This is a genomic window from Burkholderia sp. 3C (assembly GCF_054589155.1).
Genome location: NZ_BAAILN010000151.1, coordinates 53,982 through 96,561, shown reverse-complemented (window position 1 = coordinate 96,561; position 42,580 = coordinate 53,982). Strand labels below are relative to the sequence as shown.

Genomic DNA, 42,580 nt, shown 5'->3' with positions numbered 1-42,580 from the left:
GCGGCGGCCGGCCTGGTGTTCATCGGGCCGCCCGTCGACGCGATCGCCGCGATGGGTTCGAAGGCCGCGGCCAAGGCGCTGATGCAGCGCGCCGGCGTGCCGCTGGTGCCGGGCTATCACGGCGACGACCAGGACCCGGCGCTGCTGCACCGCGAGGCCGACGCGATCGGCTACCCGGTGCTGCTGAAGGCCAGCGCGGGCGGCGGCGGCAAGGGCATGCGGGTGGTCGAGCGCTCGGCCGATTTCCCGGCCGCGCTCGCCTCGTGCCAGCGCGAGGCGGCCAGCAGCTTCGGCAACGATCGCGTGCTGATCGAGAAATATCTGCAACGCCCGCGCCATGTGGAGGTGCAGGTGTTCGGCGACACGCATGGCCACACCGTCTACCTGTTCGATCGGGATTGCTCGGTGCAGCGCCGTCACCAGAAGGTGCTGGAGGAAGCGCCCGCGCCGGGCCTGCCCGACGCACAGCGCCGCGCAATGGGCGAGGCGGCCGTGGCGGCGGCGCGCGCCGTCGGTTACGTGGGCGCGGGCACCGTCGAATTCATCGTCACGGGCGAGCAGTTCTACTTCATGGAGATGAACACGCGCCTGCAGGTCGAGCATCCCGTCACCGAGATGGTCAGCGGGCTCGATCTGGTCGAATGGCAGTTGCGGGCCGCCTCGGGCGAGCCGCTGCCGCTCGGGCAGGCCGATTTGCAGGCCAGCGGCCATGCGATCGAGGCGCGCCTGTATGCCGAGAACCCGGCGCGCGGCTTCCTGCCGTCCACCGGCACGCTGCGCCACCTGCGCCTGCCGAGCGGCGTGGAATTCGCGACCGGCGCGGCCGTGCGGGTGGACAGCGGGGTGCGCGAGGGCGACGCGATCACGCCGTTCTACGATCCGATGATCGCCAAGCTGATCGTGCACGGCGCGGACCGCGAGGAAGCGCTGAAGCGGATGGCGCGCGCGCTGCGCGAGTGCGAGGCGGTGGGGCTGTCGACCAATGCGGCGTTCCTGCAGCGGATCGTGGCCAGCGAGCCGTTCGCCACCGGCGATCTCGATACGGGCCTGATCGAGCGTCATCACGACGCGCTGTTCGCGCCGCAACCGCTGTCGCAGGTGGCCGTCGCGCTGGCCTGCGCGGCCTTGCTGGCGCGCGACGGCGCGCAGGCGCAAGCGCAAGGAACCGGCGGCGTCGCCACCGGCTCGCCGTGGGCCGCGCTCGGCAACTGGCGGCTCAACGGCGCATATCGCCGCACGCTCGACTGGCAGTTGCGCGAACGCGAAAGCGGCCTGCGCGTCGAGTACACGCAGGGCGCGGCGGGTGCGCAACTGACGGTGGGTGACGCCGGCCCGCTGCCGTTCGCGTGGTCGCGCGGCGCGACGCCGCGCGATTTCGTCGTGACGATCGGCACTCAGCGCGGCACCGGCCGGGTGGTGGTCGAAGGCGAGGCGTTCCACGTGTTCGCGCAAGGCAGCGCCGAGACGTTCGACTGGGCCGATCCGCTGGCCCACGCCGGCGACGCCGAACAGGGCGGCGGCCGCCTGACCGCGCCGATGCCGGGCAAGGTGATCGCCGTGCTGGTCGAGCCGGGGCAGGCCGTGGAAGCCGGCGCGCCGCTGCTCGTGATGGAGGCGATGAAGATGGAGCACACCATCGGCGCGCCGAGCGCGGGCGTGGTGGCCGAGGTGCTGTATGCCGTGGGCGATCAGGTGGCCGACGGCGCGCAGTTGATCCGGCTCGACGCTGCAAGCTGAACGCCTTGCCGCGCCGGCGTCAGGGCTGCTCGCCGAGCAGCCGGCGGCGCAGGCGCTCGGCCCGGGTATGCGGATCGAGCCAGATGCCGAAGAACGCCGCCGCGAACGCCGGGTCGTCGATATCGGCCTTCAGCGAGTCGTTCGCATAGAAGCGCGCGCCGTGGCCGGGCAGGTAGACGCCGCATAAGCGGTCGCCCGGGCCGACGTCCTGGAACGCGCGGCGCATGTCGGCCCGCCACGCCGCGAGCGTCGCTTCGGGCAGCGGAGCGGGCGCAAGGCGGCGAATCTCGTCCATGCCAACTTCCACCAGCCGTTCGGCGTGGATCTTGCGCCGGTAGGTCAGCGCCAGCGCGAACGGCACGTCCGGGCTGGTCGGCGCGCGGCTGGCCCACAGCGCCGCGTCGTAGAGACAAAACCCCAGCACGCAAAACTCGCCCGAGCCGATCTGGCGGGCCGCCGGCACGTCGTTGCGGCAATCGGCCGGCGTGTCGGCGCTGGCGAACGCGCAGGCCGTGGCCGCCGCCATCGCCATGCCGAGCAGGCCGTGCGCCGTCCTCCCCCAAGCCCGCGCGCGCATCTCAGCCGTCCCGTTCGATCAGGAAATGCATGACGCCGGTGCGCGCCTCGGCGAACCCGGCCTCGCAATACGCGAGGTAGAGCCGCCAGGTGCGCACGAAGGTTTCGTCATAGCCGAGCGCGCGCACCGCGTCGAGCCGCGCCTCGAACGCCTGCCGCCACAGTTGCAGCGTGTGCGCGTAGTCCTGGCCGAAGCTGAGGGTGGCCCGGGCGCTCAGGCCGCCGCGCTGCGCGGCGCGCACGAACCGCTCCGGGCTCGGCAGCATGCCGCCCGGAAACACGAACTCGCGGATGAAGTCGCTCGACGCGCGGTAGGCCGCGAAACACGCGTCATCGATCGTGATGGTCTGCACCAGCGCCCGGCCGCCCGGCACGAGGCGCTCGCGCAGCGTCGCGAAATAGCCGGGCCAGAACGCCTCGCCCACCGCCTCGAACATCTCGATCGACACGATCGCGTCGTAGTGCCCGTCGAGATCGCGGTAATCGCACAACTCGGCGCTGGCCAGGCCGTCGAGGCCCGCCGCGTGAATCCGCTCGGCCGCCAGCGCCTGCTGGCTCGGCGAGATCGTCACGCCGCGCACGGCGATGCCGAGCCGCGCCGCATGCACCGCGAAGCCGCCCCAGCCGCAGCCGATCTCCAGCACGCGCATGCCGGGCTTCAACCCGAGCGTGTCGACGATGCGCTGGTACTTGGCGTGCTGCGCCTCGGCCAGCGGGCGGGCCGGATCGCCGTCGAAACAGGCCGCCGAATACGTCCAGGTGTCGTCGAGCCACAGCGCGTAGAACGGGTTGCCGATGTCGTAATGCGCGTGGATGTTGCGCCGGCTGCCCGCGCGCGTGTTCGGCCGCAGCCGGTGCCGCAGGTTGTACCAGAGCCGCGCCAGCCGGCCGCCGTGCACGGTGCGCGAGACGGCCGCCTCGTTGCGCATCGCCAGCCGCAGCAGCGCCGTGAAATCGGGCGAATCGAGCCAGCCGGCGCGATAGGCTTCCGCGAAACCGATGTCGCCCGAGCGCAGGATCGCGCGGCAGGCACGCCAGTCGAGCAGACGCAGCACGGCGCTCGGCCCCTGGTGCGGATCGCCGAACACGAACTGCGCGCCCTCGGGCGTCGACAGCGTCAGGTGACCGACGCGCGCGCGCCGCAGCAAGCCGAAAAAGAGCCGCACGGACAGCCCCGCCGCGGCAGGAGTCGAAAACGAACGCAGCAGGGTCATGACGAGGTCTCCCGGTCGTGAAGCGAGGATGGTGCGGATGGGGTGGATTCGGCAGCAGGCGGCGAGGGCGGATGCGCGCCGTGAAACGGCACGCGCTTGAGCCACAGCCGCAGCGCCTGCCAATGGATGCGAAACAGCACGCCGACGATATCGAACGGCTGGCGCGCCAGCGCCCGCCACGCCTGCCGCCCCGTGAACGGCTGCGCGCGCAGCGCCAGCGCGGTGCGCAGCAGCAGGCCGTGGTCGTCGTGGTAATCGATTGCGATGGCCAGCCGCTCGCCGTGCTCGCGCACGCGGAACACGTAGCGGCCCGCCACTTCGCAGAACGGCGAGACGTGGAACACCTTGCGACAGACGAGTTCGGTGGCCGCTTCGATCGGCGCGTGGCCGGGCGCGCTCAACAGATAGCCGTGATGGCCGCCGAAGGTATTGCGCACGTCGGCATACAGCGCCCGCAGCGCGCCCGAGCGGTCGTGGCACAGCCAGAACCCGACCGGATTGAACGCATGGCCGAACACGCGCGGCATGCTGACGAGCCGGATTTCGCCGTCGGCCGGAATGCCGGCCTCGGCGAGTTGGGCGCGCATCCACGGCCCCAGCGGCTGGCCGTCGCGCGGGCCGAAATCACGCATGGCAAGGCCCAGCGGCGCGCGGCGGTCGACGCCGAACCAGCGCCGCTCGATTTGCGCCAGGCGGCCCACGTCGCAGCCGAGATACAGCACCGGATAGTCGAAGCGATGCCGCGCCGGGCGCAGGCGCTCGTGCATGACGCGGCCGGTCAGGAACTGCGCGGCGGCTCGGGCAGTCATGGCGTGGCCCATTGCGGCAGCACGTCGAACGCGGCGGCTACCCGCAACGCCGATTTCAGGCCGTCCTCGTGAAAGCCGTAGCCGGCCCAGGCGCCCGCATACCACGTATGGCGACGGCCTTGCAGCTTGGGCAGGCGCTGCTGCGCGTCGATCGCGGCCTGATCGAGCAGCGGATGCTCGTACTGATACTGGCCGAGCACGCTGCGCTCGGCCGGCGGCTCGAACGGATTGAGCGTGACGATCACCGGCTGCTTGAACGGCAGCGGCTGCAATTGATTGATCAGATAGCTGACGCAGGTTTCCTGCGTGCCGTCCGCGCCTTGCCGCCCGAGGTAATTCCACGCCGACCACACGCTGCGCCGGCGCGGCAGCAGGCGCGCGTCGGTATGCAGTGTGGCGAGATTGCGGCGATAGCGCACCGCGCCGAGCACGTTGCGCTCGGCCTCGTCGGCATCCACCAGCAGGCGCAGGCTGGTGGGCGCGTGGCTGGCCAGCACCACGGCGTCGAAACGCTCGTTGCCGCCTGCGTCGGTGGCCACCGTCACGCCGTCCGGCTCGCGGCGCACGGCCAGCACGGGCGTGTTCAGGCGCACGTCGTCGAGCGTCGCCAGGATGCGCCGCACGTAGTCGCGGCCGCCGCCCACCACCGTCTTCCAGGCCGGGCGGTTGTTGACCTGCAGCAGCGCGTGATTCAGGCAGAAGCGCAGGAACGTGGCGGCCGGGAAGCGCAGCACGTCGTCCGCCTCGCTGGACCAGATCGCCGCCGCCATCGGCAGCAGGTAATGGCGCTGGAACGGCGTGCCGTAACGGCCCTCGGCCAGCAGTTCGCCGACCGAGCAGCGCGTGCGCAACGCCATGTCGAGCTGCGCCAGTGCCGATGCGTTGAAGCGCAGGATGTCGCGCAACATGCCGAGGAACGCCGGCGACAGCAGGTTCTGGCGCTGCGCGAACACCGTGTTCAGGTTGGTGCCCGCCCATTCGAGGCGGCCGCTGTCGAGCGACACCGAGAACGACATGTCGGTCTGGTGCGACTGCACGCCCAACTCGTCGAACAGCGCGATCAGGTTCGGATACGTGCGGTCGTTGAACACCAGGAAGCCGGTATCGACCGGATGGCGCTGGCCATCCAGTTCGACATCCACCGTATTGGTATGGCCGCCCGCGTAGCCGGCTGCCTCGAACAGGGTCACGTGGTGACGGCGGCCCAGCATATAGGCGCTGGCCAGCCCGGCGATGCCGGCGCCGACCACGGCGATGCGTTGTCCGGGCCGCCGTGCGGCGGCTTGATGATCCATGGCGTTCCTGCTCCTGATTCCTGATGACGAACTCGGGGGGCTACAGGGACAGATACGGACGACTCGCCCCCACGGATGCAGCCGCGTGCGATCAATCCTTGCCGTCGGGCCGCGCGAAGCCCGGCTGGCCGAGTTGCGCGGGCGTTTGCGCGACCTGGCGGAAGCGTGCCGTGTCGTAGCCCATCGCGTCGAGCCGCGCCAGCAGCGCCTGATAAGTCGCCGCGTCGATCTGCGGCTCGCGCGCGAGAATCCAGCCGAGCGATTTGCCGGGGTAGCCGAGGATCGTGTAGCGGTAGTCCGGATCGACGTAGAGCGTCAACTGGCTCACGTACACCGGCCAGAACAGCCGCACGCGCCAGGCGCCGCCGCCGCTGCCCGGCTGCACCGTATCCACGAAGCTGTGCGTGGTTTCCGGCGCGTCGAAGCTGCCCTTGCGGCCCGCGAAGCCGTCGTCGATCCGGCCGTCCTCGCGCAACGCCCAGTGCACGCGACTGCCCACGAAGCCGCGTTCCGCGAAGTAGGGGATGTTCGCGATCACGTACCAGCGGCCCATGTAGCGCGGCAGATCGACCGGCACCGTTTGCAGCGGCACCGCCGCGCGCGGGTTCGGGTTCGGCGGGTCGTTCGAGCAGGCGGACAGCGCCGGCAGCAGCGCGGCGGCGGCCACCACGAGCACACTCGCGCGGGCCAGGCGGATCAGGCGTGCGCGGCTCATCGCGACACCTGGCGCTTTTCGAGCAGGCAGTGCGCCACGCCCCATTCGCGGCCGTGCGCATAGCCGAACAGTTCCGCCACCGCCATGTAGAACATGCGCCAGCGCTGGAACCACAGCGCCGCGTCCGCGCCGTACACGCCCTCGAATACCGGCATCACCGCCTCGCGCTCCATGTCCAGCGAGGCCAGCCATTGCTCGGCGGTGCGCGCGTAGTGGCGGCCGTCGAGCCACCATTGGCGCGAGACGCGCAGATCGTCCTGGAAGTGCAGCAGCAGCGTGGCCGACGGCATGGTGCCGCCCGTGAAGAAATGGCGCGACATCCAGTCCGTGCCGTCCTGAGAATCGAAGTGATAGGCCGCCGTGCGGTGCGCGAAGTGATGGACGAACAGCCGGCCGTCGTCGTGCAGCCAGCTCGCGATCTTGGCCAGCAACGCGCCGTAGTTCTTCATGTGCTCGAACATCTCGATCGACACCACGCGGTCGAAGCCGCGTTCTTCCGGCGCGAAATCGAAATCGGCGATGTTGCCCGTGACGATGCGCAGGTTCGTCAGGCCGCGCTCCGCCGCGCGGCGCTCGATGAAGCGGCGCTGGCCGTGCGAATTCGACAGCCCGACGATGCGGGCCGCCGGATAGCGCTCCGCCAGCCACAGCGACAGCGAACCCCAGCCGCAACCCAGATCGAGGATGCGCTGGCCGTCCGCCAGGCCCGCGCGCTCGGCATAGCAGTCGAGCATCGCATCCTCGCCTTGCGCGAGCGTTTCCGTGCCGCGCGGGTAGTAGCCGCAGGAGTATTTGAGGCGCGGGCCGAGGTGCTGCTCGAAGAAGGTGTCCGGCACTTCGTAGTGCTGGCGGTTGGCGGCTTGCGTGTCGATTGCGATCGGGCTCGCGCGCAGTTCGGCCAGCAGGTGCTGGAGGGCGTCCGCGCTGCGTTCGCCGTCGTGCGCGAACGCTTCGCGCAGGCGGGTGCGCATCAATTGGCGCATGGCGGCGCGGATCAGCATGTCGGGCAGCCAGCCGCGCTCGCAGCACTGGATCAGCCAGGGTTCCGGGGCGTGCGGCGCGGGCGTGGGGTTGGTAGCGGTCGTGCTCATCGTGAGGCTCCTTGCGGTTGAGGGCTCAGCGCGGGCCGGCAGGCGGCGAGCGGCGCGGCGGCCAGGGGATCAGGGCGCTGGTGGTGCGGATGTAGTCGTCGTAGCCAGGGCGGGTGTGGATCAGGCGGGCTTCGAGTAGGGGGATGCCGGATAGCTTCATCAGTAGCCAGGCCATGACGAAGGGGGGGATCAGGGTCAGCCAGCCCCAGGGCAGGCGAATCGCCAGGGCGGTGTAGGCGAACCAGTGCAGGCATTCGAAGAAGTAGTTCGGGTGGCGGGAGTAGCGCCAGAGGCCGGTGCGGCAGACTTCGCCTTTGTTTTGGGGGTTGGCGGTGAAGTGGGCTAGTTGGCGGTCTGCTAGGCCTTCGCCGGCTACTGACACGAGCCAGATTGCGATGGCGACTATGGCGTCGGGAGCGGCGACGGGCTCGGGGCGGAAGGCTGGGACGAAGAAGGCGATGGCCAGGATTAGGGCGACTACCGCCTGGAGTTGGAAGAACCAGAAGAAGCGGGAAGGGGCTGCGGTGCCCCATTGGTCACGGAATTGACGGTAGCGGGCGTCTTCGGGGTGGCCGAAGTTGCGTTTCCAAAGGTGGTGGGCAAGGCGTAGGCCCCAGAGGGTGCCACCGATGGCTACGAGCCAGCGGTTTGATGGGGCGCCGGTGCCGGTTAGGGCGGTCAGGATTGCGACTAGCGCCAAACCTAAGGCCCAGATTGGGTCGATCATGCCGGCGTTCTGGCTGCGGAGTTGCCAGAGCCAGACGGCTGAAAACAACGCGATCAGGGTTGCGGCGGATATGGCGATGACCAGGGGGAGGGGCATGAGGGGTCCGGGATCGGGGGGCTCATGGGGAGGTACGGATGGGGGCGGGGGATGGATGCAGGGGGAGGTGGAAATTGGAGCCCCCTGCACTGAGGGACCTGGCGACGGGGCACTTAACGGATTTTGGGAAAAGGCAGTGTTTGACCCGGAGAGAGATAGGGCACCGAAGATCAAAGACTCTTCCCGACCCACAGCGGACTTACGGCGCGCGAAGCAGTCAATTTCTGCGTTCCCGGGGACAATAGTCAACACATCAAAAGATTCAAGTCAGCCAAATATCGGTAGATCCCGTAGCGATGGAGCTCCCAGCACGGAACAAACTGAAGCATCCCGGTTGGAAATCGCGCCGTTAACTCCAGCGCTGTTACGCGGTAACGGATGCTCAGATGTCTCTCAGTTCGCACCCAAAAATTGCCGAAGTTCTGGGTGTGGAGTAGCATATTCACGCTTCAACATATCGCATCATATGCAACCACCTTGAGCCCCGGGGGGCAAGTGAATAAAATGGCAAAGGCTTCTCAGAAAAAAATGAAATGGCAGGATCTCGAAAAGATGGTCCGGGTAATTGCCGAAATCAAATTTTCCGCCCCTGCCCGCGCAGAAGATATAGCGGGAGTCAAATGCGATTGCGTTATACATCTGGATGATGGCAGTGCTGTTATTGTCGAGGTTAGCAAGGAGAATGAAATTGACAAGTTGCGCAAGGATATAAATAAATTTAATACAATCCGGCCACATTTTTTTGGTCGGAATATTTTCCCAAAATGCCATTTCGTCACAATCGAAAATCCGACCCCATCGTTAATAGAGGCGGGCAAGGCTGCCAACGTATCAGTATTTTCGGTTGAGCAATATTTCAATTTTTTGCTTGGCCATGAAAATTACAAAAACGTCCGAATAACACATGCATTCGGATCGGCGGTTGATTTGTATTCTGGTGAGCCTGATCTTAAATCCTATGTTTCCGTTAATTATTTTTCTGAGGCCGGTGATCCATATAGCGTCGCAAAGATCGCGGAAGAGCTCGTTCAGGGGAAAACGGTTGTCCTGATCGGTGACTATGGGTCTGGAAAAAGCCGATGTGTAAAAGAAATTTTTGAGTATCTGAGCGGCGATCCATCGAAATCTCGTTATCATTTTCCAATTGCTATTAATTTAAAGGAAAACTGGGGGCTGAAACGGGCAACAGAGTTCATTACTCGCCACTTTACCGATCTTGGATTAGGCGATCTGGTGCAAGATTCCTTGAAAACCGCTTTCTCGCCAGCGTCAATTTTTCTACTTGATGGGTTCGACGAAATCGGAGCGCAAACTTGGAGTGACGACCCCACAAAGTTGGTCGAAATTCGCAGACAGTCCCTTGTCGGTGTGAAGGATATTATTCAGCGCGCAAAGGGAGGGGTTCTAATAACAGGCCGTGAACATTACTTTAATAATGATGCTGAATTACTCGAGTGCTTGGGTCTGGGGCACAAAGATGTTCTATTTTTAAGATGCAATCAGGAACTCACTAGTCCGCAGTTCTCGGAAATGGTTGGCAGAACTATCACGGACCTCCCGGCGTGGGTTCCAAAAAAACCACTTATTGGGACAATTATTAGGGATATGGAGCCATCGATCATCGATTCGCTCTTTTCAACCAGTACCGGGCAAATTGATTTTTGGGACATTCTTCTAACTACGTTCTGCGAACGAGAAGCGAAAATCAACCCGATTCTTGATCCGATAATAATTAGAAGTTTGTACTCTCACATCGGCAGACTTTCCCGGGCGACCAAAAATGCGTTGGGGCCGATTGCAATTAGAGATATCAATGAAGCGTTTGAAAGAACTACGGGTAGGCCGCCAACCGATGAGTCCGCGATCATTCTTCAACGCCTTCCTGGCTTGAGTCGAATTGGCGCGGAAAGCCTAGATCGCCAATTTGTTGATACGTATATATTGGATGGATTAAAGGCAGAAGATCTACTGACACTTTATGGAGGTAGTGATGGCGGGGCTTTGAAGGTTGAATGGAAGCACCCGATTGAATCGTTCGGTGCATTTTATGTGGCAACTCGAATCGAAAGCGTCAAGCAAATTCCTACGATGGTTGCCTTCATTAAACGCTACCACAGTTCGGAAAATAAAGTCTTACTGTCGGATTTGCTGTCCTCTTTGTTACTTTGCGATGGTCATTCGATTGATCTTGGCGGTTTGGCTATTGATAAAGGGCGTTTTCACAACATCTCTCTTTCATCGTCAAAGTTGATTAATTTTAGCCTCAACGATTGCTATGTTGGAAGCCTTGACGTAACTGAAGCTGATCCTCAAGGTGTCAGGCTGGCGAACTGCGTCATCGACATTTTGGATGGTGTGGCAGATGAGGATAATTTACCAGCGTGGATTTTTAATCCACTGGTTGGGCAATACCAGTCCGTTAGCACTCTTGCGGCTATTCGTCAGGCGGGGCTCTCTGTTGCTCAAACTTTTTTACTCACTAGTTTGCGAAAGTTATTCCTTCAGCCGGGAGCCGGGAGAAAAGAAAGCAGTATGTATAAGGGTTTTGGTGATTCGACAAGCAAGAAGATTTGTGAAAAGGTTCTTTCCGCTCTTATTTACCATAAATTTTGTACCCGATTTAAGGGTTCAAGTGAAGGAACATTCTTGCCAAACCGCAGTTTGACTCCTCGGGCTCGGGCGATAATGAACCAAATGACCTTGTCAAAAGACGAACTGTGGGCTGCTGTTAGTCGTATAGAACATTAGTTGATTGCTACGTTCCAGGGTGATGAAGGGCACCAATATTTTGTGGAATGTATAACAAATTTTCCAACGGGGGAGGCTTGCTTCCCCCTATTTTTTTCCAAAATCAAATAAACGCCTCGCAATCCGTTGGTTGTCCGATTGTCGCCTTTCTTACTCGGATTAGTGTCGTTCAGACATTGGCCCTGCCGCGAGAAGTAGTACGTCGACCACGCTCATTATCGCCTTCATCAAAGGCGCGAGCATATAGGACGATCGAACGTTCGTTGGCAAGGCGGAGCCGACATCTGAGCGCCCTAACGAAGCAACCGGCGGACGCTTTCTTGGCCGACTGCAGCCAACCGACAATTGCCCCCTAAACGCGCGCAGGAAAGCAAAAAAATCCGTGTCAAAATGGCGTAGGCGCTTGATCACCCCCTCAAGAAACCCGCAGCGCCCCACTAGCAATCACCGGCCCAGTAGGCTGCCCCGTAACCGACCCACCTTCCGGCTCAACCGAAACCGCCAACGTCGCACTAGCAACCAACTGCGCCACGATCTTCGCCGGCAGCGCCATCGAAGCTGGCGCATCCGCCGGGAACACGCCCAGCGCAATCGGTTTCTCCCCATTAGGAATCAACCAAAGCTCCGTCGACCGCCCACTTGCCACTTGCGGATGCACTGCCGGCACCACGACCATATTCCCGCGCTGCAAATCGACCGTCGCCGTCCAGTGCGCAACGCCGTCGGTACGGGCGAGGGTAGCGACCAGATACCCGCTCGGCTGCGAAGAAGAACCAGAAGACCCAGAAGGAGCCGAAACCCCGCCAGACGGAGCCTCCCGCAACACCCCCAAATTCACCGCCAACAAAACCACCACCGCGACACTCGCCCCAACCCCCACCCAGCGCCACAAATCGAGCGAATTCCACCACCCACCACCCCGCGCAGGTTGGGCCACGGAAATCGGCGCAGCCGGCAAAAATCCCAAATCACGCCGAATCCGCGTCCAAACCCGCTCAGGCGGCTCCACCGCAGCAAGCTCATCAGCCAGCGGCGCCAACCGCACCAACCAGGCATCGAGCGTCGCCCGCAACACCGCATCGCGTCGAACATCACGCTCAAGCTGCCGGCGCGAGTCGGAATCAAGCACGCCGAGCGCATATTCAGCGCAGCGCAGGTCGTCGTCGGAGAAGGCAGGGGTATTCATCGCTCGAGGCACAGCTTCAGTTGCAGGAGACTGCGGCGAATCCAGCTTTTCATGGTGCCGAGCGGCACGCGCAGGCGTTCAGCCAGTTCGGCATAAGTCGCACCCGTAAAGAACGCTTCGCGAATCGCACCACGCTGCTGCGCTTCGAGCGCCTGCAGGCACTGCTCGAGCCGGCGGCGTGCCTCGCTCGATTCGGCCAGTTCGGCGGGAGTGGGGGAGTCGTCTTCGATGGCGTCGGCCTGCTCGTCGTCGAGCGGGCTTTCGCGATGCTGGCGCAGGCGGTCGATGCAGCGGTTGCGGGCCAGTGTGAGCAGCCAGGTCATGGCGCTGCCGCGCTCCGCATCGAAGCTGTCGGCACGACGCCAGGCGCTGGTGTACACCTCCTGCAGCAGATCCTCGGCCTCGCTGCGGTCATGCACCATCCGCACGATCACGGCAAAAACGCGCGACGAACTGAGACGGTACAGCGCCTCGAACGCCGGCTGGTCGCCCTGGGCGACACGTTGCAAAGCCTGGTTGAGCTGGGCGCGCCGCGCCTCGTCGGCATCGGGACTCTCGGTCATGTCGGGCGTGATCTTGACGCGCGGATTCGATGCCGCGCTGCGTCGTGGCTGAAGTGTCACGAAATATAGCATCGGCGGTGCGCCGCCGTATATCGTGCCGCTCCAGCCTGCCTGTCTGATCGTCATGGTGGCGCGTCCGTCGTTACCGATACCTGTACATACGGACGAACCGGCACGCAGGATGCAGCGGATTGCGCAACCGGCGCGTCGCACACCGTTGCCTGGCCGCATCGGCCGGCCTGCGGCGGGCCGCCGCTGCGCTATGATCACGCCTTTTACGCGCCCCGCCCGGCGCGGGCCGCGGGTTTGCCCCGGTTTGAGCGGTTTCCCTGTTACTCCCCTGATTTCCAGATGACTCGACGAATGCCCGCGGCTGCGCTGCGGAAACTCCCGCGACCGCGCACGTTGCAGCGGCAACTCGGCCTCGGCTTGACCGTGATGGCGGCGCATGCCGTCGCCGCCCCGGCCGATGCGCCGGCCGCCGCGCCGGTGCCGGCCTCCGAAACGCGTACCGGCAAGGACGACGCCACCGCCACCCGCGTGCTGCCGGCGGTCGCCGTGTCGGGCCGCGCGGATGCATCGTGGCGCGCACGCACGGCGTCGGTCACGGGCCGCGACGACGCGTCGATCCTCAACACGCCGGCCTCGGTCACGGTGGTGACGGCCGCGCAGATCGCCGACCAGCAAGCGAAGACAGTAGCCGACGTGCTGCGCAACGACGCCTCGGTCAACGCGGACTACACGCCGGTGGGCTATTACGGCAACTTCACGATCCGCGGCTTCCCGCTCGATCCGGCGAGCGCGCTGCGGCTGGATGGCCTCGCGCTGTCGGGCGAGCAGAACGTGCCGCTGGAAAACAAGTCGCGCGTGGAGATCCTGAAAGGGTTGGCGGCGATCGACAGCGGCGTGCTGTCGCCGGGCGGCGTGGTCAACTTCGTCAGCAAGCGGCCGGAGAACGTGTCGAGCGTGACGGCAGGCGTGGACAGCCGCGGTTCGACCTCGGCCTCGGTGGACCTGGGCCGCCGCTTCGGCCCGGACAATCAGTTCGGGTTCCGGATCAACGCGGCGAAGGAAAACATCCACTCGTACGTGGACGACGCGAACGGCCGCCGCACGTTCGGCTCGATCGCGGCGGACTGGAACATCACGCCGCGCGCCAGCCTGCAGGTCAACGCGGAATTCCAGCAGTGGATCCAGCGCTCGGTGTCGGGCTATCAACTGCTGGGCGGCACGGTGGTGCCGCCGGCAGCCTCCACCTCGAAGCTGCTCGGCGTGCAGCCGTGGGCCAAGCCGGTCACGACCGACGCGCTGAACCTCAACGCCCGCTTCGACTACGCGTTCAACGACGACTGGCGCGCCTACGTCACGGGCGGGCGCAGTCGCACGATGATCGACGACAACGTGGCGTTCGCCTACGGCTGCGGCTATTCGCCGAGCTGCGGCGCGGGCGGCACCTCGCCGTTCTTCTTCGCGTCGAACGGCGATTTCGACGTATACGACTACCGCAGCCCCGGCGAATACCGCCGCAACGACGAAGTGCGCGCGGCCGTGTCGGGCAAGTTCACGACCGGCCCGCTGCGCCACGACGTGCTGTTCGGCGTGGGCGCATTGCATCGCGTGGTGCGGCTGTCTGATGCCGTCTACGACTACGTGGGCACCGACAATATCTACGGCCCCGATCAGGCGTTCGCGCCGTCGCCGAACGAGGCGAGCGTGTCGTATCCGCAGCTCGACGCGTGGCAGGTGTCGCTATTCGCGTCCGACAAGATCAGCCTGGGCGATCACTGGCAGGTGCTGCTGGGCGGCCGCCAGGTGCTGCTGCGCCAGCGCGCCTGGACCAGCCAGGACGGCGACACCACTCGCACCGATCGCACCAAGTTCCTGCCGCAACTGGCGCTGGTCTACAAGCCGGTCGCGCCGCTGACGTTCTACGGCTCGTACAGCAAGGATCTGTCGCTCGGCGATCAGGCGCCGGTGCGCGCCAGCAATGCCTACGCGTTCCTGCCGCCGATCGAATCGAACGCCTATGAAGTGGGCGCGAAATACGACTGGGCCAACCGCCTGACGCTGACGGCCGCCGCGTTCACGATCAGCCGGCCGTTCCAGTTCGCGCAGCCCGACTCGTCGGACGCCGGTTACACGTTCGTGCAGCAGGGCCGCGAACGTCACGACGGCATCGAACTCGGCGCGTCGGGCCAGGTGACCGAACGTCTCGCGCTGAACGCGTCGCTGACGGCGATCCGCGCGCGGGCCTACGATTCCGGTTCGCCCGCCTACGAAGGCCATCAGGTGATCAACACGCCGCCGCTGCGCGCCACGCTGAATGCCGACTACGCGGTGCCGGGCCTGCCGGGCTTCCATCTGCTCGGCGGCCTCGAATACAGCGCCGGCCGCACGGCCAACGAGGAAGGCACGGCGCGCGTGCCGGGCTGGATCGTGGTGAACGCGGGCGCGCGCTACAGCACCAAGCTCGGCGGGCACCGCATCACGGCGCGGTTGTGGGTCGACAACCTGTTCAACCGCTATTACTGGCGCGATGCCGGCGAGCAGCAGGGCGACGCCTACCTGTTCCTCGGCGCGCCGCGCACGGCGCGGATGTCGGTCACGTACGACTTCTGAGCGCCGCGCGCCCCGGAGACCGCCCCATGTCACCTCTCGAAATTGCCGGTGTGATCGTCAGCGCGCTGGCGATCTGGCTGACGGCGCGGCGCAACATGCTGTGCTGGCCGATCGGGCTGGCGTCGGTCGCGCTGTACGCGTGGATCTTCCTCGACGCCAAGCTGTATTCGGACATGCTGCTGCAAGGCGCGTTCGCCGCGCTGCAACTGTTTGGCTGGTATCGCTGGCTGGTGCAGCGGCGCGCATCGGCCGGCCAGCCCGGCGAGGGCGAGCAGCCGGTGCTGCCCGAGCGCGACGTCGGCTTGCGCCGCCTCGCGCCGGGGCTGCTCGCGGCCGTGGTGCTCAGTGTGCTGCTGGGCAGCGCGATGGCCCACTGGACCGACGCCTCGCTGCCGTATGTCGATGCCACGCTGACGGCGTTCAGCCTCGTCGCCCAATACTGGACGGCGCGCCGCTATATCGCGTCGTGGCAGCTGTGGCTGGTGGTGGACGTGATCTACGTGGGCATGTTCGTCTACAAGGCGCTGTATCTGACGGCCGGGCTGTATGCGCTGTTCGTGGTGCTGGCCGCGATCGGCTGGCGCGATTGGGCGAGGGCGCTGGCGCGCGCGGATGCCGAAGCCGAAGCCGTGCGGCTGGAGACGAGCCGATGAGGCGCGTCGGATCGGCCGCTTGGGTTCGCCGGCTCGACGAGGCCACGCATGAGCACCGATTTGCCCTGGGACTCGGTCAATTCCATCGGCCAACTTGGCCTGCCGACGCAGCGAGGCCACGCATGAGCGCTGATTGCCCCCGAGGCTTGGTCAATACCATCGGCCAACTTCGCCTGCCAGCGCAACAAGGCCGCGCATGAACCCCGATTCCCCCCGCGACCCCGCCGAGGACGCCGCACCCGCGCCGCTCCAGTTCACTGTCGATGGCGAAACGGCCGAACGCGACTGGCCGCTGATCACGCGCGCCGAAGTGGCGGGGCTGCTGGCCGATTTCCCGCAAGCGGCCGAACTCGCGCGGCTGTCCTGGCACAGCCCGCGGCCGTTCTCGGCCGCCGTGCTGGCCAGCGCAGGCGACGGCGCGGAACTGTTCGTCAAGCGTCACCACGCGGCGATCCGCGACGTGGCCGGCTTGGAAGAAGAGCACCGCTTCATGGCGCACCTGCGCGCGCAGGGCGTGCCGGTGGCCGAGGTGCTGACCGACGCGGCGGGCCGTACCGCCGTGTCGCGCGGCGACTGGACCTACGAGGTGCATCGCGTGTCGCCGGGCGTGGATACCTATCGCGGCGTGATGTCGTGGAAGCCGTTCTTTCACACGACCCACGCGGCGGCGGCCGGGCGCATGCTGGCCACGCTGCATCGCGCGGCAGCCGTTTACGACGCGCCCGCGCGCGAGCTTCGGCCCCTGTTGACGAGCTTTCGCGTGTTGTCCTCGCCCGACCTGGGCGCGGCGCTCGACGCGTGGGTCCACGCGCAGCCGGGCCTGGCGCGCGCGCTCGACGGCCGCGACTGGCACGCCGACGTGATGCGCGAGATCGCGCCGTTCCATCGTGAACTCGTGCCGCTGCTCGACACGCTCGCGCCGTGCTGGACCCACGGCGACTGGCACGCCTCGAACCTGCTCTGGAGCGGCGACGACGCCGCCGCCGAGGTGGTCAGCGTGCTCGATTTCGGCCTGAGCGACCGCACCTGCGCCGTGCTCGATCTCGCCACGGCGATCGAGCGCAACCTCGTCGATTGGCTCGCGCCAGCGCAATCGCGCCGCGTCGAGTTCGCACAACTCGACGCGCTGCTCGACGGTTACGAATCGGTGCAGCCGCTCGCGCGCGACGCCTACCGCGCGCTGATCGCGCTGCTGCCGATCGCGCATGCCGAGTTCGCGCTGTCGGAGGTGGAGTATTTCAACGGGATCTTGTCGTCGCCGGTGGGCACCGAGGCGGCCTACGACGGCTACCTGATCGGCCATGCGCGCTGGTTCGCCGGGCCGGACGGTCAGCGGCTGCTGGACGCGCTGCGCGCGCGGATGCCGGCCGCCTGAGCGCAGCCCGCCCGCGCGTCGAGCGTTATTGCGCGGGCGGCTTCGGTTGCGGCTGAGGCTGCGTCGCCTGTGCCGGGTTCCACACCACGGCGTTGTCCACCGCGTAAAAGCGGTACGTCACATGCGCCTGCCGCCATTGCTGCTGGAACTGCGCCAGTTCGGCCGAGGTGGAAATCGAACCGAACTTGCCGTCGCTCGTGAACACGAACGCGCGCGGCGGCGCGAGCAGCAGGAATTGTCGGTAGGCCAGCACCACGGGCGCCTTCTGGGCGGCCGGCACGGGCAGGGCGTTCAGGTCCGAGATCGCCGCGAAGCCGCTGCCGAGCGCGTGCCCGTCGGGCGAGAACTGGATGCCCACGCCCTTCATCGTGGCCTGCCAGGCGGCCACTTCCTTCCCATAACGGTCGGGCAGTTGCGCGACCCATTCGGCCGGATACGAAAACGCGAAATTCTCGGTGGCGGTGGCCACCGAGCGCACCACGCCGATCAACCGGCCCTGTTCGTCGAACAGGCCGCCGCCGCTCGACCCGCTGGCCACCGGCGTGGACGACTGGATGATCGGCACCTGGCTCTCCGGCTCCTGGCGCAGCGAGGAGATCAGCCCGTCGGTCAGCGACAGTTCCAGCCCGCGCGGGCTCGAAATCACATACACGCGCTGCCCGACGCGCAGCGTGCTGATCGGCGCGATCGGCACCGGCTGGCGATCGATGCCGCCGGCCACGCGCAGCAGGCACATGTCGCGGCGGTTGTCGGGGTCGCGCAGCACTTCGTCCACGTTGACGGTGTCGGGGCCATTGGCCAGCTTGATGTCGATGGCCTTCTCGACCACATGGCAGGCCGTGATGAAACGGCCCGGCGCGATCAAGACCGCGCTGCCGATCATGAACTGGTTGTTTTCGGGTTGGGCCGCCTTGACCGTCCAGATCTTCGGCGAGACGGTGGCGAACACCTGTTCGGCGTGCGTCGCGCCCGGCTGCGGGGCGGCTTGGGAAGCTTGGGAAGCTTGCGGCGGGGCGGGCTGCTGGGCGAGCGCGCCGGTGCCGATCCCGGCGAGCAGCCAGAGCGCATGACGCCAGGCCGCGGCGCTGTGTTTCCTGTCGATGCGCATGTGAGGTTCCTCGTGGGGCAACGATGCGGTGGCGATCCGTCAGGCAAGGCGCGGCGGGAAACACGGGCAGATCGGGCCACCGATTATAGTCGGTGGCGCCGTGGGGATGCGGAAGCGGGAAGGCTAGGAAACGGCCGCGCGCGTCAACCGATCTCGGTAAAGCGCGCGCTGTCGAGCGGCAGCTTCAGGCGCGCCGCCATGCGCTCGAACGCGCGATCCCAACCGGCCGATTGCGGCACATGGCGGTCGTAGATCTCGCCGAGCTTGCGGAACAGCGCCTCGCTCGGCATGCCGCCGTGCTGCTGGTAAGCCGCGTGCCATTCCTGGATGCAGGCCAGCGGCATGGCCACCGCCGCGTCGCGCACGAACGCGGCGCGATCGATGCCGCTCGTCATCGCCTGCTCGGTGAAACGCAGCGTCTGGAACACCGCTTCGCCCTCGTCGGTCAGGCGCTCGTGGCAGTACGACGCCGGGTCGGCCGCGTGTTCGCGCGGGCCGCGCTGGGCGTGCGTGACCTCGTGGATGATGGTCAGCGCGGCCAGCGTCGTGTTCTCCATCATCTGCGTGTTGAGCAGGATCGTGCCCACGCCGCGCTGCGGCTCGCGCTCGTATTTGACGGTGCCGCTGCGCGCGTCGTAGTACGGCGCGGCGTTGCGGATGGTGCAGGACGTCTCCCGCGTCGGATGGAGGCTGAAGCCGGCCTGCCGCGCCCACTGCAGGCACTGCGCCACCATCGGCCAGCGCGCGGCGGCGCGCGAGCCGTCGTATTTCATCTCGTCGAAGTGCGGGCGGCGCGACGGCGCGGACGCAGCCGGTGCCGTCGCGAGCCCGTGCGAGCGGGCCGCCACCATCGTGCGCAGGTGCGGGCTGGGTGGTGGAGACGCGGCGCGGCGGGTCGAAGCAGGCTCCCCGGCGTCGCTTGCAGACGTGGACAGCACCGGGCGGGCCGTGATCCTGCGTGGCGCGCCGTTCCGGTCGGCACCGGTGGCCGACAGATCCGCCAGCGGGCCGCCTGCCCGTGCGGTGGGTGTGCCCGGCGCGGCGGGCGCGGGGTCGGCATGCGGCGTGGTGTCCGCATGGGGATCGTGGTTCGCGTTGAGGTTCGATGTCCGCGAAATAGTCGCCATCGTTGAGTGCAATCCAGTGTTCAACTGGCGCCAGTTTGCGAGTGGCGTGCGATGGCGTTTGCCGGAAATGCGAACCGGCATGGCCGTGTGCGAAGCGCGGCGACATGAAATTGGCGAGATGCGACACCATCGCGTCGTATTTGCCGACGATGCGGCGAGACCCAAGCGAACCGGCAATTCCGCCCGGCTCGCCGCCCTCAAGCCACCCTCGAGCCGCCTTCAAGCCGCCTTCAAGCGCTCAGGTCAGCATGACGAGGCTGGCCGCCTGCGCCGTGGGCAGCCACAGCGCGAGCCGCGCATGCAGCTCGCTCTCGCTCAGGCCGGTACGGCGCGCCGCGGCGCGCGCGCAATCGGCCAGCGTGCCGGGCCGCCGCGCCACGCGCCGCAGCGCGAAGAACTGCCAGTCGGCCAGCGGCTCCATCGACACGCGGAACCGGTGGCGGCGGATCGCGACATGGTTCGCCTGCCGCGCGGGCGGCTCGTCCGGGCGCTGGCCGCGCAGCCAGGGGCGGATGCCGTCGGCCGCGTGGCGCAGCGTCAGCAGCCGCGTCGTGGCGGGCAGGGCGACCGTGCACGACGCGCCGGTCAGCAACGGCAGCACGTCCATCGTCGCCGCGCCCGCGCCGCGCACGGGGTTGTCGATTCCGGCCGCGCGGCCCGATTCGGCAATCGCGCGTTCGAGCCGCGCCAGATCGAGCGGAAACGACTGCGACGCGCGCCGCGCCGCGCCCCCGCCCGTGCGCCGCTGCGAGCCGAGCAGGAACGCCGGAAACGCCGCGCCGAGCGCATGCAGTGTGGGCGAACGCGACGGATGCCGATGCAGATACGCCCGCGCGAAGAAGCGGAACAGCGTCGGGCCGAGCAGGCGCAACAGCGCCGGATATTCCGCTTCGAGACAGCCGATCAGGCGCAGCCAGTAACCGTCCGCGTACACCGCGAGCCGCGCCTGCGGATCGACGCCGCCCGGCACCGCGATCACGGCCGCGATGCCCGCGCCCTCGTGCTGCGCGGCCTGCGCCAGCCCGGCATCGAGGCCGCCCGGGTGGGTGGTGGCCATCTGCATCCAGCGCTGGATCGCCGCCATCGACATCGCGTCATCCATCGATCAGCTCCGGCGCGGGGAAATGCAACGGCGTGGAGAGCGCCGCATCGGGCAGCGCCGCGTGCCCGGCGGGCAGGTCGGCCTCGCTCAGGCGCTCGCCGGCCGCCACGCGGCGCGCCTTGTCGAGTTCCGCCAGCAGCGTGTCGTAGTCGGGCAGGTTGGCGTCCCATTCGAGCAGCGTGGAGACGCCGCCCGTCAGCCGCTGCGCCAGCGCGTACAACTCCCACACCGGCGCGGGCACCGGCTGATCGTGCGTATCGATCAGCGTGTCGCCGTGCCGGATATGGCCGGCCAGATGGATCTGCACGATCTGGTCGTGCGGCAGCGCGTACAGGTAGGCCACCGGGTCGAAGCGATGATTGACCGCGCTGACATACACGTTGTTGACGTCGAGCAGCAGCCCGCAGCCGGTGCGCCGCGCCAGCCGCGCGAGGAAATCGCATTCGGGCATCGTGGACGCGCGGAACTGCACGTAGCTCGACGGGTTCTCCAGCACGAGCGGGCGGCCCAGCCATTGCTGCACGGCATCCACGCGCGCGCTCACGTGATCGAGCGACGCGTCGGTCAGCGGCATCGGCAGCAGGTCGTGCGAGTTGTGCGAACCGAGGCCGGTCCAGCACAGGTGATCGGACACCCACACCGCGCGCACGTCGTCCATCAGGCGGCGCAGTCGGGTCAGGTAGCCGAGGTCGAGCGGCGTATCCGAACCGATCGACAGCGACACCCCATGCATGACGATCGGCACCTCGGCGGCGATCCGGTCGAGCATCGCGCGCTGATGGCCGGCATCCTCGAAATAGTTCTCCGAAATGATCTCGAACCAGCCCACGCGCGCGCCATCGGCGAGGATCGCCGGCAGGTGCTGCGGCCGCAGGCCGACCCCGAAGCCCAGGTCGGGCAGGCCCAGGCGCGGGGCGCGTTTCGATCCCGGCCCCGGCGCGAAGGCCGGGGCCACGCCAGCGCCCGGGGGCCATGCCCCCGGGCCGGCGCCGTCAGCATCGACGGTCAAGGTCATGCGTGGTGCTCCGATCAGGTCGACGGCGGCAGCGCGATGCGCAGCGTGGTGGCCGTCGGCTTGGCCGGGGCCGGCTTCTGGCGATGCGCCCAGACCTTCTCCAGCGCGCCCCAGGCAATGTCGTACACCGAATCGCCCTTCTCGAACGAGAGCGTTTCGAACGACGTGCCGTCCGGCGTCGTCAGCGGCACCATCTTGCCTTCGGCGTCGCAGTCGTACAGCTTCATCGTGCCGCTGGTCGGATAGAGCTGCGAGGCCGAGATCGGCACCGCGCAACCGCCGAAGCTCTTGCAGAGATTGTCGGCCGGCGCGCTGTACAGCGTCGGCGCGCCGCAACCGCCACCGATCTTCGCGGCGGATTGCGTGCTCGACGATTGCGAGCAGTTGCCGCCGCCCGTGACCAGCTGCACGAAACCGCAACCGCCTTGCGTCGCGCACAGGTTCGAGCCCTTGCAGCTGTGATACACGGCATGCGCGGCGCAATCGCCGCCGGTGGCGTCGAGCGACAGCGACTGGCAGGCGTGCATCGTGTCCGAGTGGCCGGCCGGTTGCGGCGCGTTCGGCGCGCGCAGCGTCGGCGCTTCGCCGTACACGGCCCAGTACAGCGCCATGCGGTCGCCCGAGCCCACCATCGACGGGAACGGGAACGCCACCGCCGCGTCCTCCCACGAATCGCTCAACACGGTGGTGATGCCGGCCAGCGCCCCCTTCACCACGTTGTCGAGTTCGGCGCGCGGCGTGCCGAGCTTGAGATCGTTCAGCGCGGCGGCCACATCCGCCGGCTTCGGGATGCTCGGGTTCGCCCCGGCCTCGCTCCAGCTCGGCGTGGTCAGCAACGCGGCCGTCCACTCGTGGCCGCTGGCATGCCAGTGCGTCCAGGTTTCGAGGTGCTGCACGTAGGCGGCGATCTGCTCGAAACGCTCGTGGTGGTCGAAGCCGCCGTTGTCGGCGCGGGCCGTGGCGTCGTCGCTTTGCGGGGCTTGCGCGCCGGTATCCGTATAGCTCGGGTAATCCTGTTCGAGCGCTTCCTTGCTCGGCTGGAAGCGCGGCAGCACGCTCTTGAGCGTCAGCAGGTTCGACGCGTTGTTCAGGCGCGCCGTGTCCTGCACCATCGCCACGAACGTGTTGACCGTCGGCCAGTCGATGCCGCCTTCGCCCTGGTCGCAGATCGCCCACATCATGCCGATCGCCTGCAGGTGCGCCTGGGCCGGCTGGGTGGTGGTCAGCATCGGCGTGACGCCCGGGTATTCGGCCATCGGGTGCGAGGTCGACGCGGTGTTGTTGAACAGGTCGCGCTGGCCGATCGGCTGATCCGAGCCTTCGGTGCGCACCAGCATCTTCTCGAACAGCGTGACGTTGTCGGTGTAGCGGATCGTCGTGTACTGGAGCAGGCAGTAGTACATCCAGCCGATCGTGCCGAACAGCGGCAGGTCGGTTTCGGTCTTCTGCGCCGTCCAGTTCGCGAACGGCACGGTCGGGAAGTACTTGCCATGCGCGTCGGGGTTGATCTTCTCGAGCGCCGTGTCGTGGTTCTGCTCGATGATCTCGAACAGCGTGACCTGGTCGGCCGTCAGCGCGGCCAGGTCCACGTTCAGCTTGCGGCCCGGCACGCCTTCGTTGATGTCGGTCAGATCGAGGATGTGCGGGATGACCGTCTTGTCCGGGCCGTAGCAGGTCCAGTTGTATTCGGCGTCCTGCAGCGCGGCGCTGTTGAAGTTCGGCTTGACGCCGAGCGCGGCAGAGAGGTTCGCGGCCATCTGCAGGTGCAGCATCTCGTCGATGAAGACCGAGAACACCAGGTTGTAGGCCTTCTGGTTGGCGACGGCGGTATCGGTGTCGGGGCCGGCCGGAATCTGGCCGATCGAGCGGCCCGGCCAGACGCGGCCCTGGTAGTAATCGATGCCCTTCGAGTTGATCGCGTGCGTGCCCTGGATCGACTTCATCGCGCACATGTAGAGCGGGATGGTGAACAGTTCGACGTTCACCGCGGCCTGCAGCAGCGCGGTCAGCGCGGCCTTGTCGGCGTCGAGCTGGTCGAGCGGCTGGCCGACGATCTGGGAGGGGTGATCGGGAATCAGGCCCGAAGCGGAGTGTGCCGTGGTCATTGCCTACCTCTGTGGGAATTTTCCGCGTTAACCCTTGAATGGCAACGTCGGATTGCTTTTATAAAGGCCGGTTTGCTGCGTGGATGAAGGCATCCGTGTTACCTCGCGCAGCGGGGATTTTCAATTCGTATGGCCCCGTGAATTGAAACACCCGAACATGACTGCCGTGTTACTCCATTCGCATACCGCGCGATGGCGCAAGCCTACACCGCCAAAAAGGCGTGTCACAAGCAATTTTCATGACAACGTCATTTTGTGATGGCGAAAGATAATCGCATGGCGCCTATTTATTTTAATGAATGGCTGCCAATGGATCTTCCATTGCTGCCATTATTTTTATTGTGCGCAGCGGGAATTGATCGCGCGAAAACGTTTGGCATTGAAGGGCGCCGACACAAGTTCGCCGGGCAATCGAATTTTATTTGGGGCGGCGTGGTTGTGGTTCGCAAGGGGGGAACATGGCGATCGGCTTGTTTCGAGTGCGGCAAGCTCGGGTTTCGGCTTGCCGCACCGGGAAAGCCGGCCGCTCAAGCCTTGCGGATCACCGCTTCGGCCTTCGCCTGCATCGGCACGATCGTGCTGTAATACGGCCAGATATACGGGCCGCCCGCCCCCTGATTCAGATCCTGATGAATCGACGTATAACCCTCGATCGCCGGCGGCGACGCGCTATCGATCACGAGCAGCGTGATCGCGGTAATCGGCTTTTTGTTCGGCTCGTTGGTCTTCCACGTCATGTAGATGAATTTCCCGCCCGCGCCGGCCTTCAGATCCTGCGGGTTCCATTCCCAGCCCGACGGCGGATTGGACTGCGCCTGGTCGTAGGCCACGAAATTCAGCGACGTGACCGGATTGCTGTCGCCGGTTTGATAGCCGATGTAGATATATTCGCCGCCCACGCCGGTATTCGTATCGGTGGTAATGAAATCCCACGGCCGTTGGTAGTGCGGGCCCGGGTTGTTGCCGGCTTGCGTCGTCAGAGCGTTAATCGGTGTGGTCATTTTTCACCCCTCTCAAGGTTTGAGTTGAGAGTTTAGTATATTAAGTGAAATGGAATTATCAACCGAGAGTCTTTTCGTTTTAATTGACTGTCCTGGTATCGCAGGACGCGACGTAATTCAAAATCGAAAACGAATTATGAATGATGCCGAAACCGTCGATTTTGTCATTCACGTTATCGATTCGCCGGCAAGGTTTCCGGCATTGATTAATGGCACAGCGCCGTCGAACTGAGCCGCAGCGCTTCCGCGATATCGCCGGGCCGCGCCGGCAGCGGGCCATACGCATCGGAGAACGCCTCGCCGCCGAAGCCGGGCGAGGGCGCGGAATCGGCATGCAGCGTCAGCGTGCCGGCCAGCAGCGCGAGCGCCACGCCAGCCATCGGCAACCAGCGCGCGGCGCGATGCGTGCGATGTGCGTTGCCGTGTTCGTCGTCATGTCGATGCTGCATTGTCCCGGGTTCGCAAGATGAAGTGGAAATGCCTCGCGCGAGCGTCGCGAATCGACGCGATGACGTCGTATGGAGCGCCTGAACGGCACGCGAAACACCCTGCACGGAGCCGTCCGATTCTAGTCACCCAGGCCCCGCTACCCCAACCAACGAGCGGCACTAAGCTTAGCGTTGCCCCCGGATGTAAATAGCTGAAATGGTGCTTTGACAGCCGATTCGCGGCGCTTCTAGCATTCGGCTTTTCCGAACCATTCGGAATCCTCCCTATCATCGTTCCCCGGGGACTCGCCATGCACCGCCCATCCTCCGCTCTCCGCGCCACCACCTTCCTCAAACGCGTGCTGTCGCGCCGCACGCCGCTCGCGCTGGCCGCTACGGCCACGCTCGGCGCGGCGGCGGCCGTGACCGCGTTCGCGGCATCCGGCCCGGCCGAGCCGAAAGCGGCGCTGACCTCGATCACGCTGCAACTCGACCCGATCACCGCGATCGCGCAGGACAAGGGCTTCCTGAAGGCCGAATACGCGAAGATCGGCGTCAAGCAGGTCACGCTGGTGGCGCCCGGCACCGCGCAGATGATCGGCGCGGAAGCGGCGCAATTGAATGGCGGCGGCATCGCCGTGGCGCAGCGGATGATCTATCCGGCCGTGGTGCACCGCGCCAACGGGCTGGACGCGGTGATCGTGTGGGAATCGCAGCCGTCGGACAAGTTCCGCACGCCGATCCTCGCGCGCGCGGACAACGACAAGATCAACGGCATCAAGGATCTCGACGGCAAGAAGTTCGCCAGCAGCCGCGTGAGCTGCTATTGGACGGCGCCATTCGAGGCCCTGACCAAGGCCGGCCTGCCGCTCGACAGCCGCACCTCGCACGGCCGCATCCGCTACCAGTCGATCGACTCGACCACGGTGGTCACGGCGGCGCTGCTGAGTGGGGCGATCGACGCCACGGCCATGCACCTCGGCACCTCGAACGCCGCCGCGCTGTATCTGGCGCATCAGGTCAAGGTGGTGGGCCGCTCGCCCGATCACGGCGAATACGTGGACGGCGCGGGCCGCGTGTCGTACTTCGCGATGCGCTCGTTCGCCGATCAATACCCGCAGGCGATTCGCGCGTTCCTGAGCGCGATGCAGCAGGCCCGCAGCTGGGCGCTCGCGCATCCCGACGACGCCGCGCAGATCGTCGCGCGCGAAACGCGCGTGCCGGTGGATATCGCGCGCTTCCAGATCACCGATCCGTCCGAGTTCTTCTTCATGGCCGGCGAGCCGGATGCGAAGAACGTGCGCTCGACCATCAAGCGCTTCCAGGCCTGGTACGTGGAGCACGGCGACGACATCCTGACCGAACGCCATCTGAGCGACCCGCAGATCGACGCGCTGGTCGACGACCGCTTCTTCGCGGGCGGCCAATACTCGATCTACCAGTGAGCGAGCCGGCTCGCCACACGGAGAACACGATGGCAAATGCAGCGACGCGGCAGCAGGCGCGCGCGGGGCTGGGCGGGCCGGTGCGGCGCGATGCGCCTCGGGCGACCAGTGACCATCACGGCAAGCACGATCAGCACAATCAGCACGACGCGCCGGACGACGCCAGCACGCCCGCCGCCCGGCAATCCGAACCCCGCACCCAACCCGGCCGCGACCGCTTCACGCTGGCGCGCCTCGGCTGGCTGGCCTGGCCGTGGATCCTGCCGGTGCTGATCGTCGGCTTGTGGAGCATCGCGAGCACCCGCCACTGGATTCCGGCCGTGTTCCTGCCCACGCCGTGGCGCACCGCCACCTCGTTCTGGGACATGCTGGTGCGCGATTCGTATCTGCACGATTTCGGCGTCAGCGTCTCGCTGGTGCTGCAATCGTTCGTGTATGGCGCGGCGGCCGCGATCGCGCTCGGCTTCACGGCCGGGCTGGTCCGGCCCGTCGAACGCTTCTTCGGGCCGACGCTCGACACGATCCGGCATATCCCCGGCATCGCGTGGTTTCCGCTGATCGTGCTGTGGCTCGGCGTGGGCGCGCCGGCCAAGACCCTGGTGATCGCCAAGACGGTGTTCTTCCCGGTGTTCCTCAACACGCTGCAGGGCATCCGCAACGCCGACGCGCGCCATATCGAACTGGGCCGCGTGCTGACGCTGACGCGCCTGCAGATGCTGCGCTACATCCTGATTCCGTCGGCGCTGCCGACCATCATGGTCAGCCTGCGCTACAGCGCGGGCCTCGCGTGGGCGATGGTGGTGGTGGCCGAGGGGCTGGCCGGGCAGCAGGGCATCGGCTTTCTGATCTTCCGCGCGCAATCGCTGCTGATGACCGACCAGTTGCTGGTGTGCATGGTGACGATCGGCGTGGTGGGCTTCCTGATCGATCGCGGCATGTACGCGGTGCAGCGTCATGCGCTGCGCTGGAAGGCGTCCGCGTCGCCCGGCGCGCAATAAATCAACCCGAACGGAGCACCCAGCCATGCCGGTTGCCACCCTCGGCCGCGACGCGCGGCCACCCGAGGCGGGCGAGCCCGCCCATCATCCGCTGCATGTTCGCGGCCTGACCAAGCGCTTCACGTCGCAGGGCCGCACCCGCACCGTGCTCGACGGCATCGAACTCGACGTCGCGCCCGGCGAATTCGTCAGCGTGGTCGGCCCGAGCGGTTGCGGGAAATCGACGCTGCTGCGCGTGCTGGCCGGCCTCGACGACGATTACGACGGCAGCTTGCGGCTCGGCGCGGCCGAGGTGCGCGGGCCAAGCCTGTCGCGCGGCATCGTGTTCCAGGATCACCGGTTGCTGCCGTGGCTCACGCTGGAGCAGAACGTGGCGCTGGCGCTGAAGAATGTCGACATCGACGACGCCACCAAGCGTGAGCGCGTGCGCGCCCATCTCGAACTGGTGGGCCTGGACGGCAGCCGCGACGCGTGGCCGGGCGAGCTGTCGGGCGGCATGGCGCAGCGCGGTGCGATCGCCCGCGCGCTGGTGACCGCGCCCGATGTGCTGCTGCTTGACGAGCCGCTCAGCGCGCTCGATGCGCTGACGCGCGCGCGGCTCCAGGACGCGCTGCTGGAGATCTGGCAGCGGCAGCGCGTGACGATGGTGCTGGTCACGCACGATATCGAGGAGGCGCTGTACCTGAGCCAGCGGATCGTCGTGCTGTCGGCCAACCCGGGGCGCGTCGAGCGGATCGTGGAGGTGCCGATCGATTACCCGCGCGACCGCGCGAGCTATGCGTTCGCCGACATGCGGCGCGAGGTGGGGGCAGCGATCGCGGCGTAAATCGCTGCACACGCGGCGCAAGCACGCCTTGTCGGCAGAAAAATGACAAAACGGTAATGAACACGTCAGCGTGACGGGGTCATGACACGGTGAGAATGCCTTATCGGCCGCGTGGGCCATCGACACGACAGCGCATGATGCGCTCGGCCGGCTCGCCCTTCGTGGGCGGACAAGGAGCTTCCGATGCGATTCCCGATCCGGGCGGCCAAGGCCGCCGTCATGCTGCTGGCCGCCTGCGCCGGCCTGTATTCCCAAGCGAGCCATGCGCAATTGACGCGCGCCCAGGTGCGCGCCGACCTCGTGCGCGTCGAACAGGCGGGCTTCGATCCACTCGGCGAGACGCTCGATTTCCCGGCCGACATCCAGGCCGCCGAGGCGAAGCTGGCGGCGTCCGATGCGGCGTCACTTGGCGCGGCCACGCCGCTGGCGGTCGCGAGCCGGGCCGATGCCAACGTCATCGGTGCGAGCGCGGGCGCGGCAGCGCCGCAATCGCATTGACCCGGCGGCACGGCATGGCGCATTCACCGCTTTCCCGGCGTTCCCGCTTCCCGTTCAAGGCTGTCGGCCTGACGCTGGCCGCCGTTGCGGCCACCGCCGCGGCCGGCGCGCTCGGGGTGATCTATTCCGGTTGGTACGACGTCTCCGCGATCCCGCCGCACGATCCGATCGTGGCCTGGGCGCTGCACACCACCTACGAGAACTCGCTGCATCGGCACGCGCGGGGCATCGTCGCGCCGCCCGACCTGATGAGCGACGCCAACATCGCGGCCGGCGCGCGGCGCTACGCGGCCACCTGCGTGGCCTGCCACGGCGCGCCGGGCGAACCGCCCGGGCCGATCGCGCGCGGCATCCTGCCCGGCGCGCCGTTGTTGCTCGACGCGAAGCGCCGCAACACGCCACCGCTGATGTTCTGGACCATCCGCAACGGCGTGCGCATGACGGCCATGCCGGCGTTCGGCAAGACGTTCAGCGATCAGGACATCTGGCAACTCGCGGCGTTCCTCAAGCATGCGCGCGGCATGTCGGCCGCCGATTACGCCCGGTTGAGCGCCGCGCCGGGCCGGTAGCGCATCGCTTTCAATTCAGTTCGTTGTCCGTTCGATTTCGCTTTCTTTCTGATACATTGCGTGTCGCGCCGCCCGGCTCGTTCATGACGAACCGCGTGGCGCGCATAACGACATCACACTGAGAGAACAACCATGTTGCGAAATCGAATCGGGCGAGCCTCGGCGGGGGCCGTGCTGGCCGCGTCGTGCATGCTGGCGGCCAGCGCCGCCCAGGCCGCCGGGCTGGACATCCACGATGCGCGCCTGCAGGACCTGTATGCGCGCTACGCACAGGCCGACTACGAGGTCGACGACCTGCCGGAATTCGGCGACGGCAAGCACGTGCGCTTCGACGGCGTGGTCGTCGAACACGCGGAAGGCCTCGACGGCGGCAATATCTTCGTGGCCGGCGATCCGGCCAAGCCCACGGAAGCCGTCGCGCGCCTCGGCGCATTCGACGACGCCACCGACGCGCAAATGAAGGCGCTGCCGGTCGGCAAGCGCTTCAAGGCGATCTGCGTGCTGCAAGCCACCTCCGGCACGCACTACCTCGCGCTGACCGACTGCGTGGTGAAATCATGAGCGGCGCGTTCCGATTCCGCCTCGCGGGCGCCGCGACTGCGCTGTCGATGCTGCTGGCGATGCCGGCCAGCCATGCCGCCTCAGCCGTTCCCTCGGCCTCGCTCGATTCCCGCGCGCTGCTCGACAAGATCGTGCAATGCCGCGCCTCCTACGACGAACTGGCCGAATTCAACGACCGCGTCGATCAGCACCGCGTGAAGCTGCGCGAAGCCAAGGCGCAGGATCTTGCGCCGGGGCCGGCGTGGACCGTCACGCCGCCGCTCACGACGCTCGGCGTCAAGAGCAGCACGGTGGTGCTGAACAGCCGCAGCACGGTGCTGCTGATCGTGCCGTCGGCGCATCCGTATAACGACGTGCTCGCGCTCGTACCGGGCAACGGGATGGAAATCGAGCTGAAGATGGGCACGGATGCGATCGTCCGCAAGGACATCGACGACCGCGCCCTGCGCGCGTTCACGGTGGACAAGACGCATTACGCGGCCGGTTGCGTGTATGACGAACGCCGGATGCTGCTGGCGCGCGCCGCGCGCTACAACGCGTCGCCGGAACGGCAGGCCGAGAAGAAGGCGCTCGAACGGGCGCTCGATCAGTAAGCGGTTGGGCGGCTCGGAATCGGCGCCGCGCCCGCATGGGGGCGGCGCCGGTTTCCGTTTCAGGGCCGCGCGATCTCGCGGGCCAGCCGCACCACCGTTACGCCGGGCGCGTCTTTCGGCGCAAGCGGCCCCGCGTCAGAACTTGTGCCGAATGCCCGTCACGGCCAGGAACTGCGACGCGCCGCTCGATGCGCCGCTGGTGCCTTCGATCTGCGCCACCGCGTTGCTGGCGTGCTGGTAGAGCAGGTCGATGTAGATGTCGGTGCGTTTCGACAGGAAATACTGGAGCGCCGTGTTGGTCTGCCAGTAGTGCCACGAACCCACCGCGCCGTTGGTCGACACGTTCGTATACGTCTCGCCCACGGCCGCATGCAGCGCCGGTGTAATCGCATAGCGCAGGCTGGCCTCGGCGTTCTGGTAGGTCTGGTGCTGGCTGGCCGGCGTCAGTTCGAAGCGGGTATTGGTGTACATCAGCCCGAGCGTCGCGCGCCCCATCTCGTACAGCCCGCCCACGCCCCAGATGCGCTGGTTCGTGATGCCCTTCAGGAACGTGAAGTAGTTGTCGGACGGAATCGCGCCGGTGGTGTCGGTGGCCGGATGGTCGAGCACCACGTAGGCCGCGCCGAGCCGCCACGGGCCGCCCGTCCAGGTCGCGCCCACGCTGTACGAGCGGTTGGTCGCGAACGAGGCCGCGTTGCCCGACAGCGCGTACATGGTGTTGACCTGCAGCCCGTAAATCGTCGGCGTGACGTACTTGATCGAATTGTCGGTGCGGAACGAGTTGTTGATGTCGTCGGTGTCGAACGGGTGGGTGGCGTACTGCACCATATCGGTGGCCATCTGCAGCGGTTCGAGCGAATCCTGCGACGCGTTGTACTGGCGGCCCAGCGTGATCGTGCCGTAGCGCGCCGTGGCGATCCCCACCCAGGCCTGCCGCCCGAACATGCGGCCGTTCGCGCTGGCCACGCCGGTCTGCAGGTTGAAACCGTTCTCCAGCCGGAAGATCGCGCGGTTGCCGCCGCCCAGATCCTCGCTGCCGAGAAAGCCCCAGCGCGAGCCTTGCTCGCTGCCGGCCGTGGCCTGGTAGTTGGCGTGGCCGCCCTGGTTGCTCGTGTACGTGAAGCCGCCGTCCACGATGCCGTACAGCGTGACGCTCGATTGCGCCTGCGCCGCGCCGGCCGCCAGGCCGAGCCCGAGGCCGCCGGCCGCGATGCGGATGGCCCGCAACGATGCTGTTTTCATGATGTTTTCCCCTGTTTCAAGCACTACGGTTGACGTTGTTAACTACTCTGTACTGCGAACTAAAGACGAGCCGATCCGCCCCATGGCGCCGCGTCGTGCGCGGCGTGGGGTGGCGAATCAGGCGGGAAGGCCCGGCAGCCCGGGCCGGTTCAGGCGGTGTGCGGCGGCAGCGCGAGCGCGTCGAGTTGCGCGGTGTCCACGATCGGCAGCACGAGTTGCGACGGGGTGCCCGCACCGAGCCACACGCGGTTGACGGCCACGCGCGGCGCGCGGGCCAGCGCGGGCGCTTCGCCGCTGTTCGGGTTCACGTCGAAGTGCGGGAAGTTGCTGCTGGAGATGTCGATGCGGATGCGATGGCCGCGCGCGAAACGGTTCGCGGTGGCGAACGGCTCGATCGCGATCTCGTACACACGGCCCGCTTCGAGCAGTTCGGGCGCTTCCCACGACGCATGGAAGCGGCAGCGGAAGATGCCGTCGGTCAGGTTCATCGCATAGCCGTCCGGGTAATCGGCGTTGGGCGGGCACACGTCGATCAGCTTGGCCGTGAAATCGGTGTCGGGCGCGTCGCTCGATACCCACAGCCGCACGCGGATCGGGCCGGCCACCGCCACGTCGTGTTCGAGCGGGGGCGTCTGGAACACCAGCACGTCGGGCCGTGCGGCGAGCGGCCGGCCCGGCGCCTGCACGCCGAAGAAGCCGGGCAGCTCGCGCTGGTCGAATGCGCCGCCCTCGAACACCGGCGCGCCCGAGGTCAGCGCGCCGCCGATGGTGGGCACCGGGCGCGCGGGGTCGAACGCGTAGGCGATCGAGGTTTGCGCGTCGTCGGCCGCGGCCGGATCGCGGGTGAGCGAGCCGTCGGCGCGCAGGTGAAACGGCACCGCTTGCGTGCCGGGCAGCGGCCATGACGGCGCACCGATCCAGCGCCCGCCGTGCGACATGCGGCCGTCGGCGTTGCGGCGGCCGCTGCCGCCGCCCATCACGAAGATGCGGGCCACCGGCTCGATGGCGCGCGGCGCGTCCGCCGGCTTGAGCCAGCGGTCGAACCAGCGTGCGCGCATCGCGAGCCAATCCTCGGCCAGCTCGCCTTCGATCGCCGCATGCTCGCCGAAATCGACGTCGCCGCTGTAGCGCACGTTGCGGTCGCCGTGCAGCCACGGCCCCATGATCAGATACGCGGGCGCCTCGGGCACGTCCGACAGCGCCGCGAAATTCGCCAGCGTGCTCTGCACGTAGGCGTCGTACCAGCTCGACATCCAGATTGCCGGCACGCGCCGCATCGCGCCGTAGAAATGCTCGGCGCAGATGCCGGGCTGGCGCCAGTAGTCGTCGTAGGCGTCGCGCGTCCATTGCTCGAACAGGTAATGCTCGTAGTCGGGCACGCTGGCCAGCGGCGAATGGCCGGGCCGCCAGGGCATGCGCGCGAACCAGTCGCGCAGGTCGTGCCCGGCAAGCGCCGCAGCCACCAGCGGATCGGCCTCGGCGGCCGGGCTGTTGCGCGCGCGGTTGAACGCCCAGGTGGCCTGCTTCAGCTCGAACGCACCGCCCTGGCGGATGCCGCAGTGGTAGCCGTTCGCGAAGCCGCCCGAATCGAGCACCATGCAGGCCAGCGCGGGCGGGTTCAGGCAGGCGGCGGCCAGTTGCGTGTGCGCCGCGTACGACAGGCCCATCGTGCCGACCCGCCCGTCGGACCACGGCTGCGCGGCGATCCAGGCCATCGTGTCGAAGCCGTCGGGGCCTTCCGCGATGTATTTCTCGAACGCGCCTTCGGAGCCGTAGCGGCCCCGGCAATCCTGCATCACCACCGCATAGCCGCGCGCCGCGAAATAGCGCGCCACGTCGGCGCGGTTCATCGGCGGCGCGCCGTGGTGGATCTCCGAGCGCGACAGGTCGGTCTTGCCGTACGGCGTGCGTTCGAGGATGGCCGGCAACGGCGCGTCGATGCCCACCCGGTAGCCGGGCGGCAGGTACACGTCGGTGGCGAGGCGCACGCCGTCGCGCATCGGCACCATCAGGTCGGCCAGCCCGGCCGCCGGCGAGGCGGCGGCATCGGGGAAAGCGGCGGTCGGCGAAGCGAAAAACGTCATGGTCGGGTCTCTACGTAGAGCAGGGAAGTGCGTTCGGCCTGGTTCGGATGAAAGATCACGCCGCCGCGCGCCGCCCAGTAATCGACGGGGAAATAGAGCGGCACGATCGCGTAATCGCGGAAGGCGACATCGGCCGCGTCGGCCAGCAATTGGCGGCGCGCGGTGGTGTCGAAGGTTTGCGAGGCCTGTTGCAGCAGCGCGTCCACGCGCGGGTTCGAATAACGCGTGCGGTTGAACGCGCCGGTGCCGGCCGCCGTTGAATGGGTGGCGATCACGTTGGTCAGCGCGATCGCCGAATCGCTGGTGCTGTTGCCGAAGCTGAACACGAACGCGCTGTAGGCCCGCTTCGCGGCCGCCCCGGCGTACACGTTGTACGGCTGCGTGACCACGTCGTCGATGCGGATGCCGCCGCGCGCCAGCATCTGGCCGAGCACCTGGCCCAGGTCGCCGTCGCTGGCGAAACGGTCGTTCGATGCGTGCAGCGTGAGCCGGAAGCCCTGCGGATAGCCGGCCTCGGCCAGCAGGCGGCGCGCGCCGGCCGGGTCAAAGGCATCGGGCGTCAGGCGCGGGTCGTGGCCGCCGAGGCCGGGCGGCGCGATCTGCGCGGCCGGCAGCGCCGCGCCGTTGAGCAGGTAGCGCGCGATCGCCTCGCGATCGATCATCTTCGAGATCGCCTCGCGCACCCGCACGTCGCGCAGCGGGTTCGCGCCCGCCTGCGCGCCGCCGGCCGGGTTCGCCGCCACATGCACGAACGGCGACACCGGGCGCGAGCCGTCGAGCGCCAGATAGATCAGCCGCGCCGACGGCCCCGAGAACAGCGTCACGTCGCGCGTGTGGCGCAGGCGATCGAGCGTGACCGGCGGCACGTTGTCGATCAGATCGACCGAGCCGGACATCAGCGCCGAGAGCCGCGCCGCGTCGTTGGCCACGAAGCGCAGCGTCGCGTGGTCGAACGCGGGGCGCTTGCCCCAGTAATACGGGTTGCGTTCGAGCACCAACCGGTCGCCCGGGATCCAGCGCACCAACCGGTACGGGCCGGTGCCCACCGCCACGGCCGGGTTGCGGTAATCGCTGCTGGCGTGGCCGGCCGCGGCGTGTCGCGACGCGATATACACCAGCCCGACCTGCTCGACGAAAGCCGGTGACGGTGTTTTCGTCACGATCCGCAAGGTCAGCGCATCGATCACGTCGATGCGCGCGATCTCGGCCACCGCGCCCGAGAACGGCGCGGGGCTGTTCGGCACGTGGCGCGCGCGTTGCAACGACCAGGCCACGTCGTCGGCCGTCAGCGGCGAGCCGTCCGAGAAGCGCACGCCGGGGCGCAGATGGAATTCCCAGGTGGTCGGATCGAGGTTGCGCCACGATTGCGCGAGGCCGGGCCGCACCTGCAGGTTTTCGTCCTGCGAGATCAGGCGCTCGAACAGGTTCTCGGCCGTCTGCATGTTGTTCTGCGTGCGCGAGAACAGCGGATCGAGCGAGGCCGGCTCGGAGGCCAGCGCCATCGTGATGTCGCGGTGAGCGGCATTTGCGGCACCCGCCGCATCGGCGGCCTGCGCGGGAGCCGCGCCCGCCAGCGCGGCGGCCAGCCAGGCGGCGAGCGTCAGCCGCGCCGGCAACCCGCGCCGCACATTCGCCGGGAAACGGAGCCGCATCATGCCGCCTCCACGAGATGACAGGCGCTCCAGTGCCCGCTGGCGGTTTCGCGCAGCAGCGGCCGCTCGCTGCGGCAGCGCGCGTTCGCGTGCGGGCAGCGCGGATGGAAGTGGCAGCCGGACGGCGGCGCGAGCGGCGAGGGCAGCTCGCCGCGAATCGATTCGAAGCGATGCCGGCGGTTCGCGAGCCGCGGCACCTGGCCGAGCAGCGCGATCGTGTACGGATGCTGCGGCCGCGCGAACAACGCCTCGGTGGGGGCGGTTTCCACCACGCGCCCGAGGTACATGATCGCCACGCGGTCGCTCAGGTGCTCGACCACGCCCAGGTCGTGGCTGATGAACAGGTAGGTAAGGCCGAGGTCGCGCCGCAGCCGCATGAACAGGTTGATGATCTGCGCCTGGATCGACACGTCGAGCGCGGCGATCGATTCGTCGCAGATCAGGAAATCGGGGTTCACGGCCAGCGCGCGGCCGATGCCGATGCGTTGCCGCTGGCCGCCCGAGAACTGATGCGGGAAGCGATCGCGGAAATCGGGGTTCAGCCCGACGCGCTGCATCACGTCCACCACGAACGCGTCGTAGCCGGCGCGATCGACCAGGCCATGCACCCGCGGCGCCTCGCCGATGATGTCGCGCACCCGCTTGCGCGGATTCAGCGACGACAGCGGGTCCTGAAAGATCAACTGGGTGGCGAGCCGTTGCGCGCCGGATTGGGTTGCGGCTGCGGTTGCCGCGCCCGCCGCCGCATCGAACACGCGAATCGTGCCGTCGGACGGCGGCACCACACCGGCCAGCATCCGGCCGAGCGTGGATTTTCCGCAGCCCGATTCGCCGACCAGGCCGAGCACCTCGCCGCGCCGGATCGTCAGATCCACGCCGTCGACGGCATGCACCACCGGCGCGGCCGGCTTCGCGCCGAGCCAGCCGGCGATCCGCTCGGCATAATGGGGCCGCCGCGCGAAGCGCCGCGACAGTTGCCGCGCCTCCAGCAGCGGGGCGGTTTCGGGAAGGGGGCTCATTGAGTGTCTCCGTTGCGCGGGTGGAAGCAGCGCCAGGTGTGATCGTGGTCGGCCGCCACGGGCGGCTCGGTGCTGCGGCACTGCGCGCTGGCGCGCGTGCAGCGCGGCGCGAACGCGCAGCCGGCCGGCAGCGCCAGCAGGTTCGGCGCGATGCCGGGAATCGGTTTCAGCGGCGCGCCGCGCGGCGCATGCTCGGGCAGCGATTCGATCAGGCCGATCGTGTAGGGATGGCGCGGGCGGTCGAGGATCGCGTCCACGCTGCCCGATTCGACGATGCGGCCCGCGTACATCACGCAGACGCGCTGCGCGAGCCCCGCGACCACCGCCAGATCGTGGCTGACCCACACCATCGCCGTGCGCGTGCGCTCGCACAGCGCCTGCATCTGCGCGAGGATCTGCGCCTGGATCGTCACGTCGAGCGCGGTGGTGGGTTCGTCGGCGATGATCAGATCCGGCTCGTGCAGCAGCGCGATGGCGATCGCCACGCGCTGGCGCATGCCGCCCGACAACTGATGCGGATAGGCGGCGAGCCGTTCGTCGGGCGCGGCGATGCCGACCTTGGCGAGCGCATCGCGCGCCCGCTCGCGCGCGGCCGACTTCGACACGCTGGCATGGGCGCGCACCGATTCGATCATCTGCGTATCGATGCGCAGCACCGGGTTCAAGGTCATCATCGGATCCTGGAATATCATCGCGATCCGGTTGCCGCGCAGGCGGCGCAGCGCATCGGGCGCGAGCGTGGTCAGGTCGCGGCCGTTGAACAGCACCTGGCCGCCGACGATGCGGCCCGGCGCGTCCACCAGGCCGAGCACCGAGAAGCCGGTGATCGACTTGCCGGAGCCGGATTCGCCGACCAGGCCGACCACCTCGCCCGGCGCGACGTCGAAGCTGACGTCGTCGACCGCGCGCGCGATGCCGTCGCCGGTGAAGAAATGCGTGCGCAAGTGCTGCACGGAAAGCGTGGGCGTCGTCATGTCGATCCTATTTCTGCAAACGCGGGTTGAGCGCTTCGCGCACGCTGTCGCCGACCACGTTCATGCTGAACACCAGCGTGAGCAGCAGCAGGCCGGGCAGCACGCTGATCCAGTAGTTGCCGGCCAGCAGTTGCTGGAAGCCGTTCGCGATCAGCAGGCCGAGCGACGGCCGCGTGACCGGCAGGCCGATGCCGAGAAAGCTCAGGGTGGCCTCGGCCGAGATCGCCGAGGCCACCTGCACCAGCCCGATCACGATCACGGGCGGCAGGCAGTTCGGCAGCAGATGCCCGAACAGCACGCGGCGATGGCCGAGGCCCAGGCAGCGCGCGGCCTCCATGTATTCCTTGCGGCGCTCGACGGCGGCCACCGCGCGCACCGTGCGGGCGAAATAGGCCCATTGCACCGTGACCAGCGCCAGCACCACCTTGTCCACGCCCTGACCGAGCACGGCCAGCACCATCAGCGCGACCAGGATGGTCGGAAAGCCCAGCAGCAGATCGACGGTGCGCATCACGAGCGCGTCGACGGTGCGGCCGAAGTAGGCGGCGCACAGGCCCAGCGTGGTGCCGAGCGTCATCGCCACCGCGCCGGCCAGCAGGCCGACGCCGAGGCTGATGCGCAGCCCGTACAGCATCGCGGCCAGCATGTCGCGGCCAAGCGCGTCGCTGCCGAGCAGGTAAAGGTGGCCGCTGGCGCCGCGCGCGAACGGCGGCAGCCGCGCGTCGCTGACGCTCAACTGGGCGAGGTCGTAGGGGTTTTGCGGCGCGATCCACGGCGCGAGCAGCGCCACGGCGATCAGCACGATCAGCACCGCGCTGGCGGCGGCAATGCCGGGCGAGGCCGCCAGGCTGCGCACCACGCGGCCGGCCGTGGTGTGCGGATCGAGCCGCGGCAGCCTGGGCAGCGCGGTGCGCAACGCGAGGCGCGTGCGCAGGGAACGGGCGAGCAGGCCGATCATGCCGCCTCCAGCCGCACGCGCGGGTCCAGCAGCGACTGGACGATGTCCACCAGCAGGTTCAGCAGCGTGAACATCGTCACGACGATCAGCAGATAGGCCACGATCACCGGGCGATCGAGCCGCGTGATGCTGTCGATGATCAGCTTGCCCACGCCCGGCCACGCGAAGATCGTCTCGGTTACCGTCGCGAACGCGATCAGCGAGCCGAACTCCATGCCCACCACCGTGACGATCGGAATCAGGATGTTCTTCAGCACGTGCACGCCGATCACGCGGCGCTCGGGCAAGCCCTTGGCGCGCGCGAACTTCACGTAATCGAGCGGCAGCGTTTCGCGCACGCCGGCCCGCGTGAGCCGCGTGACCAGCGACATCTTGAACAGCGAGAGATTCAGCGCCGGCAGCAGCAGGTGCAGCAGCCCGTCGCGCGTGGCGAGGCTCGTATGGATGCCGAGCCAGTCGCCGAGCGCGCCGCGCCCGGCCGACGGCAGCCAGCCGAGCGTGACCGAAAAGATCAGCACCAGCATGATCCCCTGCCAGAAGTTCGGCAGGCTGAAGCCGAGGATCGAACCGGACATCACCATCCGGTCGAACCGCGAGCCGGCGCGCAGCCCGGCCAGCAGGCCGAGCGGCAGGCCGATGCCGAGCGCCAGCACCAGCGCGACGAAGCCCAGCTCCAGCGTGGCCGGCAGCCGTTCGAAGATCAGACGAATCGACGGCTCGTCGAACACGAACGAGCGCCCCAGGTCGCCATGCAGCGCATGCACCACGAAATGCAGGTATTGCTGCCAGAGCGGCTGATCCAGCCCCAGCGCGCGCACCGCCTGGGCGATCTCGGCGGGGCTGGCGTCGGCCGGGATCAGGATCGCGACCGGGTCGCCGATTGCGTAGACGCCGCAGAACACCAGCAGCGACGTCAACCACAGGACGCCGGCGCTCTGGACGATGCGGCGGATGATGAAGGCCATCATTGCGTGTCGAACCTCGAATGTTGAGAATGCGATGGCCGGCGCCTGTCCGGTGCCGGTCGTTGGATGCGATGATTCGACGTCAATATGGCGGTCGCAAGCCTATGCGCGATCGGCATACGTCTATGCATAAACTGCGATGAACCTGAAACAGCTCGAAGCGTTCGCGGCGGTGGCCGCGCTGCACACCACGACGGCCGCCGCGCAGCGGCTGGGCCTGTCGCAGTCGGCGGTCAGCCGCTTGCTGGCCCAACTGGAAGAAGACCTCGGCCTGACCCTGTTCCAGCGCGAACAGGGGCGGCTCGCGCCCACGCGCGAGGCCGACGCGCTGGTGGGCGACGCCGAGGCGATTCTCGAAGCCGCGCGCTGCCTGGAGCGGCATGCGCAGCAACTGCGGCTGGCCGGCACGCGCCGCAAGCTGGTGCGCGTGATGGTGCCGAACACGCTTGCGCAATCGCTGCTGCCCTCGGTGCTCGGGCGCTTCTACGAAACCTATGACGACGCCGTGCTCGAAGTGTTTTCGGGCACTTATCAGGCGTCCGAGCAGGCGTTGCGCAGCCGCGAGGTGGACCTGGCGATCGTGCGCCTGCCCGATCCGCAGCCGGGCCTGACGATGGTGCGCGAGTTCGTGAGCGAGGCGGTGTGCGTGATGCCGGCCGGTCATCCGCTGGCGGCGCTGGCGGAAATCGGCCCGCGCGATCTGGACGGCGTGCCGATGGTGCTGTTGTGGCGGCAGAGTTCGATGCGCCACGAAGTGGATGCGTCGTTTCGCAATGCCCGCATCAGCCAGGCGATCGCGGCCGAGGTGCATTCGGTCAGCGTGGCCTGCGCGATGGCCGAGCGCGGCATCGGCGTGACCATCGTGAGCCGCCTGATCGCCAGCACCTGCGCCGGCAACGGGCTCGTGATGCGGCCGTTCCGGCCGGAGCTGGCGTTTTGCGTGGCGATCGCGGCGCTCGACAGCGAGCCGCTCGGGCCGGTGGCGCGAGCGTTCGCGGAGCAGTTGGGGGAGGCGCTGGCGGCGCTCGATGCGCCAGGGGCGGGGGTTGAGCAGCACCCCGCGCGCGACGGCGCCGGCCCGGATTCAGCGGCTGGCGGGCTGGCCGACGGTTGATGCGGCGCGGCGCTTGCCGGCCAGCAGCGGCAGCACCAGCGGCGTGCCCGTGACCGGATCGGCGATCACCTGCGTATCCAGCCCGAACGCCGCGCGGATCACCGCCGGCGTCACGATCTCGCACGGATCGCCACGCGCGACGAGGTGGCCGCCGCGCATCACGATCATGTCGTCCGCGTAACGGCACGCCTCGTTGAGGTCGTGCAGCACCGCGACGATCGTCGTGCCGTGCCGCGCATTCAACTGGTGACACAGTTCGAGCACCTCGATGCGGTGCGCGAGATCGAGAAACGTGGTGGGCTCGTCGAGCAGCAGGATGTCGGTCTGCTGCGCCAGCGACATCGCGATCCACACACGCTGCCGCTGCCCGCCCGACAGTTCGGACACCCGACGATTGGCCAGCTCGGCCACGTCCGTGGCGGCCATCGCTTCGGCAATCGCGGCGCGATCCTCGGCCGATTGCCAGCCGAACGCCGATTGATGCGGGTAGCGCCCGCGCCCGACCAGTTCGGCCACCGTCACGCCGTCCGGCGCCTGCGACGATTGCGGCAGGAAACCCACCCGCCGCGCGAACGGCTTCGACGCGTAATCGCGCACGTCGCGCCCGTCGAGCGATACGCTGCCCTGCGCCGGGCGCAGCAGGCGGCTCAAGGCCTTCAGCAAGGTGGATTTGCCGCAACCGTTCGGCCCGACGATCGCCGTGAAGCGGTGCGGTGCGATCGTCACGTCGAGGTTCTCGGCGATCGAGGTGCCGCCCGGATAGCGCAGGCTCAGGCCGCGCGCCTGGAGGCCGTCGTCGTTGGCGGCCGTCACGGGCGGGGCGAGTGCGTCGGTTTCGGCCGCGTTCACGGCGTGGCTCCGTCACCCGCACCCGCGAGCGCGCGATCGATGCGCGGCACGAGGTGGCCGAGCGAATAGTCGATGCTGGCCGGCGAGCCGGTGGCGAAGGCCGCGCGCAGTTCGGCGTCGCGCCGGTTGTCGAGCAGCACCACGCGGTGCTGGCGGAACGCGTCGAGCGCCCGCACGGCCGGCTCGCCGACGATCGACGCGGCCGGGCGCGCGAACGCCACCAGCAGCACGAGGTCCGCGTCGATCGCGCCGGTGCGCTCGATCGGCAGGTCTGCGAAATAGTTGCGGGCCGGCAGGCGCTTGACGGCCGGCGACAGCGTCAGGCCGATATCCTCCAGCAACTGCGGCCGCACATCGCCTTCGACATAGGAGTGCCAACCGTTCTGCACGCCCCAGTTGATCGTGAACGTCTTGCCCGCGAACGCCGGATGCGCGGCCTTCACGGCCTGGATTTTCGCGGTGGTGGCGGCGATCAGCACCTTGCCCGCTTCGACCTTGCCGAGCGCCAGCGCGTCGATCGTCACCTGGCGCTGCCACGGCAGGTTGTTGTTCGTCAGGCCGGGCGGCGAGGCCACCGTCGGCGCGATCCGCGACAGCAACTGGTAGTTCGCCTGCGAGCTGTTGTCGCGGCCGTTGACGTCGAGGATCAGGTCCGGGTGCAGTGCGGCGATCCGCCGGAAATCGAGGTCGCCGCGCGGCAGGATCACCGGCGCGGGGCCATGCACCAGTGATTGCGACCACGGGTTGACCTGGCCCGGCTTGAGGCCGAGCTGCTGCCAATCCTGGATCGCGACCGGCGTGACGCCGAGCGCGAGCACCACGTCCGCCTCGTTCCAGCCGAGCGCGACCACGCGCAAGGGCTGGCGCGCGACGGTCGTCGTGCCCCATTGATGCGTGATCGTTACCGGAAACGCGGGCGCGGCGGCATCGGGGCCGGCCGCCG

The 42,580-nt window shown here is 67.5% G+C and carries 39 protein-coding genes; 14 read left to right on the top strand and 25 right to left on the bottom strand.

Annotated elements, in window-relative coordinates; all coding sequences use genetic code 11:
• The coding region (locus ACYP33_RS31380; RefSeq protein ID WP_459625103.1) for an acetyl/propionyl/methylcrotonyl-CoA carboxylase subunit alpha at positions 1-1,737 on the top strand (1,737 nt) is incomplete at its 5' end.
• A gap of 19 nt (positions 1,738-1,756) precedes the next feature.
• Here ACYP33_RS31380 and ACYP33_RS31375 read toward each other — a convergent pair.
• The 7 genes from ACYP33_RS31375 to ACYP33_RS31345 form a co-directional block, all read right to left on the bottom strand.
• A complete protein-coding gene (locus tag ACYP33_RS31375; protein ID WP_459625102.1) occupies positions 1,757-2,314 on the bottom strand; it encodes a chalcone isomerase family protein in 558 nt (185 codons plus the stop codon).
• 1 nt (position 2,315) lies between these two features.
• Positions 2,316-3,527: a class I SAM-dependent methyltransferase gene (locus ACYP33_RS31370; protein WP_459625101.1), complete on the bottom strand. Its 1,212-nt coding sequence runs from the start codon at positions 3,525-3,527 to the stop codon at positions 2,316-2,318.
• The gene (locus ACYP33_RS31365; protein ID WP_459625100.1) at positions 3,524-4,336 is read right to left on the bottom strand and encodes a DUF1365 domain-containing protein; all 813 of its coding nucleotides are present in this window, start codon (positions 4,334-4,336) and stop codon (positions 3,524-3,526) included. The genes ACYP33_RS31370 and ACYP33_RS31365 overlap by 4 nt, the downstream gene beginning before the upstream one ends.
• Positions 4,333-5,631 (bottom strand): NAD(P)/FAD-dependent oxidoreductase, encoded by a 1,299-nt coding sequence (locus ACYP33_RS31360; RefSeq protein ID WP_459625099.1) that lies wholly within the window; start codon positions 5,629-5,631, stop codon positions 4,333-4,335. Before ACYP33_RS31360 ends, ACYP33_RS31365 begins: the two co-directional genes overlap by 4 nt.
• A 91-nt stretch (positions 5,632-5,722) precedes the next feature.
• On the bottom strand, positions 5,723-6,346 hold the full coding sequence (locus ACYP33_RS31355; protein WP_459625098.1) for a lipocalin family protein: 624 nt from the start codon (positions 6,344-6,346) through the stop codon (positions 5,723-5,725).
• A complete protein-coding gene (locus tag ACYP33_RS31350) occupies positions 6,343-7,437 on the bottom strand; it encodes a class I SAM-dependent methyltransferase (protein ID WP_459625097.1) in 1,095 nt (364 codons plus the stop codon). The genes ACYP33_RS31355 and ACYP33_RS31350 overlap by 4 nt, the downstream gene beginning before the upstream one ends.
• A gap of 25 nt (positions 7,438-7,462) precedes the next feature.
• Positions 7,463-8,260, bottom strand: coding sequence for a DUF1295 domain-containing protein (locus tag ACYP33_RS31345; RefSeq protein WP_459625096.1), 798 nt, complete (start codon positions 8,258-8,260; stop codon positions 7,463-7,465).
• 504 nt (positions 8,261-8,764) lie between these two features.
• Between ACYP33_RS31345 and ACYP33_RS31340 the strand changes: the two genes are divergently transcribed.
• Positions 8,765-11,008, top strand: a complete 2,244-nt coding sequence (locus ACYP33_RS31340) for a hypothetical protein (RefSeq protein WP_459625095.1) — start codon at positions 8,765-8,767, stop codon at positions 11,006-11,008.
• A gap of 415 nt (positions 11,009-11,423) precedes the next feature.
• Here the strand turns inward: ACYP33_RS31340 and ACYP33_RS31335 are convergent, their stop codons facing one another.
• Both ACYP33_RS31335 and ACYP33_RS31330 read right to left on the bottom strand, forming a co-directional pair.
• A complete protein-coding gene (locus ACYP33_RS31335) occupies positions 11,424-12,194 on the bottom strand; it encodes an anti-sigma factor (protein WP_459625094.1) in 771 nt (256 codons plus the stop codon).
• On the bottom strand, positions 12,191-12,757 hold the full coding sequence (locus tag ACYP33_RS31330; protein WP_459625207.1) for a sigma-70 family RNA polymerase sigma factor: 567 nt from the start codon (positions 12,755-12,757) through the stop codon (positions 12,191-12,193). Before ACYP33_RS31330 ends, ACYP33_RS31335 begins: the two co-directional genes overlap by 4 nt.
• A gap of 363 nt (positions 12,758-13,120) precedes the next feature.
• Between ACYP33_RS31330 and ACYP33_RS31325 the strand changes: the two genes are divergently transcribed.
• The 3 genes from ACYP33_RS31325 (at position 13,121) to ACYP33_RS31315 (ending at position 17,404) form a co-directional block, all read left to right on the top strand.
• Entirely contained in the window at positions 13,121-15,376 is a 2,256-nt protein-coding gene (locus tag ACYP33_RS31325; RefSeq protein WP_459625093.1) for a TonB-dependent siderophore receptor, read from the top strand.
• 26 nt (positions 15,377-15,402) lie between these two features.
• Positions 15,403-16,029, top strand: coding sequence for a nicotinamide riboside transporter PnuC (gene pnuC / locus ACYP33_RS31320; RefSeq protein ID WP_459625092.1), 627 nt, complete (start codon positions 15,403-15,405; stop codon positions 16,027-16,029).
• Between the two features lie 196 nt (positions 16,030-16,225).
• Positions 16,226-17,404, top strand: a complete 1,179-nt coding sequence (locus ACYP33_RS31315) for a phosphotransferase enzyme family protein (RefSeq protein WP_459625091.1) — start codon at positions 16,226-16,228, stop codon at positions 17,402-17,404.
• 25 nt (positions 17,405-17,429) lie between these two features.
• Here the strand turns inward: ACYP33_RS31315 and ACYP33_RS31310 are convergent, their stop codons facing one another.
• From ACYP33_RS31310 to ACYP33_RS31290, 5 genes are all read right to left on the bottom strand, one after another.
• Positions 17,430-18,512, bottom strand: a complete 1,083-nt coding sequence (locus ACYP33_RS31310; protein WP_459625090.1) for a S1 family peptidase — start codon at positions 18,510-18,512, stop codon at positions 17,430-17,432.
• A 143-nt stretch (positions 18,513-18,655) separates the two neighbouring features.
• Entirely contained in the window at positions 18,656-19,639 is a 984-nt protein-coding gene (locus ACYP33_RS31305) for a hypothetical protein (RefSeq protein ID WP_459625089.1), read from the bottom strand.
• Positions 19,640-19,877: 238 nt separating this feature from the next.
• Complete coding sequence (locus ACYP33_RS31300; protein WP_459625088.1) at positions 19,878-20,741, bottom strand: HvfC/BufC family peptide modification chaperone; 864 nt, start codon at positions 20,739-20,741, stop codon at positions 19,878-19,880.
• A complete protein-coding gene (bufB, locus tag ACYP33_RS31295; RefSeq protein ID WP_459625087.1) occupies positions 20,734-21,756 on the bottom strand; it encodes an MNIO family bufferin maturase in 1,023 nt (340 codons plus the stop codon). The genes ACYP33_RS31300 and bufB overlap by 8 nt, the downstream gene beginning before the upstream one ends.
• Before the next feature lie 14 nt (positions 21,757-21,770).
• A complete protein-coding gene (locus ACYP33_RS31290; protein WP_459625086.1) occupies positions 21,771-23,861 on the bottom strand; it encodes a ferritin-like domain-containing protein in 2,091 nt (696 codons plus the stop codon).
• Positions 23,862-24,119: 258 nt separating this feature from the next.
• On the opposite strand from ACYP33_RS31290, the gene ACYP33_RS31285 reads away from it, so the two are divergent.
• Positions 24,120-24,446 carry a hypothetical protein gene (locus ACYP33_RS31285; RefSeq protein ID WP_459625085.1) on the top strand — a complete coding sequence of 109 codons (327 nt, stop codon included), beginning with the start codon at positions 24,120-24,122 and terminating at the stop codon, positions 24,444-24,446.
• Here the strand turns inward: ACYP33_RS31285 and ACYP33_RS31280 are convergent.
• Together ACYP33_RS31280 and ACYP33_RS31275 are read right to left on the bottom strand one after the other, a co-directional pair.
• Entirely contained in the window at positions 24,389-24,862 is a 474-nt protein-coding gene (locus tag ACYP33_RS31280) for a hypothetical protein (protein ID WP_414447605.1), read from the bottom strand. The genes ACYP33_RS31285 and ACYP33_RS31280 overlap by 58 nt on opposite strands.
• Positions 24,863-25,068: 206 nt before the next feature.
• Complete coding sequence (locus tag ACYP33_RS31275) at positions 25,069-25,311, bottom strand: hypothetical protein (RefSeq protein ID WP_414447606.1); 243 nt, start codon at positions 25,309-25,311, stop codon at positions 25,069-25,071.
• A 290-nt stretch (positions 25,312-25,601) separates the two neighbouring features.
• Here ACYP33_RS31275 and ACYP33_RS31270 point away from each other — a divergent pair, with 290 nt between their 5' ends.
• From ACYP33_RS31270 to ACYP33_RS31240, 7 genes are all read left to right on the top strand, one after another.
• Entirely contained in the window at positions 25,602-26,735 is a 1,134-nt protein-coding gene (locus tag ACYP33_RS31270; protein WP_414447607.1) for an ABC transporter substrate-binding protein, read from the top strand.
• A 29-nt stretch (positions 26,736-26,764) separates the two neighbouring features.
• Entirely contained in the window at positions 26,765-27,733 is a 969-nt protein-coding gene (locus tag ACYP33_RS31265) for an ABC transporter permease (RefSeq protein WP_459625084.1), read from the top strand.
• Between the two features lie 25 nt (positions 27,734-27,758).
• Positions 27,759-28,559 carry an ABC transporter ATP-binding protein gene (locus ACYP33_RS31260; protein ID WP_459625083.1) on the top strand — a complete coding sequence of 267 codons (801 nt, stop codon included), beginning with the start codon at positions 27,759-27,761 and terminating at the stop codon, positions 28,557-28,559.
• A gap of 183 nt (positions 28,560-28,742) precedes the next feature.
• A complete protein-coding gene (locus ACYP33_RS31255) occupies positions 28,743-29,057 on the top strand; it encodes a DUF4148 domain-containing protein (protein ID WP_459625082.1) in 315 nt (104 codons plus the stop codon).
• 14 nt (positions 29,058-29,071) lie between these two features.
• Positions 29,072-29,626 (top strand): c-type cytochrome, encoded by a 555-nt coding sequence (locus ACYP33_RS31250; protein ID WP_459625081.1) that lies wholly within the window; start codon positions 29,072-29,074, stop codon positions 29,624-29,626.
• Between the two features lie 132 nt (positions 29,627-29,758).
• Complete coding sequence (locus ACYP33_RS31245) at positions 29,759-30,187, top strand: hypothetical protein (protein ID WP_414439173.1); 429 nt, start codon at positions 29,759-29,761, stop codon at positions 30,185-30,187.
• Positions 30,184-30,780 (top strand): hypothetical protein, encoded by a 597-nt coding sequence (locus tag ACYP33_RS31240; protein WP_459625079.1) that lies wholly within the window; start codon positions 30,184-30,186, stop codon positions 30,778-30,780. Before ACYP33_RS31245 ends, ACYP33_RS31240 begins: the two co-directional genes overlap by 4 nt.
• 135 nt (positions 30,781-30,915) lie before the next feature.
• On the opposite strand, the gene ACYP33_RS31235 is transcribed toward ACYP33_RS31240, so the two are convergent.
• From ACYP33_RS31235 to ACYP33_RS31205, 7 genes are all read right to left on the bottom strand, one after another.
• Positions 30,916-32,022, bottom strand: a complete 1,107-nt coding sequence (locus tag ACYP33_RS31235) for a porin (protein ID WP_414447613.1) — start codon at positions 32,020-32,022, stop codon at positions 30,916-30,918.
• Positions 32,023-32,171: 149 nt separating this feature from the next.
• Positions 32,172-34,106 (bottom strand): CocE/NonD family hydrolase, encoded by a 1,935-nt coding sequence (locus ACYP33_RS31230; protein WP_459625078.1) that lies wholly within the window; start codon positions 34,104-34,106, stop codon positions 32,172-32,174.
• Complete coding sequence (locus ACYP33_RS31225; RefSeq protein WP_459625077.1) at positions 34,103-35,761, bottom strand: ABC transporter substrate-binding protein; 1,659 nt, start codon at positions 35,759-35,761, stop codon at positions 34,103-34,105. Before ACYP33_RS31225 ends, ACYP33_RS31230 begins: the two co-directional genes overlap by 4 nt.
• The gene (locus ACYP33_RS31220) at positions 35,758-36,777 is read right to left on the bottom strand and encodes an ABC transporter ATP-binding protein (protein WP_459625076.1); all 1,020 of its coding nucleotides are present in this window, start codon (positions 36,775-36,777) and stop codon (positions 35,758-35,760) included. Before ACYP33_RS31220 ends, ACYP33_RS31225 begins: the two co-directional genes overlap by 4 nt.
• The gene (locus ACYP33_RS31215) at positions 36,774-37,751 is read right to left on the bottom strand and encodes an ABC transporter ATP-binding protein (RefSeq protein WP_459625075.1); all 978 of its coding nucleotides are present in this window, start codon (positions 37,749-37,751) and stop codon (positions 36,774-36,776) included. The genes ACYP33_RS31220 and ACYP33_RS31215 overlap by 4 nt, the downstream gene beginning before the upstream one ends.
• Positions 37,752-37,758: 7 nt before the next feature.
• On the bottom strand, positions 37,759-38,709 hold the full coding sequence (locus tag ACYP33_RS31210) for an ABC transporter permease (RefSeq protein ID WP_459625074.1): 951 nt from the start codon (positions 38,707-38,709) through the stop codon (positions 37,759-37,761).
• The gene (locus ACYP33_RS31205; protein WP_459625073.1) at positions 38,706-39,677 is read right to left on the bottom strand and encodes an ABC transporter permease; all 972 of its coding nucleotides are present in this window, start codon (positions 39,675-39,677) and stop codon (positions 38,706-38,708) included. The genes ACYP33_RS31210 and ACYP33_RS31205 overlap by 4 nt, the downstream gene beginning before the upstream one ends.
• A gap of 136 nt (positions 39,678-39,813) precedes the next feature.
• On the opposite strand from ACYP33_RS31205, the gene ACYP33_RS31200 reads away from it, so the two are divergent.
• Positions 39,814-40,788: a LysR family transcriptional regulator gene (locus ACYP33_RS31200; protein ID WP_459625072.1), complete on the top strand. Its 975-nt coding sequence runs from the start codon at positions 39,814-39,816 to the stop codon at positions 40,786-40,788.
• Here ACYP33_RS31200 and ACYP33_RS31195 read toward each other — a convergent pair.
• Together ACYP33_RS31195 and ACYP33_RS31190 are read right to left on the bottom strand one after the other, a co-directional pair.
• Positions 40,759-41,637 carry an ABC transporter ATP-binding protein gene (locus ACYP33_RS31195; RefSeq protein ID WP_459625071.1) on the bottom strand — a complete coding sequence of 293 codons (879 nt, stop codon included), beginning with the start codon at positions 41,635-41,637 and terminating at the stop codon, positions 40,759-40,761. The two genes, ACYP33_RS31200 and ACYP33_RS31195, sit on opposite strands and share 30 nt — an antisense overlap.
• Positions 41,634-42,580: ABC transporter substrate-binding protein (locus tag ACYP33_RS31190; RefSeq protein ID WP_459625070.1), on the bottom strand; the 947-nt coding region annotated here is incomplete at its 5' end. The genes ACYP33_RS31190 and ACYP33_RS31195, both read right to left, overlap by 4 nt.

Coding starts and splice junctions, on each gene's coding strand:
- ACYP33_RS31260 (WP_459625083.1), top strand. CDS start 27,759: ATGCCGGTTGCCACCCTCGGCCGCGACGCGCGGCCACCCGAGGCGGGC.
- ACYP33_RS31205 (WP_459625073.1), bottom strand. CDS start 39,677: ATGATGGCCTTCATCATCCGCCGCATCGTCCAGAGCGCCGGCGTCCTG.
- ACYP33_RS31345 (WP_459625096.1), bottom strand. CDS start 8,260: ATGCCCCTCCCCCTGGTCATCGCCATATCCGCCGCAACCCTGATCGCG.
- ACYP33_RS31220 (WP_459625076.1), bottom strand. CDS start 36,777: ATGAGCCCCCTTCCCGAAACCGCCCCGCTGCTGGAGGCGCGGCAACTG.
- bufB (WP_459625087.1), bottom strand. CDS start 21,756: ATGACCTTGACCGTCGATGCTGACGGCGCCGGCCCGGGGGCATGGCCC.
- ACYP33_RS31250 (WP_459625081.1), top strand. CDS start 29,072: ATGGCGCATTCACCGCTTTCCCGGCGTTCCCGCTTCCCGTTCAAGGCT.
- ACYP33_RS31365 (WP_459625100.1), bottom strand. CDS start 4,336: ATGACTGCCCGAGCCGCCGCGCAGTTCCTGACCGGCCGCGTCATGCAC.
- ACYP33_RS31225 (WP_459625077.1), bottom strand. CDS start 35,761: ATGATGCGGCTCCGTTTCCCGGCGAATGTGCGGCGCGGGTTGCCGGCG.
- ACYP33_RS31300 (WP_459625088.1), bottom strand. CDS start 20,741: ATGGATGACGCGATGTCGATGGCGGCGATCCAGCGCTGGATGCAGATG.
- ACYP33_RS31210 (WP_459625074.1), bottom strand. CDS start 38,709: ATGATCGGCCTGCTCGCCCGTTCCCTGCGCACGCGCCTCGCGTTGCGC.
- ACYP33_RS31330 (WP_459625207.1), bottom strand. CDS start 12,757: ATGACCGAGAGTCCCGATGCCGACGAGGCGCGGCGCGCCCAGCTCAAC.
- ACYP33_RS31360 (WP_459625099.1), bottom strand. CDS start 5,631: ATGGATCATCAAGCCGCCGCACGGCGGCCCGGACAACGCATCGCCGTG.
- ACYP33_RS31355 (WP_459625098.1), bottom strand. CDS start 6,346: ATGAGCCGCGCACGCCTGATCCGCCTGGCCCGCGCGAGTGTGCTCGTG.
- ACYP33_RS31270 (WP_414447607.1), top strand. CDS start 25,602: ATGCACCGCCCATCCTCCGCTCTCCGCGCCACCACCTTCCTCAAACGC.
- ACYP33_RS31370 (WP_459625101.1), bottom strand. CDS start 3,527: ATGACCCTGCTGCGTTCGTTTTCGACTCCTGCCGCGGCGGGGCTGTCC.
- ACYP33_RS31305 (WP_459625089.1), bottom strand. CDS start 19,639: ATGGCGACTATTTCGCGGACATCGAACCTCAACGCGAACCACGATCCC.
- ACYP33_RS31240 (WP_459625079.1), top strand. CDS start 30,184: ATGAGCGGCGCGTTCCGATTCCGCCTCGCGGGCGCCGCGACTGCGCTG.
- ACYP33_RS31245 (WP_414439173.1), top strand. CDS start 29,759: ATGTTGCGAAATCGAATCGGGCGAGCCTCGGCGGGGGCCGTGCTGGCC.
- ACYP33_RS31235 (WP_414447613.1), bottom strand. CDS start 32,022: ATGAAAACAGCATCGTTGCGGGCCATCCGCATCGCGGCCGGCGGCCTC.
- ACYP33_RS31290 (WP_459625086.1), bottom strand. CDS start 23,861: ATGACCACGGCACACTCCGCTTCGGGCCTGATTCCCGATCACCCCTCC.
- ACYP33_RS31255 (WP_459625082.1), top strand. CDS start 28,743: ATGCGATTCCCGATCCGGGCGGCCAAGGCCGCCGTCATGCTGCTGGCC.
- ACYP33_RS31375 (WP_459625102.1), bottom strand. CDS start 2,314: ATGCGCGCGCGGGCTTGGGGGAGGACGGCGCACGGCCTGCTCGGCATG.
- ACYP33_RS31310 (WP_459625090.1), bottom strand. CDS start 18,512: ATGCGCATCGACAGGAAACACAGCGCCGCGGCCTGGCGTCATGCGCTC.
- ACYP33_RS31325 (WP_459625093.1), top strand. CDS start 13,121: ATGCCCGCGGCTGCGCTGCGGAAACTCCCGCGACCGCGCACGTTGCAG.
- ACYP33_RS31285 (WP_459625085.1), top strand. CDS start 24,120: ATGGCGAAAGATAATCGCATGGCGCCTATTTATTTTAATGAATGGCTG.
- ACYP33_RS31315 (WP_459625091.1), top strand. CDS start 16,226: ATGAACCCCGATTCCCCCCGCGACCCCGCCGAGGACGCCGCACCCGCG.
- pnuC (WP_459625092.1), top strand. CDS start 15,403: ATGTCACCTCTCGAAATTGCCGGTGTGATCGTCAGCGCGCTGGCGATC.
- ACYP33_RS31265 (WP_459625084.1), top strand. CDS start 26,765: ATGGCAAATGCAGCGACGCGGCAGCAGGCGCGCGCGGGGCTGGGCGGG.
- ACYP33_RS31335 (WP_459625094.1), bottom strand. CDS start 12,194: ATGAATACCCCTGCCTTCTCCGACGACGACCTGCGCTGCGCTGAATAT.
- ACYP33_RS31215 (WP_459625075.1), bottom strand. CDS start 37,751: ATGACGACGCCCACGCTTTCCGTGCAGCACTTGCGCACGCATTTCTTC.
- ACYP33_RS31275 (WP_414447606.1), bottom strand. CDS start 25,311: ATGCAGCATCGACATGACGACGAACACGGCAACGCACATCGCACGCAT.
- ACYP33_RS31340 (WP_459625095.1), top strand. CDS start 8,765: ATGGCAAAGGCTTCTCAGAAAAAAATGAAATGGCAGGATCTCGAAAAG.
- ACYP33_RS31350 (WP_459625097.1), bottom strand. CDS start 7,437: ATGAGCACGACCGCTACCAACCCCACGCCCGCGCCGCACGCCCCGGAA.
- ACYP33_RS31280 (WP_414447605.1), bottom strand. CDS start 24,862: ATGACCACACCGATTAACGCTCTGACGACGCAAGCCGGCAACAACCCG.
- ACYP33_RS31230 (WP_459625078.1), bottom strand. CDS start 34,106: ATGACGTTTTTCGCTTCGCCGACCGCCGCTTTCCCCGATGCCGCCGCC.
- ACYP33_RS31200 (WP_459625072.1), top strand. CDS start 39,814: ATGAACCTGAAACAGCTCGAAGCGTTCGCGGCGGTGGCCGCGCTGCAC.